A 57,671-nucleotide genomic window follows, 5' to 3' on the forward strand; every position below is an offset into this window, starting at 1 on the left:
CGATAATTCGCCAACCCCACAAACACCGTCCCACCAACCATCCGATGCTGAAACAACGAAATCCACACCGCATACACCACCGGCACCACAAACACCACCACAAACACCACCGCAAACGGCCCCATAAACAACCAACCACGCCAACGAGAACCCACGTGGCCCCGGGGTGCACTGCTCGACCGGGTAGCATCGCCGCTAGCAACAGCAGCCATATCTGACCTTCTCCCTCGAAGCTCTACAACGACACAAACAATCAAGCTCCGACCATATCGAACTGCAATGGACGTTCACCGGATGTTTTCGTTATCATCATAGCACGTACCTGCGAATCAAATATTCTCTAAATCTCTGATATAATGGTGTTTATAAAAATGGTGTCGCAAACATATTGTCTGCCACCAAGGAGCAACCGACGCTAAGGACGGCAAGCTCCCATGAGCTGGATCAGGTAGGCATGGGACGGAAGAAACAGGTATCGATACAGGACGTTGCACAGTTTGCCGAGGTATCGCCGCAAACTGTGTCGCGAGTCGTCAATGACAGCACGGCTGTGCGCCCGAACACCAGACAAAAAGTACTGAACGCCATGGAAGCCTTGGGCTACCGACCGAATTATGCCGCCAGGGCACTGAAGCACGGCCGGTTCAACAATATTGGCATCGTCCTGTTCAACATCACCACATTTGGCAATGCACGCATCCTGGACGGCGCTGTGGAAGCCGCATCAGAATTCGGATATGCAGCGACCGTCCACGTCGTCAACCACTCATCGGAAATTACCTTAGCGGACATCCTAGAGCAGATGAAGCAGTTGCCTGTGGACGGCGTCATCGTGGTGCTTGAACAAAGAGTCGGCGATTTTGATCGTTTCAGACCCAGCAAGGAGCTTCCCGTCGTGCTCATCACCGAGAAGCCTTCCCCTCATTGCCCCACTATCGATGCCGACCAATACGGATGCTCGACTTCGGCTGTCGAATATCTGCTCAAAAAAGGCCACCGCACTGTTTACCACATCTCAGGCCCCTCGACTTCACGAGCTGCGGAAAGCCGGGCCAAGGGATGGAGAGACGTTCTTCAGGCTCACGGCATCCCAGTGCCGCCGACTTATATAGGTGATTGGGAAGCAGACAGCGGGTATGAGGCAGGACGAGCCTTGGCGCATGAAGCTGATTGCACAGCCATCTATGCAGCCAACGACCAGATGGCTTACGGAGCCATTGAGGGCCTCAAAGACTCCGGCAAAAGAGTACCTGAAGATGTCAGCGTGATCGGTGTCGACGATTCTCTGATCGGAACGGTCCCAAGATTGAGTCTGACTACCATGCGCATGGATTTTGAAACCATCGGGCGTGAGGCCTTTGCCAAAGTCAAGCTCCAGTGTGAGGGAGAATACGTTCCTACAAACACCAAGACGCTTATTCCGGCAAAGTTGATCCAGCGCGGCTCGGTCATCGACATCAGCCAGCGTCATGAATAATCGCGGTTAGGCCCCCCCCCCTGAACCATCTGACTCGGCTTCATTGCCTTGGCCTAAGTACCAAGTAGGTATCAGATCACAGGTGCCTTGCTCTTTGCTGCAATGATGCAGCGGACTTCTGCAATGCCCTCAGAAGGGCCCAAAGACCTTATCGCCACCTTCAACAAGCCGACATGCACGCTTGTCTATACCCGAGAGATTATTCATTAGGTAGCTAACAATCTATCTAAGGAGAGTTTTTGAGCGAAGACTATGGCAAGCAGATCAAACGGGCAGCCAACCTCATGTCACGATCCATGGATGCCTACGCGGGCCAGTACGGACTGACCGGCACCCAGATGTCCATCATCGACTTCCTAGGCGAAGCCCAGAACCACACCCAGCGAGACATCGAGATGGAATTCGACATCCGTCCGTCCACAACGACAAAAATCCTGCAGCGTATGGAGGCCAGCGGACTGGTTGCCATCAAACGGGATCCCAGGGACGGCCGTCAACGCATCATTGCTCTCACCGCCAAGGCCCGGGGCCTGCAGACAGCAGTGCGGGCCTATATCAATGACCAGCAAACAGCCATGGAACGCCGGTTCGACCAACGCGATCTGGCTGCCTTCGATCGTGTGCTGGCCTATTTCATCACCCTGAATTCCGATGAATCCTCCCAAGCCGGAAAGGAGTCTCGCTCATGAGCGCAACCCAAGCAACCCAGGCACAAAGCACAGCAATCCCTCGCAGGGTAATCGGCGCGGTGGTAGCCACTGGAATCATGTCCTTCTGTGGCGTGATCGTGGAAACGGCCATGAACATCACCTTTCCTGCCCTCATGAGCCATTTCGGCATCGGAACCTCCAGCGTGCAATGGATGACCACCCTCTACCTGCTGGTCGTCGCCTCCATCACCCCGCTCTCGGCGGCTCTCAAGCGCCGCTTCCGCAGCCGAACCCTCTTTCTGTGCGCCAACCTGCTCTTCCTGACCGGACTGGTCATCGACGCGCTGGCTCCTGTCTTCCCGCTCCTGCTGCTGGGCAGGGCCATACAAGGGTTGGGTACCAGCATCGCCCTGCCACTGATGTTCAACATCATCCTCCAAGAGGTTCCGACAAAGCGCATCGGCACCATGATGGGCGTAGGCACCCTAATTACAGCCATCGGACCGGCTGTCGGCCCCACCTTCGGCGGTCTGGTTGCAACCACCATCGGATGGCGTTTCGTCTTCATCATCCTGATCCCCGTACTGGTCATATCGCTGGTGACCGGCCTGGCCTGTATACCCTCGGTTCCGGTGGTGGCAGATGGCGACCAGGCCGGACTGGGTCCGATTGACGTGTTCCTGATGGTTCTGGGCTTTGCAGGTCTGATCTTCGGCATCAGCAACGCCTCGGCAGGATGGCTCTCGTGGAGATTCGGCGGAGCGCTGGCCCTGGGCCTTATCGCCTTGGCAGCGTTCACCATCCGCGCCCGGCATCAGGCTCAACCGATCATCGACGTGCGTCTGTTCACCGACAGCCGCTTCTCCCTGCACGTCGGTGCCTACATCCTCTTCGAGATCAGCGCCCTGGCCCTCTCATTCATCCTGCCCAACCACCTGCAACTGGTCGATGGCTGCACCTCCCTGCAGGCCGGTCTGGTTGTGCTGCCGGGCGCGGCGATTGGAGCCGTCCTGGCACCGCTCTCCGGCAGGCTCTACGATCAGCTGGGCCCGCGCATTCCCATCATCAGCGGCAGCTGTGTCGCCCTGATCGGCCTCCTGAGATTTGCCCTGACGGCACGTCGGCTGACAGCAGTGGCCATCCTGATACTCTATATTTTCTTCATGCTGGGCATCGGGCTGAGCTTCGGCAACATCATGACCAACGGCCTGCACCGGCTGAATCAGGAGCAGCAGGCCGACGGCAACGCCATCTTCAACACCGTCCAGCAATTCGCCGCAGCCATCGGCAGCAGCTTGGCCGCCACCATCGTCGCGGCAGGCCAGGCCGCAGTCGCAGATCGACGGCTGGGCACCATCAACGGCTCCCAGCATGCTCTGATTCTGCTACTGGTCATCGGCACCCTGGAGGTCCTGCTGATCCTGGCCGCCCTGCGTCGCTCTCGGCAACCACAACTCGATTGAGGGACGGTGACCTTCAGTCCACGTCCTGAACAATGCTCATAGATTGTTCGGCAGTCGGAACAAACAAAATAGGGAATCAGGAGTGGCTGTGGTTAGTAGGCGCATGCCCGCATTGCTATTGCCCATCTGTTGATCACCTATAGTCAGTTGCACCTATATCTGTCCAATATGAAAATCGACAAACTGTTGTATTGCGCACAGATTGAGGGCCTTCTGACACACGGTCATAAGCTATTCGACGAACCCATACAAGCATGAGAATGCGGCCCCCGTGCAACCGAACGTTTATGCTGCATGCAAACAGTATGGCCTAAATCGAATAGCTGTCCGGCTGCAACCGAGAATCCCGATCAAATCGTTTCTTCAACCAGCCACCTTATACGGATCATGTACGACCTCTGAACATGCAGATTATTCACATCGCGACGGCTCAGCCTGGAAAACGGTATATGAACTCGGCGAAAATAACAAATCACTGAAAAGAGCCATGCTGTGTTCTCATGTCGGAATTGATCATCCTGATCTGCTGAGAACACTGGTTGGAGGAGGTGCTTCTGCGGTCGATGAGCGATTCGCAAACGCCTTGAAACTACCAGAGGACTCAGAAGAACAAGCCCTTTGATTGGACAGACAAGAGTTGAATATTGATAATTCAGATGTATCTAAGCGCAATAGCTTGTATCGCTGGATGCAAGAAATGATCAGAGGGCAGAAAACATTGAGTGAGTCGACCAAGCAACTTCAAGATGCAGCCAGCCTCAGAAAATTCCCTAACAACTGTTCCCGGCTTGGTGGATGACCGGTAAAACATAGCGACAAGGGTTCGTTTTTTAACTTTTCCAAAAGCGGATCGCCACCCCTGTTGTGATCTCAAGTCTTAAGACGGCGTGAACCGCACACGTGATGCTAACGATTGGCAGGCAGAGCGACGACTAATCGGGTACATATAGCCAGCATTTGACCTCTGACGTTGCCAATCTGTAAATATTTGTATAGTTTAAATAAAGAGCTAAGCTTACTAGCTAATAACTGCTTTCTGGCTTGTGAAACACAAATCTCACTAACAACGTCGTGGACCCTTCTCACCTCCCTAAGGAGAACTAATGAAGAAGACAAAGGCTTTTGGACATACGGACTTTGATCCGGCAGAGGCATCTCAGGGGGATTCCCATGGACGCATGGGACAGTTGGCGACATTGCCAGCCCGATTCCATAGCAAAGCAAGGACGGCTGCTGCTATCTGGAAAAAACAAATAATTGCTCTGATAGCAGTATTGATGAGTGTGGCCCTATTCTCGGGCTGCCAAGGATCGAATCAGTCAGAGCCGTCAGTGAAACAGGCCTCCGAATATTTGTCATCTTTGACAAAGTACGACATTCCTGTTGTCGGCAGTACCGAAACCATCTCTGCAAACAAATCAGGAACCCTGTATGTACTTGCACGGCGGGCCGACCTTAAGCAGGCAAAACCCGCGCAATGCAAGGTAAATGGGCAATCCATGCAGCGATCTTCTTCAAACTTGAATTATCCTGCAGGCAACGGGCAGAATTTCTTCCCATTTGCACAAATCGACATTAAAAAGGGCAACTCGCACAAGCTCTCATGCAACCAGCCGGATGGTGTCGAAATGATTGCATTGCTCGATCCTCATGTTCGAAGCCTTCCAAAGCAAGCCGCATAATTCCGGTTATTGCCTTTCCGCGCTGTTACGACACGTCGATTCCGGCTTTAATCGTTGGACTCCTAACTCCTATTACTAAGTGCCTCCATAAGCAACGAATCGTCTTGTCGCTCGGTCTTTTCCGATTCATAGGCTGATCAGTTTACTTCGACTAGGCCTTCCTGGATCACAGCTTGAGGTGAAAAAACGAGATAGGATCTGAAGAACCGGTCAAGCGCAAATAATCCACACTTTGCACATTCACACCTGAACCGAACCACATTGCATTCTCCGGCCAATACAGCAAAGAATGCTTGAACTCCTACCGCGAAAACCAGACTGGCAGCTCGGCACCTGCGTAGCCCCGGCGATGGCCACAGCCACTACCCTGCCAGCCTATCCGGATCCCAGGTGCAGAAGCCGACCGGCCCGCTGACAAATTCTTTTACTTATTCAATCATTCAGCCGATACCACAAGAGCCATCTGGATTGCAGCCATGATTCCCAATCGGCTTTTGACTCTGCAGTCGCTTCTTCCAATCAACACCACCGCCGGGGTTGCCGCCTTGCGGGGTTACAGGAGCGGGCGCTGGTGCATATCCGCCTCCACCGCCGCCTCTGTTGGTAGACGGCCTGTAGGTGGGCGCACGGCCGCTTTGGCCGCTGTTATTGGAGGATGCCGCCTGCTGGGCGGCCAGCTGGTCTACCTGGCTCTTGGCCTGCATCGAGGCGTTTACCTGGTCAATAGCCGACTGCAAGGCGTTCACCGCATCCCGGTAGGCTTTCGCCGTATCCGCTTTTATCTGGCCAACCTGGTCAATAACCTTCTGCAGGCTGTCACGGACGGCAGAATCGGCCACCTTCCCGTCGGAATCGCCCAACAGCTTCGACGCTTCGTCCCTCTTCGCATTCAGGGCCGCCTTCGCATCCTCCAAGGTCTTTGCATCCCGGGACGCTATTACTGCCTTAGCCGACTTGGATACGGCCGCGTATTCACTGTCAAGGTTCTTGGCCTTGCTGGCTTGAGCGTTCAGATCATCAGCGGACATGGAAGTCTTGCATTGGAAGGATGGCGGCTCGAGGCCGCCAGCGGCCTTCACGCTGCGGCTCATGTTCGCCACGGTCTTCGCATCCTTGACTTGGTCCACCTTCACGCGGGATGCCTCACGGTAGCTGGCCATCATGGCCGAGCCGGTCTTCTTCTGCAGGGTCTTCGCCGACTGGTTGCAGGAGTCGAGCGCCGCATCATGCCGACGGCTCTCAACCACTCGCCAGCCTAAAAGACCTGCAACAACTACCATCACTGCAACTACTGCGACAATCACCGGAACCAGCCACTTCGGATGTCGCTTGCCTGAAGCGGCATCCCCATCCCCCGGCACGACGGCCTGTTCAAGCCCGGCCTCTTTGCCTGCTTCATCGACTTCTGACTGCTGGTCCTTATTGTTCATAGCCCTTTCTCCGATTTTCTTCGCCGAGTATCACACGCAATGTACCAGGCTGAAAGATAACTATTGATTCATTATCACTCGCGCAATATCAAAAGAGACCTCGAGCTACCACTAATAAAGCTATGTATGCACTAAAACGAGCCTGCCCGTTTACAAGATCCGCCGCTATTACCCGCACTACGGATCCGAGTGATCGTTGATGTCACACCTCTCATAACTACAGCGGTAAGCAATTGTCTAATTTTGCAAAATTAATGGTCGGATCCATCTGCAGTTCGTACCGAGGCGTGCAAATCGCTGTACTGCGAGATGCCATAGCCGACAATCGACCTTTCTTTTCCTATGTGGACAAGAAAGCGTTGACCGACAAGCTGCTACAAACCTCAATGGGCTACGATTCCCTCACTTTGCTAGTCGAGCTAAGCCATACTTACAGAGACAGAAAGTCTGAACAACAAGACACTAATTGTATTAGAAAGGTTGATTCTTATCCTTTTCAGCATTTTCCCTTTCCAAAAGCTCTTTCTGATGCAGAAGCCGTGAATGTGGGTATGATCTGCTTTTAGCACATTCATACGCTTTCTGGTAGTAATTTTCATACTCATTTAATCATCGACCTATCGAATTACATCAAATGTTGTATCGTAAGAGGATTCACAATCGGTCTGCTGATACAGTATTGAATGTCAGCGCATCGATGAGTTACTGCACAGTGACAAGGGAAAGTTTTTTGCTGTTTCGACGGGACCACAATAGCGAGGAACGTGCAGCAAGGGCAAGCTCTGAAGGGTGACACGTCGCATTGCCACAAGTATGAGAGACGGCAATGCGCGCCTGCCCAGTTGACCATCGATCCTAAGACAAGACAGAGGTTGAGGGAAAAAAGGAGTGCTTCATGGCAAATCAGGGAGACGAGGAGGCCGAGGGCCTGGAGAACATGTCCGACCCGGTTGAAAGCGAGACTGCGTCACCGCCGTCGATCATGCCGGATAACGGGGATGCTCCCTCAGGCAGGCGGCGTCCGAAGTGGCTGGTTCCGGTGATCGTCGCCGTGGCAGCGGTGGTGCTTATTGTGGCCGGCCTCGTGGGTTGGCGCGTGGTGGAATCCCGCCGGCATGATGCGGCGCTCGGCTCCTGCAGCCGGGCGGTGAAGACCCTGCAGGAGAAGACCGGCTCGGCCAGGATGGCGAGCTACCGTGAAGCCGCCGGCGTGAACGCGGGCCAGGTCAAGGACGCGAGCACCGTGCTGGCCATGGCGCGCAGCGTAAAGAATACTGAAGGACTCAGGCAGCCCACGATCCAGTGCAAGGCCTCCATGTCCACCGGCGATCTGAATACCGAGGCCGGCAAAGCCAAGAAGCTTGACAGCAAATATGAGGCTGTGGCCAAGGCGGCTAAGGCTGTGTTGGCCTCCCGGGACACGAAGGCCCTTGAGGATGCGAAGGCGGCCCTAGACGGAAAGAAGGATGAAGCATCGAAGCTGCTTGGCGACTCCGACGGGAGGGTGGCCGACAATGCGACCCGCGACAGCCTTAAGCAGGCCATCGACAAGGCCGGCCAGATTAAGGATGGCAAGGCCAAAGCCTATCAGGATGCGGCGAGCGCCTTGCAGGCGGCCATTGACCAGGTGAACGCCTCCATGCAGGCCAAAAGCCAGGTTGACCAGCAGGCCGCAGCCCAAGCGGCTCAACAGCAGGACACCACTCAACGTCAGCCTTCCTACCGCCCGTCCGGCAACCGTGGCAGGTATCAGCCTGCGCAAGCTCCGGCTCCGTCGTCGCCACATCAGGGAGGAAGCCTCAACATTCAGGACTATCCCAACCTGTGGGAGCAGCTGCAAAAGGGGGACGGCGGGCCGGCCATCGACAACCAGGGCAACTGCATCGCCAACTGTTATGGATGGACAGGCTCTAATTGAGCTTTTTCGGAGTCGTGGAGCTTCGTCAGCATAGCTAATATGCTAAAGCCCCTCCGCCCGGTCTGCACTGCAAGACCATCCCATCCATCTGCTGGTGCTCTACCTCGCTGATACCCAAGGCCAGCCTCGCCTTTTTGCTGCACGCGGCCAAATGTCAATGACCACGTGCGTCAACCATGGAAATAGAAAGTGAAGGAGCCGCCGTGTTCAGTGCCATCCCGCTGTCCCTTGCTTGTTTTCTGACATCTTACCGCAGACCGGTAGGCTTGAGAAGAACTATCGCCGTTGAAGTCTGGTCTCAAGGAGATCTCAGTGCAGTCCGTCTAAACGTATCAAAAGAACACAAATCCAAAGTCTGTTCTTGGCGCCTCGCGCCCAAGTCAAGACTCTGGTTTTTCAGGTCTTTCGAGCCCTCTGGTCAATCTCGGCCCTGCGCAGACGCATCTCGTCGAACTCCTTTTAGAGCTCTTCAAAGAACTCCTCCTCGTCCCCTGACGGTTAGGATCCATATGTCGCTCTGAGCCCGGGACGACAGACAGGGGCTCCCCCGCTCGACTTTCGCCGCCACTTCCTGCATCTGCTGAAGTTCCGCCTTGCTGATATCCAATGCCATCCCGGCCTTCCTATTCCTATACTTACATCTCGTTGTGCAGCTCGATAAAATACCATCAATATAGTCGACAGTATGCGGTGGCCTTGTTCTAGAAGGCAATGTAACCCGATGCTCAGCCATCTTAACCACGACCTGGATATAGTTCTAAAGCCTGCTTTGTCAAACCCGGGTATAACAAAGACCATAGCTTCACCGAGCCCTCTCCCCCCGGATCTGCACAATTGGAGATATTAACTACAGCGTATCTAATTTCATTAGGGCGTAGTGCATGAGTGCTTGCCATGTTAGATAATACCAATCACAAAACAGTAATATTAAAATACTTATAATTATCTTGTATCTTCTTAAATCAAACGTGCGACGCGAATATTGAGTGCGTCACGCGTGCAATTCGCGGTACAAGGTCAAAATTTGATGCATAAGCATCCCGAGAGTGAATCTCCAGCATTTAGTGTCGATAATATCTAGTTGTCATCTCTGTAAGCCGTACCTGCGTCAGAACTTATATAGGACAGCATTCAATTAATTTACTATTGGCCTCTGTCATCGTACATCACGATATCAAATCTTTTTCATATGGTTGTCCAATGTAAGAGAAAACACAGCTCTGCAACGTGTCATAATGCAAATTCGAAAAGAGGAACACTTCCTGTGCAACAAAATTATCCGCCGGTATTGTCCTGTAGACATCAGTGAATGGAAACGGACATGCCGGATCAGCAGTACGCCGGAAAGCCGGATGACAGGACTTCCAACAGCAGGAGAAATCGACTATAGGTGCGGATGGATGTTGAAACAGCTAGTAAATATAAAATTCAGACTGCTGTCGAACAGGTGAAGCAAGAGAACGAACTTTTCAGCGATCAATTCAACAAACTTGGAAAACCGGGCGACTGATTACTGGGCTTCAACGCCCTGTTCTGTTTCTTGCCTCTGATGTCTCAGTAGGCCTGACAGAATCTCACACCAAAAAAGCGACTGGCTTATGTAGTCGCCGTTTTTTGGTACTCCTTGTTGTTGTACTCGTTATCACTTACATTCTTATAAATCTAGTGCTTATGAAAAGCACATTTACTTTTTCACTGCATCTTTTGATAACCGAGACGGGACAGTTCACCAGCGAAATTCTGAATAGTTTGGCTAAGAAACACAGCAGCAATCTTAGAAGACTGAAGAACATATATATTAGAGGAGCCGCCGCTGTCGGAATTGAATGTCTCACATACGCCTTGGCCCTAATGTAACACCTTTGCTTCTTATGCCCAGGACTCTGAACTTTTAGCCTTAGCGATATAATTTTCCTATGGACGACAATAAGCAAAAGAAAATAGATCAAATCGCAGATGATTTCAAGGACCAGCTGACAAATCATATTGATTACGGCGATCATGACGATAAATTGCTTCTTTCAGCGTACAAGAATGATCGAGGTTACTCTGATTCGTTGGCTTCGTTCCTGTCCGCTGCTCAAATTCGATTGGCGTCAAGAGTCGATAAATTTAATAATTTTATTGAGTATCATGAGAAAATGAAACCGGGCACGCAACAAAGTATTCTGGATGGGTTGGAAAAGGTGCTAAAAACTCTACAAGATTTCTGCCAATCCATAGATGCCGAGACTGGTTATAAGCTACAACCCGATAGGTATTTTCAGGAGGAGCAGATTAAAAGTGCCTTGAATGTTCTGCGGAATTCTACTTCGTCCAAGATTCCTTCGGATATGAATCAATTCAACGTATACAATTTCAAATCCCATCCCATGTTTGCAGTGGAGCCCGATGTAAAGACGAAAGAAAGAAACGAGCACAAACTCTACACGGTATTCGTCAGCTCGACTTACAAGGACATGAAGGACATTCGCAGAGCTGTGCTTACAAAGTTGAATTCCTCCAGGAACTACATACCGATCGGCATGGAAGACTTCACGGCCTCCGACAGCGACCAACTCAACTACATCAGCGACCGACTCAAAGACACCGACATCTACGTGCTAATCCTGGGCGGTAAGTACGGCACCCTCACCCCCGAGGATCACATGAGTTACACGCAGAAGGAGTACGAGATGGCCGTGCAAGATCCCAATATCATGGTGCTGTCCTTCGTATGTAAGAACCCCGAAGACCTACCTGCTAAGAGACGCTGGCAAAACGATGAGGAACACAAACACCTTGAAGAGTTTCGCCAAAAGGTATTGAACTCCGGCAAATTGGTCAAACTCTGGGAAGCAAACGACGATGATTGTGCGGAGCATATAGCCTTCGAGATCTACCGGTCTCTGATACTCGGAAACAAAGACAATCTACGCGGCTGGATCAGGGGAGTGTCAGCACACTCTTGCTAATTAAGGCTGTTCGAGTCCGGCAAAGATTTACAGCATCATACATCCAAAACAAGAGTCGTCCGATACTGCCCAGCAACTTTAACCTGAGTGCCACAAACCTATCCGCAATGAGGTCGTCTCATACTGAGGGGATTGTACCCTGCTTGTGGCTGATCTGAAAGATGGCAATATCCGATAGCCTATTCGCAATTCCTAGAGAGGGGGATCGCAATTAGTGTGTCGGCATTCGCAAACAACAGCCACACCATCAACGCCCGAATCGCCACTAGCTTCATCATCTCGCCAAGCCACATCCTCCCCACTAGCCACCTCTTCCCCCCCTCTGCATTCCACATCAGAGGAAACCGACACCGAAGACAGAGCTGCCTATAACCTTCTACAAACGTGTTCAAATACCAATACACCGTCACTTGCGCTTATGCTAATGTGTCATTAGTGGCCAAAGTTGTCTTCGGCGCTTGACTCGTCGAATGTTGGGGATAATCGACAATGCGGCTGCGATTCCTGGGGAAGGGGATCATACTAATGCCTCGTCAGCACTCGAACATAGCGACTCGACCGGCCTTGCTGGTCAGCCTGATGCTGGCTATTATCCTACCCGCAAGCCTCCTGGTCTGCACTTATGCCACGGCAGACAACGCTGCAACCGAGTCCAGCGTGGCCGATGCAGTTGCGCCGACCACACAAGGAAATAGCGGGGGGGGGGGGGGGTCGTCAGACCCCTCATGTAGCTAAGCAACAGTCCAGCAATTCTCCTGACATCACCACCCAGCCAACAGGAACTGCAAACACTCCTACAGCAACAATTCCTACTTCGCCATCTCCCCTGGCTACATCTTCCCCTCTGAATCCCGCACAGCCGGCCCCCTCCGTCTCTCCCACGCCGGACAAGACCAGCACCCCAGACGACAAAGTCAACGCCGGGCTGCAGGCGCGCGCCTCCACACCGCACACTGTCACCTTCAGCAATCCCCAAGGCACCGACACGACACAAACAGTAAATGATGGCGAGCGTGTAAAACGTCCAGCAGATCCGACTCGAAACGGCTACCTATTCGACGGGTGGTTCATTGGTGATACACCAGTAGCCTACGATTTCAGCAAACCAATCATCAACGATCTGAAGCTCACCGCCCATTGGAGCAAGGATTGGAGCATGAGCCCCGTGCAGGGACCGGCTTCTGGTGGCACGAAAGTCACACTGACCCCTCCTGGGCCGCGTGGAATTCGCTTCAGCCAGGTCAGCGCAGGAAGAGGACACACCCTTGCAGTCGCCTCGGACGGCAACCTTTACTCTTGGGGAAGCAATGATTATGGCCAGCTCGGCGACGGGACAACAACTGAACGTCATGAACCGGTCCAGGTAAAGAAGCCCCAAGGCGTATCCCAGAATTTCACCTGGGTCCAAGCTTCAGCCGGATACATGTTCTCTTTTGGCCTAGGGTCAGACGGCAAGCTCTACAGCTGGGGCAACAATCTACACGGATACCTGGGAGACGGCACAACTAACGATCGCCACACTCCAGGCCCAGTAGCTCTACCACCGAATGTGCCGACAGGATTCACATGGAATCTGGTCGCAGCAGGCAGCCTGCATGCTCTCGGTTTAGGATCCAACGGCAAGCTCTACAGCTGGGGCAACAACCTATACGGATACCTGGGAGACGGCACTACTAACGATCGTTACACTCCCGTCCCTGTAATCCCGCCACCAAATGTGTCTGCCGGTTTTACTTGGAAGCAAATAAGCTGCTGGGGTTGGCATTCCCTGGCATTGGGATCGGATAACTGGCTCTACTCCTGGGGCTATAATGGAACTAATGAGCTGGGTATTGGAGGACCAACAGGATATCAACCCACACCCGTACGCGTAGCTGCACCGCAAAAAGCAGGTTCCGGATTCATTTGGGTAGAATCCAAAATGGGTGATTATTACTCTCTCGCCATCGGATCTGATGGCAACATATATGGTTGGGGATACGGAGCAAGCGGCAATATAGGCAATGGTGCTGTTGATAATGAGCCCAGTCCGACACAAGCTTTTAAACCCAGTGGAGCGCTCCCAGGATTCGTCTGGAAGCAGATCAGCAGTCTATCTTTTGCATCCCTGGCTATAGGTTCTGACGGGAATCTCTATTCCTGGGGAGGCAACGCAAACGGCCAGCTGGGTGACAACACCACTACTCAACGAAACACCCCTGTCAAAGTTGCAGCGCCGCCAAATACACCTTCTGGACTGACCTGGCTACAGGTAAGCGCCGGTTGGGACAACACATCCTTCGGTCTGGCTTCGGATGGCAACCTCTACTCCTGGGGCAACAACATAAACGGCCAGCTGGGCGACAACACCACCAGCGAACGACACGTCCCCGGCCGAGTGAACCTGCCCGGGACCATCACAGTCACCACCGTCAGCTTCGGCGGATCGGCAGGTACGAACATAACCAAGAACGCGGATGGCACATGGAGCGTCACCACGCCCGCGCATGCGCGAGGAAAAGTGGACACGACCGTCTCATGGACGTTGAACGGCCAACAGCCGGACGCCCACCTGGCCTACAGATACCTAGACTCCTACACAGTCACATTTACTAGTGCGGACACCTCCTGCCCTGCACCCTCCGGGATGCCCCCAAACCAGACCGTCACCGAAAGCAAACAGGCCAAACGCCCCTCCCCCGATCCGAAGGCAAACGGCTGCCTATTCGACGGATGGTTCATCAAAGACGCTGGCAACGACTCCAAGATCGCCTACGACTTCAGTCAGCCCGTCACCGGCAACATCACCCTGGCCGCCCACTGGACCAAGATGGACAACCACTGGGCCCTGAACCCCGAAAAAGGCAACGTGCTCGGCGGCCAGCACGTGACCATCACCCCGCCTACAATCAACCGAGGCATCCGCTTCAACCAAGTCAGCGCCGGAGGCTACCAGACCGCGAGCGCCAACAGTTTCTCCATAGGAATCTCCAGCGACGGCAACGCCTATGCATGGGGAAGCAACAAGTACGGGCAGCTGGCTCAGAAACCGGCCGATGCCAGCATGCAGAAGGCCCCTGTCAGAGTTCCCCTGCCCGACGGCGTGGATTCCAGCTTTACCTACACGCAGGTTGCAGCCGGCGACTCGCACGTTCTGGCCATCGGATCCAATGGCATCCTCTACAGCTGGGGACGCAACGATCACGGGCAACTGGGTGACGGCACCACCACGGATCGGTACCAGCCTCAGCCCGTCAAGGACACCAGCGGCCAGCCATTCAAAGCCGTACAGGTCAGCGCCGGCTTCGCCGACTCGGCCGCCATCGACTCTGAAAGCCGCGTCTACACCTGGGGCAGCGAAAGCACAGGCAAGGGGCAGGCACCTATATACAGCACAACCAGGAAGAACCCGGCACCAGCCGCCGACCCGGACAATCCGGGACAGAGCTTGCGTGCGGTCCAGGTCAGCCTCAACTGGAGCTTCGTCATGGCCCTGGATGCCGACGGCAACGTGTACACATGGGGGTACAACACTAATGGCCAGCTCGGCAACAACACCAGTAACAGCACCAATTACGCATCCAATCCGGCCCGGCTGCCCAACCAGTCCTTCCAGGCTACCCAGATCAGCGCAGGAAGCTGGAACGCCTTGGCCATCGACACGGAGGGGAACACCTGGACCTGGGGATACAACGGATACGGCCAGCTGGGCGACGGCAGTACCAGCGACAAATATCAGCCTCAAACTGTGCAAAACCCCACTAATACCAGCCAAAGTCTTAAAGCCACTCAGATCAGCGCGGGTGTGAATCATTCCCTTGCGGTCGGCCAGGACGGCAATCTCTGGGCATGGGGATTAAACAGCAACGGACAGCTGGGCATCGGCAGCACCGTCAATCAGACAAAGCCCACGCTTATCAAGGACCCCGCCAACAAGGCCCAAGCATTCAAGGCCGTTCGAAGCAGCGCGGGGCAACTCCATTCACTGGCCATCAGGCAGGATGGTAACCTCTGGGCCTGGGGCGGCAACCAGTACGGACAGCTGGGCAACAATCAAACGGCAACCAAAAGCACGACACCCTTGGCGGTTGCTTTCGATCCGACGCCTCTGGTTCTCACTGGCGTCAAGTTCGGCGGCATCCCCGGGACCAGCCTGTACCGGAACGACGACGGCACCTGGAGCATCACCAACCCACCCCATGACGCAGGACACGTCGATGTGGCCGTCGACTGGACCATCGACCAAGTCGCGCAGACGACCGCACACCTGGGCTACACCTACGAGGGCATCCTGCCCATGGCCGGCAGCACCGGCCTCCTTGTCCTACTCGCCACAGGACTGCTGGCCGCTGCAGGCGCCACAGCAGCAGCCTCACACCAGCGGGAAACCAGCAGCCGCCGCCACTAAGCTCTTTGCCCGAGTAAGCGGGGTGGCCCCGCAAACCCCCAAGATTGCGGAGCCACCCTATTTCTTCAATCTCCTTCAATCTCCTCCTTTGTTCCCCGACTGGAGCTTCCTCTTAAGCAGGGCCAACAGTCTTCTGTCATAGGCCAGCTACTGTATACACCAGCTATTGCCACGCCCACCGGGACCCTGAAGGCTTGCGCCTGCGGAATCACTAAGCCAAGGCTACGGCCAACCAAGGCATAGCGGCATAGACAGCATCCTGTCCCGCTCGCACTTAAACAACCCCCCCGGGTCTTCTTCGTTGAAGAGTAATTATCGGATTCCCAACACTGCTGAGGTAAGCATAATACTTCCAAGACGATGCGAGGCGTATATCCCCACCACGCCACGTCAGAATATCCGAGAGCTGGCACAGTCCACAAGAATCATGGTGAGACTGAGTAGTTAACAATGTTATTATAGTTTACATTGTTAACTACCAACAATCATCAGGAGGTGTATCTTGCAACCCGCAAAAAACGATTCGGGGGAATATGCCCTGTCTTGTCGCCAGGTGCGCAAATCATTCGGAAGCAGGCAGGTGCTCAAGGGTGTGGATCTTGAAGTCAGGCGCGGCAGCATCCTGGGCCTGCTGGGCAGGAACGGGGCAGGCAAGTCAACCCTGATCTCGGCCTTGACAGGGCTGGGTGCGCCAGACTCAGGCCACATCTCAGTAGAGGGGCACAACCCCTATCGGACCCCCTCGCGCATCTTCGGCCGGGTCATCGGACTCGCACCCCAAGACCTGGGCATCTATCCCCACCTCAGCGTCCGAGACAACCTGCGTGGCATGGCCGGCCTGCAAGGGCTGAATACCAAGCAGGGCAGCAGAAGGGCCGACGAACTGATAGAGCTCATGGGATTGGGGTCCCAGTCAGGAACATCAGCCGAAAATCTCTCAGGAGGGCAGAAACGACGCCTTCACACTGCTATGGCCATGGTCCACAATCCCCCGGTGCTCTTCCTGGACGAGCCGACAGTCGGAGCGGACGTGGAGGCGCGCGCCAGAATACTGGACATGGTCAAGGCCATGAGCCGGCAGGGCACCACCATCATCTACACCACCCACTACCTGAAGGAGCTGGAAGCAATGGGCGCGGACCTGGCCTTTCTGATCGACGGGCGGATCCAGGTCCATGGTTCTCTGCAGGAGGTGCTCCACAAATATGCCCGGGCATCCCTGCGTATCTCCTTCGTCGGTCAGACCCCAGGCCAGATCCCCGGATGGCAGATGATCGAGGGGTTCCTGGAGCCCGACCACCCAGTGTCCAGTCCGGAGCAGGAGCTGGCCCGCCTTTTGCAGGAGCCGGTCATGAAAAAGGCCCGTCTGTCGTCGATTACCATCGTCCAGCCGGACATCGAATCGGCCTACATGACCGTCATGGGCACATCCTCAAGCGATCCTGCCGGGTCACGAGCATGGGAAGACAGGTGAGCGCCATGCGGTTTAACGGTTACCTGGCAGCATTCCGCCTCAATTTCAAAATCGAGCTGCGAAGCATCTGGCTGCAGGCGGTCATCGTGGCCATTCCCCTGATCATCATTCCCTTCATGCTGCCCTCCTACCGGGACTCCCTGCGGGCCCAGGGGCATCTGGGCGCCAATGGATCCGAGCAGGCGCTTCCGGGGTTCGCCATCCTTTTCGCCATGTTCTCCCTGCAGCTGGTCCTCCAACTGTTCTTCCAGGAGCACGAATGGCACACCTGGGACAGGATGCGGGTGTCAGCGGTCTCCCTCCTCGACCTGGTCATGGCCAAGCTGAGCGTGTCTTCCATGGTGCAGGTGGTCCAGGTCGCTCTGGTCATGCTGATCGGGACGGCGCTCTACCACTATCGGCCCAATGGATCAGTCCTGGCCCTGGCCGCGGTCTGCCTGCTCATTTCGATTGTACTGACCCTCTTCGGCCTGTTGCTCTACATCTTCTCGTCCTCCCAGAACATGGCCATGTCCTTCAACAATATCCTCGGCATGCTCCTGGCTGGCATGGGCGGAGCCCTCAGCCCTGTCTCCGGATTCCCGGACTGGGCACAGAAGCTGGCCAAGGGCAGTCCCGTCTACTGGGCCATGGATGCCGTAGGAAAAATCAATTTCGACCATGCCGGAATGGCGGATGTATGGCCTGATCTGCGTATCCTGCTGGCCTTCCTGCTCGCCCTGGCTCTCCTGGCAACGGTACTATTCAAGAGAGGAGTACAGCGGAAGGAGTGAGAAAGCATGGCTGACCCACCCAAGGCACCCGTCAAGACGACGCTGAACCGAGACTACGTTCTGCGTTCCGCCCTCTATTTCGTCGATAAGCACGGACTGGAGGCCCTGAACATCCGCGCCTTGGGCAAGCAGATGGGGGTGTCAGGACCAGCCATCTACCGTCATGTACCCAGCAAGGCCGCCCTGCTTGATGGGATCGTCGAGCTTATCTGGCAGTCAGCCACCGACCTGGACTCCATACCACAGGGCATGGGATGGCGGCAAGCGCTTGAAGATGTCATGCTCCAGGTTCACCGGACGCTGCTTTCGCATCCCCGGGCGCTCCCGCTCATGGCCACGCATCCCATCAACACCGACCAGTCCTTCCACATGGTCAGCACCTGGTTGAACCAGCTGACCGCCCATGGGCTCAAGGTCGATTCCGACACCATCCACCTGCTCAACAGCCTTGCCGGACTGACCCTGGGCAGTGCCATCGCCCAGGCCTCTCCCCCGGTCGGCGGTGCGGGTGGCCAGACCAATACTGATCTGGCCAAAAGACTGGCTGAAGACACCCAAGGATTCGATGACCTGAAGATGCTCGTTGCTTCTACGGACGACGGCATTAGTGCCCTTATGGAGACCAGCTACCGCAAGGGCCTGCACGCCCTGATCGCCGGTTGGCCTGCCTGACCCGGGACTGCCGACCAGTTCAGCAAGACCACCGCACCATTAATCCTGCCTAGGAGTGCTTCCCCGACATTCCACCTGAGAGAACCTTATCAGCAGGTAGTATAGTTGAAAGACGCAAGGCTTCCTACTCGCACCCTCGCACAGAGGGATGGGGATATGCGCTATGTCAGGAAGCATCCAAGGGTATCTCTACCGGTAGGGGCCGGTGAGTCAGTCTTTGGGGAAGGGGATTTTGCTTTATCATGCGTCAGCATACGAACATGCCAAGCCGTCCAATAAGGGCTGTCAGCCTACTGTTGGCCGTTATCCTGCCAGCCAGCCTGGCTATCTGTGGATTCGCCGCAGCAGACACGGCCACCAACGGGTCTAGTGTCGCCGACGCCAGCGCGCCGGCGACACTAGAAGGCACCGGGGGGGGGGGGTCGTCAGACCCCTCGCGTAGCTAAGCAAAATTCCGGCACTTTCCCCAGTAGCGCGACTCCAACATCAGCGCCCAGTACACCGCAATCCCCCTTATCCACACCATCTTCCCTAAACCCCACGCCGACAGAATCCACGAAAACCGATCAGACACTGGACTCGCAGTACACCGTTACCTTCAACGACCCCGACCAGCACACCAGCATGAGGCAAAACGTCAAAGCTGGTGAACTGGCGGAGCGACCCGCTGATCCGACCAGGAACGGCTACGTTTTCGAAGGCTGGTTCAAAGACGGCGCACACCTTGCCTACGATTTCAACCAGCCAGTCACCAGCAGCATCATCCTTAATGCGCATTGGACCAAGCAGCTTTCCCAATGGACCAGAGGATCAAGCACATGGTCCATTAACCCTGATAATGGGCCAACAGCCGGAAGCACCAAAATCACCATCACCCCGCCGGCAGCAAACAGCATCCACTTCACTCAAATCAGTGCAGGAGGGGCTCATTCCCTCGCCCTTGCATCAGACGGCAACCTCTACAGCTGGGGAAGCAGCAGCGGCGGGCAGCTAGGGCGCGCTGTTACCAATGAAACACCAAGCGGCAAGCCAAATCTGGTCACAAGGCCCAAGGGAGCATCCTCCGGCTTTACCTGGGTTCAAGCGGTGGCTGGAGGAGGTTATTCCTTGGCCATTGGCACCGACGGCAACCTCTACAGCTGGGGAAGCAACGGATACGGCCAGCTAGGGCGCATAACAGACAAGGATGATTCCAACACCATGAAGAGTGACCCTACTCCCAAACCAGTCGACAAACCGACAAAGGCTGATTCAAGTTTCACTTGGACCAAGGTCATTGCTGGAGCTGACTTTGCTCTGGCCTTCGGCTCTGATGGCAAGCTATACAGTTGGGGCGACGCCTACAACGGCGAACTGGGACGCCCTTCCGGCAATAAACCCGGCAGTGAACCGTCCAGCAAACCCAGCCCGGTCACTATGCCTTCAGGAGTTCACTTCACCCAAGTAAGCGCAGGCTTCCAACACGTTTTAGCCATTGACACGAGCGGAAAACTGTACGGCTGGGGGTGGAATGGATTGGACTTGCCCGGATGGAGTCAACAACAAACAATGCCCGGCCTCGGTACCGGAGCCAGTACACCGACCCAAATAACAAAATTCGGTCCTTCTGGAAATACTTGGAAGCAGGTTTCGGCAGGATACATGCATTCACTGGGCCTTGTCGCAAATGGCCAGCTATACAGCTCGGTAGGTTGCAATGCCCACGACTACTGTAATATTGCTCATCCATCTGGCACGGCAAAAGACTTCGCTTGGAAACAGATCAGTGCAGGATCGGAATACTCACTCGCGATCGGATCTGATGGCAAGTTGTATGGCTGGGGAGACAACAGCAAGGGCCAGCTGGCAAAAGACCCAAATGACTATAGCACTATTGCTGACCCTACCAAAGTATCCACACCCTCTGGAGTCACCTATACCCAGGTCAGAACGGGAAACCAACACGTACTGGCCCTGGACTCGGACGGCAACCTGTACAGCTGGGGAGATAACAGCAGCGGCCAGCTGGGACGCGACACTGGATCAGCCAAAAACAGCATATGGGCCAGCAAGATTCCTTTCCCTGAACAGCCAGAAATCTCCGATATTAAGTTTGATGGGATATCCGGTACCAACCGGTCCAGAAATTCAGACGGTACATGGAGCGTCTCTACTCCGTCACATCGCAAAGGCCAAGTAGATGTTACCATCTCCTGGAGTATGAACGGCCAGCAGCCTGACGCACACCTGCTCTACACGTATATCGGCCCCAAATACAGCGTCGGGTTCACTTCCAAGAACGGCTCCTGCCCGGCACCCTCAGGCATGCCCGGAAACCAATCGGTCGTTGAAGGCGAACAAGCTAAGCGCCCCTATCCCGATCCAAAATCAGACGGCTGCATGTTCGACGGCTGGTTCATCAAAGACACCAAAGGCGATTCCAATGTGGCTTATGACTTCAGCCAGCCCGTCACCGGCGGCATCAGTCTGGTCGCGCACTGGTCTCCAGTTGACACGCACTGGTCGATCAACCCTAGCCAAGGCAACGTGCTTGGCGGCCAGCAGACGACGATAACCCCTCCTGATCACAGCCGTGGCATCCGCTTCAATCAGCTCAGCGCCGGTGGCGAGCAGGCCAATATCCTCGGCTTCTCCGAGGGTGTGGCCAGCGACGGGAACGCCTACGCTTGGGGCAGCAACCAGTATGGACAACTGGGTCAAGACCCAGCCAAGACGACTGTGCAGAACACCCCTACTAAGGTTCCTTTGCCCGATGGCGTGGGTTCCGACTTCACCTACATGAAGATCGCAGCAGGCGGCGCCCACACTCTGGCCATAGGCTCCAACGGAATCCTCTACAGCTGGGGCCGTAACGATCACGGGCAGCTAGGCGACGACAGCACCACAGACCGATACAAGCCACAGCCCGTCAACAACCCCTATACAGACAAGTCCTTCAAAGCCGTGCAAATTAGCGCCGGTGCCTACGATTCAGCCGCCATCGACGACCAGGGCCGCGTCTACACCTGGGGATGCGAGCACACCAGCTACTCCGACTATGGCACAGTCAGATCAACACCGACCCTGGCCAAAGATCCCAACGGCTCCAGCCAAGGGTTACATGCAGTTCAGGTCAGCGTCAAATGGAGCTTCATCCTGGCCCTGGACGAGGACGGCAACGTATACGCCTGGGGATACAACACCAACGGCCAGCTCGGCAACGGAACAGCCGCAGGGGAGCACAACAAGGATTATGCCAACGACCCGAAGCCGGTCCAGGACCCCAAGGATGCCGGCAAGACCTTCAAAGCCACCCAGATCAGCGTAGGCACCAGGCACGCCCTCGCCATCGGAAAAGAGGACGGCAGCCTTTACACCTGGGGCAGGATCAACGACACCAACTACACAAGGCCCACGAACGACCCCGCCAACACCGGCAAGACCATCAAAGCCACCCAGATCAGCGCCGGCACATGGCATTCCCTGGCCATCGACCAGGACGGCAACGCCTGGGGATGGGGCTGGAACTACTATGGGCAGACCGGAAGTGGCAGCACCAGCGACCAACAGGCAACCCCGATAAAAGTTACCGGTCCGAACAAGGCAGGCCAGGGATTCAAGGCCGTCTGCATCAGCGCATCTCACAACCACTCCCTGGCTATCGGCCAGGACGGCAACGCCTACGCCTGGGGCAAGAACGACTACAACCAGCTCGGCAACACCAGCATCCCCACAACAGGCAACAGCCCCAAACCCATACAGACCATGTTCGACCCCACCCCCCTGAACATCACCGGGATCAGGTTCGACCAGACAGTGATCGGCACCCTGCGGCAGAACGCCGACGACTCCGTCACCCTGGCCACTCCTGCCCACAATCCGGGACGGGCCGATGTGATCGTGGATTGGACCTTGGGCGGGATAGTCCAGACCAAAGCGCACTTGGCCTACACCTACGAAGGCATGCTGCCCCATGCCGGCAGCAGCGGGGCCATAATCCTGCTGGCCGCAGGACTGCTCGCCGCCGCCGGCGCCGCAGCCGCCGGACGCCATCGGCGGGAGGCCCGCAGTCTGTAAGCCTGAAGACTTCGCACGAGTAAGCAGCCAGGCCGCATCCCAAGACAGCCCGGCTAAACAGGGTGGCCCCGCACTCCCCCAATACAGCGGAGCCACCCATTCTCTCTTGCAACGGCTCTCCCAGGAGGATCGATAAGTCGAACAGAATAAACATTCCTTAGACAAAGCAGGATCGATTTCCTGGCACACATCACTGACCTTGGCGAAGAGTGGATAGTCATGTCCACCAGGGTGATAAAATTATTGCAGATGAGGCCGGGATTGTGCCCGGCGCGCGGCGGGGGATCCGGACTGGGGAGTTCCGGGCATGTAGCCGCAGGTCCTGGGGAAGGGGATCATGTTTACCATGCGTCAGCATACGAACACGCACAGTCGTCCGGTCATGGCCGTCAGCCTTCTGCTCGCCGTCATCCTGCCGGCAAGTCTGATCGTTGGTGGCCTCGCTGCGGCCGACACGACCGCCAGCGAGCCTGTTGTGGCCGGCGCAAGCGCGCCTGCCACAACAGGAGGCACCGGGGGGGGGGGGTCGTCAGACCCCTCGCGTAGCTAAGCAAAATTCCGGTATTTCCTCCAGCAAGGCAACATCGCTGGCAACACCAGCATCTCCCTTATCCACACCCTCTCCCCTGAACCCCACGCACGTCGAACCCGACGGAACCGAAAAGCATAAAAGTCCTGACAGCCAGAAGCTGGCTCGCTCATCCACCCAATACACCGTCACCTTCACAAACCTGCAGGGCGCTGATATACAGCAAAGCGTCACAGATGGGAAACAGGCAAAACGGCCCGACGATCCCACCAAGAACGGCTACCTTTTTGACGGCTGGTTCAATGGCGATACGCCCATCGCCTACGACTTCAGCCAGCCCGTCACCAACAATCTGACTCTCAAAGCTCACTGGACAAAGGGATCAGGCGACTGGAGCATTAACCCGAATAGTGGCCCCACCTCCGGCAACACCAATGTGACGCTTGCGCCACCTGCCACAAGAGGCATACGATTCAGCCAAGTCAGTGCAGGAAAGAACCACTCTCTGGCCCTTGGCTCCGACGGCAACCTGTACACATGGGGTTACAACAGAAATGGACAGCTGGGTCGAAAACTCGCCATACTGGCCGATAACCGGCCAGGGATAGTGACTATACCTGGCAACGCTCATCATACTTTTGTTTCAGTCAGTGCGGCGGGCGCCTACTGCTTGGCCATTGATAAAGACGGCAACCTCTACAGCTGGGGAGACAATCAGGATGGCCAGCTGGGACGCGACACCGGAGGGGCCTCAACCGATCAGCCAGGCCAGGTGAAAGCGCCGGCAGGAGTCAAATTTACCCAGGCTATCGCAGGAAACGGATTCTCCATGGCTTTCGGCTCAGACGGCAACCTGTACAGCTGGGGGGACAACGAATATGGCGAACTAGGACGTCCAACCGATGCCGACAACAATGTTCCCGTGGGAGTGGCCGGAAAACCTTTAGATGCCAAGCCTGGCTTCACCTGGACACAAGCCAGCGCAGGAATGAACCATACTCTGGCCATGGGCTCGGACGGCAAGCTGTACAGCTGGGGAAGCAACGACTACGACCAGCTGGGACGAGACATCGGGAGTTCTTCAACCAGCCAGCCAGATCAAGTGGAAACGCCTGCAGGCGTCACTTTCACTCAAGCCGTTGCAGGCATGTTCCACTCCATGGCCATTGACCAGAAAGGCGAGATGTACAGCTGGGGAAACAACGACTGCAAGCAGCTGGGACGGGACACCGACAGCATACCTAGAAGCAAGCCAGGCCTTGTGGGTATACCTGAAGGCACACAAATCGTCAAAGCCTATGGCGGATACTGGTTCAGCATGGCCATGGACGCGGACGGCAACCTCTACACCTGGGGATTCAACGATGCCGGCGAACTGGGACGTACCGCTTCCGGCTCAGTCATGCAACCCGGCAAAGTCGCTATGCCAACGAACATCACCGCCTCTCAGGCCGTTGTGGGAAACTTCCATTGTCTGGCCATCGGATCGGACGGCAACCTCTACACCTGGGGACTCAACAATGGCGGCCAAATCGGCAGGGGGACAATCGGCAACGATGCCTATTCACCTGGTCAATTGACATTCCCCGCATCGCCTATACTTACCAGCGTCACCTTCGATGAAACAGCCATTACGGAAGCGACATTCAATATCGACGGCACTTGGACCTTCGCTACGCCGCAGCATGCGGAAGGCTGGGTTCCCATCACCGTGACATGGAGGCTGAGTGCCCCGCAGCCAGACCAGACAGTATATTTGGGTTACACCTACATAGGAACACCGCGCACCGTAACCTTCGACCCAGCCAATGGCAGTGCGGCAAATAGCGAAACCGTCAACGACGGCTACCGGGTTAAACGACCAGCCGATCCGATCTGGAATGACCATCGCTTTGATGGCTGGTTCCTCAAGGATGCCAAAGGCGGTTCCAATGTGGCTTATGATTTCAGCCAGCCGGTCACCGCAGACATCACGCTGGTCGCCCACTGGAGCCCTGCCAACACCGGCGGTTGGTCGATCAACCCGATCAAGGGCAGCTCGATGGGCGGACAGCAGGTGACCATTACGCCGCCCAAGATAAGCCGAGGCATCCGCTTCAACCAGGTCAGCGCCGGCGGCTACCATGCGGGGGACTTCCGCGGCTTCTCTCTGGGCGTGGCCAGCGACGGGAACGCCTACGCCTGGGGCAGCAACCAGCACGGCCAGCTTGGCCAAGGCACCGCCAACAACACCACGCAGAAAACGCCGGTCAAGGTTCCCCTGCCCGACGGCGTGGCCGCCGGCTTTACCTACACGCAGGTTGCAGCTGGCGGCTACCACGTGCTGGCTGTTGGCAGCGACGGCATCGTCTACAGCTGGGGGGCCAACGACCACGGGCAGCTGGGCGACGGCACCACCAGCGACCATTCCAAGCCGCAGCCCGTCAAAGGCCCGGACGGTCAGCCCTTCAAAGCCGTCCAGGTGAGCGCCGGTGCCTACGACTCGGCCGCCATCGACCCGCAGGGGCGCGTCTACACTTGGGGCAGCGAAAACAACAATTACACCGCATACAGCACGTCCAAACTGGCGCCAGCCCTAGCCAAGGATCCCAAGGGCTCCGGCCTGGGACTGCACGCGGCCCAGGTCAGCCTCGGCTGGAGCTTCATCATGGCCAAGGACACGGACGGCAGCCTCTACACCTGGGGATACGACAACTACGGGCAACTCGGCAACGGAGCGGCCACAGGAGAATACAGCACCACATACGCCGCCGACCCGGCACCCGTACCCGACCCCGGAGACACCAGCAAGGCCTTCAAAGCCGCGCAGATCAGCGCAGGCGCCAACCACGCCCTGGCCATCAGCCAGGACGGCACAGCCTGGGCATGGGGATACAACGACCACGGGCAGCTAGGCGACGGTACGACAACCAGCCAGCCCTCCCCCAAGCAGATCCGGGATCCTACGAACTCCAGCCAAGCATTCCAGGCCGCATGGATCAGCGCCGGCGTGCACCACTCCCTGGCCGTCAACCAGAACGACGCAGCCTGGGCCTGGGGATGGAACACCGACGGCCAACTCGGCAACGGCACCACCAGCGACCAGCCCACGCCCACGCGCGTATCGTCGCCCGCGGGCCAAGGCAAGGCCGACGGCGGGCTCACAGCCGCACGTGCCAATGCAGGACGAAACCACTCCCTGGCCATCGGTCAGGATGGCAACGCCTACGCCTGGGGTGACAACCAGTACAACCAGCTTGGCGTCGAGCAAAGCCTGACGCAGAGCAGTACTCCGGCTCTGGTGTCCTTCAACCCGGTCCTGCTGATCACCGGTGTCAGCTTCGACCAGACAGCAGTTGGTACTCTGCAACAGAACTCTGACGGCTCTGTTTCCCTGGTCACGCCCGCCCATAACCCGGGACAGGCTGATGTCATCGTGGATTGGACCCTGGGCGGGATCGCCCAGACTCAAACACACCTGACCTACACCTACGAAGGCATCCTGCCCCACGCCGGCAGCAGCGGGATCATGATCCTGCTGGCCGTCGGAATGCTGGCAGCAGCTGGTGCCGCAGCCGCCGGACGCCATCGGCGGGAGGCACGCAGCCTGCAAGCCTGAAGACTTCACACGAGTAAGCAACCGGACCATACCCCAAGATGGCCAGGTTAAACAGGGTGGCCCCGCAGTCCCCAACACAGCGGAGCCACCCATTCTCTTTAGCACCCGTCCGCCCAGAAGAATCGATAAGCCAGTTAGAACAAACAGTTCTCAGGCGCCTGCGCCTAGGCATGTCCACCAGGGTGATAAAGTTGTTGCAGATGAGGCCGGGAATGTGCCCGGCATGCGGCGGGGGATCCGGACTGGGGAGTTCCGGGCATGTAGCCGCAGTTCCTGGGGAAGGGGATCATGCTTATCATGCGTCAGCATCAGCACACGTCTATCGGACCGGCTATGGCCATCAGCACACTGCTGGCCGTCATCCTGCCTCTAGGCCTGCTTGCCGGCACCAGCGCCGATGCCAGCACTGAGGCCAGCGAGCCTGTTGCGTCCGGCGCGAGCGCGCCTGCCACAACAGGAGGCACCGGGGGGGGGGGGTCGTCAGACCCCTCGCGTAGCTAAGCAAAATTCCGGCATTTCCTCCAGCAAGGCAACGCTTCCAACTCCAACCACACCCCTATCTACACCATCACCCCTAGCTACATCCTCCCCGCTCAACACAACGCGGCTGCCGTCACCCACCATCCCAGAGCCTAATAAAAGAATCGCTGCCGATGAACATGTAAACGGCCGATCACAACCACGCTCATCCGCTCAACATACCGTCACCTTCAACGACCCTGAACAGCAAACCAGCACAGAACAAAAAATCACGGATGGAAACCGTGTAAGCCGACCTGCCAATCCCTCAAGAATCGGCTATATATTCGTCGGATGGCTCATAGGTGATACGCCCGTGGCCTACGATTTCAGTCAGCCGGTCACCAGCGACATCACCCTGACAGCTCACTGGACAAAAGGCTCCAGTACCTGGAGCATTGATCCCGCCCATGGACCAGCGAGCGGCAACACCAAGGTCACTCTTACCCCACCCGTCATACCTAATATTCGGTTCAGTCAATTCAGCGCCGGAGATAATTTTGCCGTGGCCTTGGGATCAGACGGCAACCTGTACAGCTGGGGATTCAACCAGGAAGGCCAGCTGGGACGTATAGCCAGCAGTAGCCTATACGATCCAAATCCCACACCAGGTAAAGTTGACAAACCCGCAAACGTATCATCGGACTTCACCTGGGTTCAGGTCAGCGCAGGAGACACTTTTGCCCTGGCTCTCGGTTCGGATGGCATTCTCTATAGTTGGGGTTCCAACGAATTCCGTCAGCTTGGGCGGGACGGGGTTTTCAATATCTTCGGCGGTGATCGGACGCCGAGGCCTGTAGACAAGCAGGAAACCATCAAATTCACCCGCATCAAGGCAGCAGCAAACCACGCTATGGCATTTGATTCCCTTGGAAATCTCTACAGCTGGGGATGGAACGAGTATGGGCAACTGGGTCATGATGGGGGAACTCAGGAAGTCAAAGAACCAACCAAAGTCGACAAACCTGCAAACGCTTCATCCAATTTCACTTGGATTGAGGCAAGCGGAGGGTTCTACGATACAGTGGCAATCGGTTCAGACGGCAACCTCTACAGCTGGGGAAACAACGACTTTGATCAACTGGGCCGCGACACCACCGATGCGACGAACAATCCTACTCCCGGCAAAATCGACAAACCTGCAGGTGTTCCCAGCGACTTCACGTGGCTCCAGACAGGATCAGCCCATTACAATTCCATGGCCCTTGGCTCAGATGGGAACATTTACACCTGGGGATCGGATGAGCAAGAAATTATGCTGGGACGCGATCTGAGCCTCAAAGTCGCCAACCGTCCAGCAGCTGTCTATAAACCCGCAAACGTCAATTACATTGACTGCATGACGACTGACTACCACTCCATAGGGGTCGGCTCAGACGGCAACCTCTACAGCTGGGGAACCGACGGTGACGGCGAGCTTGGGCAAGCTACACCAGTAAACGGCCCGGGAATTGTGTCCAAGCCTGACAGCAATCAGGATGACTTCACCTGGAAGCAGGCCAGCATAAACAATGGCTACACCATGGGGCTCGGCTCAGACGGCAACCTGTATACCTGGGGCTTCAACTATTACGGTGAACTAGGACACGGGGCCGTCAACGACGAAGAGCGCGGAGTGGTGTCGGCACTCGGCACACCCAACCTCACTGGCATGAAGTTCGACGAAACAACCATTACAGATCTGTCGAAGAACACGAATGAGGACACCTGGAGCGCCACTGCCCCGCCACATGCAAAGGGGAAGGCGGACGTGACTGTTCAATGGACCATAAATGGGGCGTCACAGCCGGATGTGCATTTGACCTATCGGTACGACGGACCAAAATACACCGTCTCCTTCAGCAACGAAGACAACTCCTGCCCGGCATCTTCCGACATGCCCCAAAACCAGTCCGTCACTGAGGGAGAGCAGACCATGCGCCCGTACCCCGATCCGAAGGCGGACAGCTGCCTGTTTGATGGTTGGTTCATCAAGGATGCCGATGGCGATTCCAAGGTCGCCTATGACTTCAGCCAGCCGGTCACCGCGGACATCACGCTGGTCGCCCACTGGAGCCCCACCGACAACGGCAAATGGTCGATCAACCCGATCAAGGGCAGCTTGATGGGCGGCCAGCAGGTAACCATCACGCCACCCAAGACCAGCCGGGGCATCCGCTTCAACCAGATCAGCGCCGGCGGCTCCCAAAACAGGGAGATGCGCGGCTTCTCAGTAGGCGTGGCCAGCGACGGTAACGCCTACGCTTGGGGCAACAACAGGTACGGACAACTAGGCACCGGCGACAATAAACAGCAGGACAAACCAATCGAGATTTTCAAGCCGGAGGGCGTGAAGAAAGACTTCACCTACACGCAGATTTCGGCAGGGGGCGCGCACACCCTAGCCATCGGCTCCGACGGCATCCTCTACAGCTGGGGGCATAACGATTTCGGCCAGCTAGGCAACGGCAGCACGGACACAAACATCCACGCCAAGCCGGTAGCCGTCATCAATCCCAGCACGGGCCAGCCATTCCAGGCCACCCAGGTCAGCGCCGGAGCCTGCGACTCGGTCGCCATCGATACTGCGGGCAAGGTCTACAGCTGGGGAAGCGAAACTACGACCCTGGGCGACAATGTCAACACCGTAAACTCCGATGCCAAACCGAAGCCCACTGTGGTCGCCGACCCGAGTAGCAACGACCAGGTTTTGCATGCAGTCCAAGTCAGCGCCAACTGGAGCTTCATCATGGCCTTGAACGCGGATGGCGACATATACGCATGGGGATACAACAACTGGGGGCAGTTCGGCAACGGGTCATCAACCCACAGCACTTGGACCGCTTACTCCTCCATCCCCACGCTGGTGCTCGATCCCACGGACACCAGCAAAGGACTGCACGCCACCAGGATCAGCGCAGGCGCGTGGCACGCCTTGGCCATAGGCCAGGACGGCACGGTCTGGTCATGGGGAATGGACAACAACGGCCAGCTCGGCTTCAGTACCGACTATCAGTCGTTGCCCAAGCAGGTGCCCAATGTCAAAGCCCAGCAGGTCAGCGCAAGCACATGGAATTCCTTGGCCATTAGCCAGGATGGCACAGCCTGGGGATGGGGCAACAATGCCAACGGCCAGCTGGGCGACGGCACCACCAGCAAACGGACCACACCTCGGCCCGTCTCACCTCCGAAAGGTCAGAGCAGCGCCGACACCGGATTCGCGTCCGTGCGGATCAGCGCGGGATGGAGCCATTCCGTAGCGATCGGCCAGGACGGCAAGGCCTACGCCTGGGGCGACAACCGCTACAGCCAGCTTGGATCCGAGCAAAGCATGACGCAGAGCCGCACGCCGACTCTGGTGGCATTCAACCCGGTGCTGATGATCACCGGTGTCAGATTTGACCAGACGGCCGTAGACACCCTGCAACAGAACTCTGACGGCTCTGTTTCCCTGGCCACGCCCGCCCACAATCCAGGGCAGGCTGATGTAATCGTGGATTGGACCCTGGGCGGAACCAGCCAGCCCCAGACACATCTGACCTACACCTACGAAGGCATGCTGCCCAACGCCGGCAGCGCCGGGACCATAATCCTGCTGGCCGCAGGACTGCTCGCCGCAGCTGGTGCCGCAGCCGCCGGACGCCACCGGCGGGAGACCCGCAGACTGCAAGCCTGAAGACTTCACACGAGTAAGCAGCCAGGCTGTACCCCAAGACAGTCCGGCCAAACAGGGTGGCCCCGCAGTCCCCAACACAGCGGAGCCACCCTTCTTATTCGCCCTGGTGTTGCTCCCACTCTTGCCCGTCCGCGCGTGATAGACTGCAATACAGCTGTCGGGATGGTCCCCGGCACACGTCTCGTGAAGCGACTTGGGGATTTTCATCATCGAGCCACCTGTTTGGGGAAAGGGGTTCGCAGCCATCATGCACCATAGGGATGCTTCTACCCAGCCATGCATTGCCGTGAGCCTTCTGCTTGCCATCATCCTGATCGCAAGTCTGATCATGGGCAGCCTCGCCACAGCCGACACTGACACCAACACCAACACCGACACAAGCCAGCCAACGCTGCAGGCCACGCCGACGACACCCCAGTCCCCATTGACACCAACACCCTCGCCACTGAACACCATACCCGAACACGATCAAACACCTGACAGCCGCCCCCAGGCACGCTCAACAAGGCACACCGTCACCTTCGACAGCGCCGACGGCAGCAGCATCGACCCTCAAAACGTCGATGACGGCGCACTGGCCAGCCGGCCCGCCAAGGACCCGACCCGGGACGGCTACCTGTTCGACGGCTGGTTCACCGGCAATCTTGCCTACGACTTCACCCAACCCGTCACTGCAGACCTCGCCCTGACCGCCCACTGGACCAAGGGAACCAGTGCCTGGAGCCTCTCCCCCACCTCCGGGTCAGCCGCCGGAGGCGACAAAATCACCTTGGTCCCACCCGCCAAACCCGGCGTACGATTCAGCCACATCAGCTCGGGTCTATGGCATACCTTGGCGATAGGCTCGGACGGCAACCTCTACAGCTGGGGACAAAACAAAGCAAGTCTGGGACGCGACACCAATAAGATACCAGCCACCGCACCGAGCAAGGCGCCAGAAGGCACCCCAGGCCTGGTCACCCCGCCGACCGGCGTCCACTTCACCCAGACCAGCGCAGGAATGAGCCTTTCCCTGGCCATGGGCTCGGACGGCAACCTCTACAGCTGGGGACTAAACGACAACGGGCAGCTGGGACGCAGCACCACCATCACGCCAGCTGACAGACCGGGCCTGGTCACCCCGCCGACCGGCGTCCACTTCACCCAGTTCACCGCCGGATACTCGCAATCCCTGGCCATCGGCTCGGACGGCAACCTCTACAGCTGGGGAGACAACAGCCGAGGCCAGTTGGGACGCGACACGGGATCATCGACCTACGACGCCACGCCAGGCAGAGTGTCAATGCCGACAGGCATCACCTGCACCCAGATCAGCGGGGGAACCTTCTATTCCCTGGCTCTGGGCTCGGACGGCAACATTTACAGCTGGGGAGACAACACTCAGGGCGAACTCGGACGCAACACCAACAGCGAACAGCCAGGAACCCTGCCGAACAAAGTGATCCTGCCGAAAGGCGTTACGAAATACACCGCGATTGCCGCACAGGGATGGTGTTCTCTGGCCATGGGCTCAGACGGCAACCTCTACAGCTGGGGTTACAACAGCTACGGCCAGATGGGACGAGATACCGACACGCCAACACAAAACATCGATCCAGGCAAAGTGACACTGCCCACAGGCGTCACGAGATTCACCCAGTTCGGCGCAGGAAACCAACACACCCTGGCCGTAGGCTCGGACGGCAACCTCTACAGCTGGGGAAGCAACAAATTCGGCCAGCTGGGACGCGACGCCAACAGCTTGAGAAATGCCACACCGGGCAAAGTATCCCTGCCGGCAGGCATCAGCTGCATCCAGATCAACGCAGAAAATACCTCCTCCCTGATCCTAGGCTCGGACGGCAACCTCTACAGCTGGGGAGACAACAGCCGAAGCCAGTTGGGACGCACGACCACTGGTCATTCTGACGCCGACCCCGGCACAGTCACATTCCCCGAGGATCCCAGACCCGTCAGCGTCAGCTTCGGCGGGACGCCCGGCACCAACCTCATCGCCGAGTCAAACGGCACCTGGAGCGTCACCACGCCCCAGCATGCAGCAGGCAAGACCGATGTCACCATCATCTGGGGCATGAACGGCCAGCAGCCCGACACCCACCTGACCTACCGATACATGAACGCCTACCATGTCACTTTCTCTTCCGACAGTGACTCCCCTACAGCACCCTCGGGCATGCCCGGACCCCAGTCCGTCACCGAAGGCAGGCAGGCCACACGCCCGATCGCAGACCCAACCAAAGACGGCTTCCTGTTCGACGGCTGGTTCCTCAAGGACTCAAAAGGCGAATCCAAGGTGGCTTATGACTTCAGCCAGCCCGTCACCAGCAGCATCACCCTGGTCGCCCATTGGAGCCCTGTAGACATCGGCAGCTGGGCAATCAGCCCGAATAATGGCGATGCCCAAGGCGGCCAGCAGGTGACCATCACCCCGCCCAAAACCAGCCGGGGCATCCGCTTCAACCAGATAAGCGCCAGCGATAATTTTGCCGGTTTTTCTATAGGGGTGACCAGCGATGGGAATGCCTACGCCTGGGGCGGCAACGACTACGGGCAGCTGGGCCAGGATCCGAGTACGACGGCCACACAGTACGCGCCGACCAAGGTCCCCCTGCCTGACGGCGCAGCTACCGGGTTCACCTACACGCAGGTCGCCGCAGGCGGAACCCACGTGCTGGCCATCGGCTCCGACCAGACCGTCTACAGCTGGGGACAAAATCAATATGGCCAGCTTGGCGACGGCAGCACGCAAGACCACTCCAAGCCACAGCCCGTCAAGGGCCCAGACGGACAACCCTTCAAGGCCACCCAGGTGACCGCCGGATTCACCGACTCGGCAGCAATCGACCTGAATGGGCGCGTCTACGTCTGGGGCAGCGAAACCAAGGACCAGGACACCTATAGCGCGCCCAAACTGACGCCGGCCCTGGCCAAGGATCCCAGCGGCTCCGACAAGGGGCTGAAGGCGGTCCAGGTAAGCGCAAGATACAGCTTCCTCATGGCCTTGGACGCCGACGGCAACGTATACACCTGGGGATACAACAACCACGGACAGCTCGGCAACGGCCAAAGCACAGGAAAATACAGCACCGCATATGCTGCCGACCCGGCCCCCGTGCCCGATCCCAAGAACGCCAGCAAGACCTTTAAGGCCAGGATGATCAGCAGCGGTGAAGTCCACGCACTGGCCATCGGTCAGGACGGCACAGCCTGGGCATGGGGAATGAACGCGGATGGCCAGATCGGCGATGGCACGCTGACCGACCGGTCCACACCCACGCAGGTAAAAAACCCTGCCGATGCCAGCCAGGGATTTCAGGCCGCCCAAATCATCGCCGGAGCCACATATTCGCTGGCTATCGACCAGAGCGGCACAGCCTGGGGATGGGGAGAAAACACCTTTGATCAGCTGGGCAGCAACCAGGGCACCTCCGAGCTGCTCGTCCCCTCACAAGTGTCACCCCCCGCAGGCCAGGGCAACGCAGGCAAGGGGTTCACGGTCGCGCGGATCAGCGCAGGATCGGCTTGTTCCATGGCCATCGGTCAGGACGGCAAGAGCTACAGCTGGGGATACAACTACCGTGGGCAACTCGGCACCGGCAGCAACAGCGATACGAAGATCATTACGCCGACGCTGGTGGCGCTATATCCGCCGCCGCTGATTACCGGCGTCAGGTTCGACCAGACACCCGCCAACAGCCTGCAGCAGAACGCGGACGGGTCGGTCACCCTGACCACGCCAGCCCACAATCCGGGACTGTCTGACGTGATCGTGGACTGGTCCCTGGGCAGCGCCAACCAGACCCCGACCCACCTCAGCTACACCTTTAAAGGCATCCTCCCCCTCACAGGCAACACGGGGGCACTCCTTCTGCTCGCCTCAGGCCTGCTTGCCGCCGCCGGCGCCCTGGCAGCCGGACGCCACAGGCATGAATTCACTTCGCTCGAGTAAACGGCTTGGCCGCATCCCAAGAACGGCCCAGCCATAATGGGTGGCTCCGCACCCCCCAACATCAGGGAGCCACCCATTTTCATTTTTACCTCTGCGCCTAGAGGAAAATATCTGCTTCCCAACTTGACATAATATTTTTTACTCGTTTTATCCGAGTGTTGCTCCCCTTCAGACCCGAACCTGCATGCTAGCGTTCTTTCTAGCAACCGGGAACGTGCCCGGCATGCAGCCGATGAAAAAACTTGGGGTTTTCATCATCGGACCACCTTACCTTGGGAAAGGGGTTTGTAGCGATCATGTGCCATCCGGACGCGTCTTCCCGGTCAGCCATTGTTGTAGACCTTTTGAAGGTTATCATCATTCTTCCAGCCAGCATGATCATCGGCGGCCTCACTGCAGCCGACGCCATAGCGAAACCTATCAGCCCGGCCCAGCAAACAGACGCATCCGTCAGCACAACCACCGTCCGAGCACAGCCAGGTTCAACTTCATACCAGGTCGTCTTCGACAGCGACAACGGCAGCAGTGTCGACTCACAAACCATTGCCGAAGGCACCCAGGCCAATCGACCCGCGCAAGACCCGACCAAGGACGGCTACCTGTTCGACGGCTGGTTCACCAAAGACGCCAAGGGCGACTCCAAGGTCGCCTACGACTTCACCCAGCCCGTCACCACAGACCTCACCCTGACCGCCCACTGGACCAAGGGCACCAGCGCCTGGAGCCTCTCCCCCACCTCAGGGAAAGCCACAGAATACACCAGGATCACCCTGACCCCGCCCACCACACCAGACATACGCTTCAGCCACATCGTCCCAGCAAAAGAAGAAGGCTCCCAGGCCATAGCCTCGGACGGCAACCTCTACAGGTGGGGAGACAACAACTACAAATTGGGGACTCCTGAAGACGAAAAGCGCACGCCAAGCCTGGTCAACCCGCCGACCGGCGTCCACTTCACCCAGGTCAGCACAGGCTACACCCATTTCCTGGCCATCGGTTCAGACGGCAATCTCTACAGCTGGGGGAACAATGCCGACGGAGAACTGGGACGCGAAACTGTCAGCACAACACCAAAAGACAACCCCCAGATAGACAATCAGCCGAAGCTGGTCACTCCACCGGCCGGCGTCCACTTCACCCAAGCATGTGCAGGAAAATGGCATTCCCTTGCACTGGGATCGGACGGCAACCTCTACAGCTGGGGAGAAAACAAGTACGGCGAACTTGGACGTGACACGGGTTCTGCCATATACGACGTCAAGCCAGGCAAGGTGAACTTGCCGAAAGGCATCACAAAAATCACTCAAATCAGCGCAGGAACCTTCTACTCCATGGCTCTGGACTCGGACGGTGACCTTTACAGCTGGGGCGACAACACTTATGACGAGCTGGGACGCTACGCCGGCGGATATCCCTTCCGTGACCGTTCACCGCGCAAGATGACCATGCCGGCAGGCGTCAAAAAATTCACTTGGATCAAGGCTGGAGAGTGGACATCCCTGGCCACCAGCTCAGACGGCAGTCTCTACAGCTGGGGATGGAACGAATATGGCCAGCTAGGACGCAACACCGCCCCGGCGAGACAAGACCGCACACCGCGCAAGGTGACCATGCCGGCAGGCGTCACGAAGTTCACCAAGGTCAGCGCAGAACACAGGCATTCCCTGGCTTTGGGTTCGGATGGCAACCTCTACAGCTGGGGACTAAACGATTGCAAACAGCTGGGCCGCGACACCGGGTCAGCCAAATACGACGTCAAGCCGGGCAAAGTGCCTACACCAGCAGGTGTCGCACAATTCACCGAGGTCAGCGCCGGCTATTCCCACTCCCTGGCCATCGGCTCCGACGGTAACCTGTACAGCTGGGGACAAAACAAGTATGGCGAACTGGGACGCCCCACCAGCGGCAAGTACGACAGCAGCCCCGGCATGGTCGCATTCCCCGAGGATCCCAAGCCCGTTGACGTGAGTTTCAGCGGTACACCCGGAACCAACCTCGACCCCAACTCGGACGGCACCTGGAGCGTCACCACGCCCCCACATGACCATGGCAGAGTAGATACAGTCATCACCTGGAGGATGAACGGCGAGCGTCCAGACGCACACTTGTCCTACAGGTACCTAGGCAATTATCTCATCGTTTTCGACCCCGACGGTGGCACTGGGTTCGGTTTCCAAATCGTCACTGAGGGAAACCGAGTGAAACGCCCCGCCAAGGATCCTACCTGGGATAAACACCTGTTCGACGGCTGGTTCATCGGCGACACAGCCTATGACTTCAGCAGGCCGGTCACCGACAAGGTGACTCTGACCGCCCACTGGAGCAGTGCTGAAAGCAACAGGTGGAAGCTCGACAAGGACAACGGGCCCGAGTCAGGCGGCCAGACCGTCACGCTGACTCCACCGCCAGCACGCGGCATCCGCATCAGCCAGGCTGACGGAGGAGATCTCCATTCCGCAGCCGTAGGTTCCGATGGAAGCCTCTACACCTGGGGAGACAACGCCCACGGTCAGCTGGGCCGTGACACCACCGAAAAGCAGGACAGTCATCCAAGCAAGGCGGAGGCTCCTGCAGGCGTCAACTTCGTCCATGTCAGCGCAGGCTACGGATTTTCCGTGGCCCTGGCCTCGGATGGCAGCCTCTACAGCTGGGGCGACAACAGCCGAGGCCAGCTGGGCCGTACCGTCACCAGCAACAACCCAGCCAACAGGCCCCACAAGGTTGAGGCCCCGGCAGGCATCACCTTCGTCCAGGCAAGCGCAGGCGGATCTCATGTCGTAGCCCTAAGCTCGGATGGCAACATCTACACTTGGGGAGACAACGGCGCTGGCCGGCTGGGCCGTGTCGTCACCAGCAGCACCCCCGCAGACAAACCCGGCAAAGCCGACACCCCAGCAGATGTCACCTTCACCAGTATCAGTGCAGGCCAGGGCCACACGGTAGCCGTGGACACGCACGGCGACGTCTACACCTGGGGCGACAACACCCACGGCGAACTCGGTCGCAGCACCACCAGCACCCCCGCAGACAAGCCCGGCAAAGCCGACACCCCAGCAGGCATCACCTTCACCCAAGCCAGCGCAGGCGAAAGCTACTCCTTGGCCGTAAGCGACGACGGCAGCATCTACACCTGGGGCAACACCGCCAATGGACAACTCGGCCGCGACACCAGCAACACCCCCGCAGACAAGCCCGGCAAGGTTGAAACCCCGGCTGGCATCACCTTCACCCAAGCCAGCGCCGGAGGTGCGCATTCCATTGCCTTGGGTTCCGACGGTAGTCTCTACACCTGGGGCGGCAGCGCCAAAACCTCGTCAGACAGGCCCAAGAAGGTGGATACGCCGGCAGGGATCACCTTCACCCAGGCCAGCGCAGGAGCATCGTACTGCCTGGCCCTGGGATCCGACGGCAACCTTTACAGCTGGGGAGACAACGCCAAGGGCCAGCTCGGCCGCGACACCACCGATACCCAGGCCGCCAGCCCGGCCAAGGACACCTTCCCCAGGCCTGGCATCCCCACGCATGTCCAATTCGACGACGTGGAAGCCTCCGACCTGACCAGGAACTCCGACGGCACCTGGACGGTGACCACGCCGGCACACATGCCCGGCACGTCAACCGTCACCATCGAATGGAGACTGAACGGAGCAGCCCAGACCCCAGACACCAGCAACACGTATCGGTACAACTCCATCAGCGTACTGCCCAGGGCCGGCGGAGGCGGCCTGCTTCCCCTGCTCATCGCAGGACTGATCGCCTTCGCATGCGCCGCAGCAGCCAGACACCACAGGCTGGAAACCCACAGCCGACAACAATAAAGACTTCCCTCGTGTAAGCAGGTCCGGGTTATCACTATCCCCAACACACTCCCGGACCACAAGGGTGGCCCCAACTCCCCCAACACAAAGGGGCCACCCATATACTTCCGCCAGAACGGCATCGGCCTTATCTGACTAGCGGCTTGTCCCTTCCAATCCTCGTAAAACAGGGGATAAGCCGCCGAGAAGGGCGGCCAGATCAGATTGGTGCCCTCAGTCATGCCTCGCTTTCCTTCGTCTGATCAGTCAGCCCGATTTGCTTCCAGACAGATAGGAGCATGGAAGTTGAAGCACTGGTTAGCGAAGCGACGCTTAACAGAAGGCGGGGTCTCCTTGCATTCGTGCGTCTAGCTTCGGCACATGTGTGTTGTCCGCTGACCGGGTGGTAGGGTGAAAAGCGGGGGATGTCGAGAAGACGACTGGCTTACGCCACGGTTCCTGCAATCTCGTGCAGGGTTGGCGGTGGCAAGCAGCATGACTTTCCGGCAGGAAGAACTTACGTAGGCAGGCGGTGTTGATACCGCTTGGTGTTTGGTGAAGGGGTTTTGGTTTCATGCATCTGGTTTCCCGTCTGCGTCGCATCACGGTGATGATGACCATCCTGCTGGGCCTGCTGGCAGGCCTGGGCGTCGCATCCGCCCAGGCGGACGCTCCCATACTCACCGGGGGGGGGGGGTCGTCAGACCCCTCGCGTAGCTGAGCAAACCCCCGGCATTTCCTCCAGCAACGCAATCAGCACACCACTTCCCACACCATCACCTATAGAAGCCACCACACCATTAAGCTCAGCAACACCTAGTCCAGGCACTCCGTCATCGACGACGAAAACAACCGGCAGCGCAGACTCCGCTCCGGTTAAATCAGCTGAAAAGACGGATGATCAACCTTCACATATAGTGCGCTTCGACCCTGTTGACGGCAGCACACCCGCTCAGTCAACCGTGAAAACCGGTACTCTCTCCACTCCCCCGCGACAGAACCCTGAGCGTGATGGCTTCCGGTTCGACGGGTGGACACTCGACAACCAGCCTTTCGACTTCCAGACCCCAATCCTCCAGGACACGACCCTGAAAGCCCAGTGGACCAAGGTCACGGACTGGACGCTGAGCCCGGACCACGGGCCCGCCTCCGGCGCACGGCTGACCATCAGCCCACCCAGTCGACAGGAACCCTGCTACATCGGCATCCAAGCCGCAGGAAACCAGGTTATGGGCCTGACAGGCGACGGGCGCATCTACACATGGACGCAGGACGGCGCATCTAAACAGGTGCCCTTCTCCGCCCAGGCTCCCGACGGGTTCCACTACCTGCAGGTTGCAGCCGGCAGCCTATGGCAGGCCGCGCTTGGATCCGACCAGCAGATCTACACCTGGGCCAGCGGGCAAGCGACGCCCACCATCCTCGACACCGGCTGGAACACCGAGTTCACCAGTATCAGCATGAACGATGATCGGCTCCTGGCTGTGGACCGGCAGGGCCAGGTCCACGCCTTCCAAAACAGCCAGAGAGACAGCCATGACACGAAGCCCGACGAACAGGAAACAACCAGCCTGCCCGGAAAGGCGCAGGCCGTCACTGTCGCTTCCGGCAGCCGGATCCTCATCGTGGACGCAAACGGGCGGGCATGGACCTGGGATACGAGCAACACCGGCAAAGCCAAGCCCGTGCGCGTCAAGCAGGACCCGGGCATGCGCATCATCCAAGCCCAAGCCCTCAACCATGGGATCCTGCTCCTGGACGCGGACGGGCAGGCCAATTACCTGGCCGACAGCACCAACAGTCTCACAGCCGTCAACCTGCCGGACAGCACGCAGACCAGCAGAATCACCGCCAACAAGGACCAGGCCATCATCACCGGCAAGGACGGCCGCCTCTGGGCGTGGAAGCCCGGAGATGCACCCAAGCGCGCGGACAAGGAGGAACAGGCATACGCGCAAGCCGCAAGCACTGGCAGCAGGGTCACTGCCATCAGCAGGCAGGGCAACCTATACAGGTGGTTCTTGGACGGGCAGGGCCAGCCCGGCAGGCCAGCCAGACTCGACACCTTCGCCGCGCCCATCCTGGAATCAGCCAGCATGGACAGCCAAGCATTGACGCTCAGCAGGAACAACGGCTCATGGCAGACGGACATACCCGCCCACAAGCCGGGAGAAGCCGCCATCCTCATCACCGGAAGGCAGGACGGCCAGCCCTTCACCAGGAGCCTGAAGTACACGGTCAACCAGACACTGACCAGAGATACCGAAGCAAAAGCCGGCTACACGGTCCACTTCAACACAGACGGTGGAAGCCCCGAACCCGAAGACCAGTCTGTCTCCTATCCATACGACAGGGTGAAGCGGCCCTCTCCCGACCCAACGCGTAAAGGCTTCCTGTTCGACGGATGGTTCATCGGCGAAGTCGCCTACGACTTCAGCAAGCCCATCACTAGGAACCTCACCCTCACCGCCAAATGGACATCTGAAGACCCGGACAACACGTGGAAGATCAACCCTAGTATGGGCAGCCAATTGGGCGGACAGCAGACTACCATCACCCCACCAGCCAACCGCAGCGGAATCAAATTCAGCCAGGTTAGCGGATCGGAAAACGGCAGTTTTTCCTTAGCTGTGGGCAGCGACGGGAACGCCTACGCCTGGGGAGACAACAGATACGGCCAGCTCGGCAACGGGACGTTCGCTACCCGAACTACGCTCGTCATGGTGCAGAAGCCTGATCGCAAGACGTATCCGGACGTGCCGGCGAATTTCACCTACGTGCAGGTCAGCGCCGGAGGCGAGCATTCGCTGGCCCTGGGCAGCGACGGATACGTATACGCGTGGGGAGACAACAGCTACGGCCAGCTCGGCAACAACAAGGGCGGCTACAATATGCGCTCGAATGTTCCTGTGCGCGTGCACGACCCCAACAGCCCCTCCGATCCGAGCAAAGGGCTGAAAGCCGTACTGTTAAGCGCTGGATGGGAACATTCGCTGGCCATCGACACGAAAGGGGACACCTGGGCATGGGGATACAATTGGAGTGGTCAGCTCGCCAACACTACCCACAATCGCACTTACAAAGCGAATCCTGTCCCTAAACAAGTGTTGCTTAATCCCAAAGACGCAAGTACAAAGCTGAAAGCTACGCAAGTAAGCGCCGGATATTTGCATTCGCTGGCAATTGACGAGGAAGGGAACATCTGGGCATGGGGAGACAATTGGAAAGGCCAGCTCGGCAACGGCACTATCAGCGACCAAAACGCCCCGAATCCTGTTCCCAAACAAGTGTTGCTTAATCCTAATGATGCAAGCACAGGGCTAAAAGCCGTACAGGTGAGCGCTGGATATCAGCATTCTTTGGCAATTGATGAGGCGGGGAACACCTGGGCATGGGGATCCAATGAAAGTGGCCAGCTCGGCAACAACACTACAAGCAATCAGTATTCCCCCAAGAGGGTGCTTGCTTCCGCGCAATCCACAGCTTTGGTAGGCCCGTGGCTGAATGCAGTACAAATCAGTGCCAATCGGGATCATTCTTTGGCAATTGATGAGGCGGGGAACACCTGGGTATGGGGATCCAATGCGTATGGTCTACTTGGCAACAACACCACAAGCAATCAGTGTACCCCTGTGAAGGTGCTCGCCTCCGCGCAATCCACGAGCACGGTCGGACCCTGGCTGAAATCTATACAAATCAGCACCGGTCCGTATCATTCGCTGGCGATTGACACGGACGGAAACGCCTACGCCTGGGGATGGAACGGCTCTGGTCAGCTCGGCAACGACAGCATCCCCACAGGGCAATATAACAGTAAAGCTCAGAGTAGTGTTCCTGTGCCGGTGATGCTCAACCTGCAGCCAGTGATCACCGGCGTCAGATTCGACCAGACCCCCGTATCAAGCCTGACGCGCGGCGAGGGCGGCAGCGTGACCGTGCTCACGCCCGCGCACCAGCCGGGCACGGTCACCGTCAGCGTGGACTACACGCTGGGCGGCGCACCCCAAACGCCGGACACCTCCCTCCGATACACGTACCTGCCTGCAGGTGTGCTCCCAAGGGCCGGAGGGGAAGGCATCCTGCTCGCCCTGGCCACCGGCATGACCGGCATGGGCGGAGTCCTGGCATCCCGCCGCCACAGGAGAGAACAACACAGGCTGTCACACGCTTCACTCGAGTAAGAGCGGCCGGGCGGCGTATCAATCCCCCCGCCCCCGGCGCATACAGGGGGAGCAGGGAGGAAACGTGTCAATCAAGGCTCAAACCCCAAGAGAGCCGACACTTCCCTCCCGCGCCCCCACCACACTTATTTAACCGCCAATGACCATGACGCCGGCCAAGCCGGTTCATTCTCATGGTCCGATCATTCATACCCATAACACGGTCCGGCTGCATTTGAGGCAGCGCGACAAGCACAGCCGAAAGAATAGACGAGCGCATGAAGCCTTCTCAGGCATAGCTGACCTAAGCAATCAGCATCAAGACCAACAGACCTGGCAGAGGACGATGCGGCCTCACGCCCCGCCAGCGCAATCGAACCACACATATACGCGCTTCCGCCGGACCGGCATTGGCGCCATCCATGAAGCCACAAGGCAGGACAGCCCCGCCTGCCAGATCAGCCTGATCCCGGCAAGCTCCCAGACCCCTGCCAGTGCGATGCGGTGGCGGCGGCCAGCTGACAGACCCCGCAGACTGCCGGTCAAATTGACCCACGTCCACCCACAGGACAGCTACGACCCTAGGCTGACCGGTCTTTTGAAAGCGACGGAAAACCGCAAATTCCGGATCCTTCACCCGCACTATCCTTTGCCGTCGGAGAATGATGACTACCGGGTCGCATCATGTTAGGTTCGGCCGAAACGTTCGCCCGCACAGGGCAGTGGATGCCGCCATCCGTAGCATCCAGACCTGATTGACACTGCCGCTTCCCTCACCTCTAATTTGCCAGCCCGTTCCGTCACTGAGCAGATGCTGAACATGGGGGTCGATATAAGAGTCGACACAGTGATGCAATTAATCGGACAATACGACTCTGACACAACAGTTAATGGTGGCTCGCCGTACCGTGCGGATCGGCTATCACGGATTGCTTCGTGTGTTGTTTTTTCGGCCCGGTGGTATGGTGTGAAAACAGGGGCATCAGAAATGTGTCCGTCTTCCGCAGTGGTTCGTGCAATTGGATGCAAGGGCTGGCGTTGAAAGGCTGAACGGTTTTCCGATGGACAAGACGTTACAAGGCAAAGCGGCACCGTTTCGCTGGTTCGACCGTCACGAACCAACAGACAATGCCCAGTGATGGTAAGGGGTTTACGAGTCATGCATGTGGTTTCCCAACTGCGTCGCACGTTGGCGATGATGGTCATCCTGCTGGGCCTGCTGGCAGGCTTGGGCGTCGCGTCCGCAAACGCGGCGGACGCTCCTATTCTCACCGGGGGGGGGGGGTCGTCAGACCCCTCGCGTAGCTAAGCAAACCCCCGCCACTCTCCCCAGCAACGCAACCAACACACCACTGCCCACACCATCACCAATACAAGCCACCGCACCATTAAACCCAACAGCAAATCCAAACACCTCGTCAACGCCGACAGGCACGCAGGACAACACAGGCTCACCTTCGACCAAGCCATTCAATAACAATGAGACAAATAGCCAGGCCACGCACAGAGTGCGCTTCGACCCTGCCGACGGGAGCAAGCCAACACAGTCAGCCGTAAAAACCGGCACTCTCGTTGTACCTCCGGAACACAACCCTGCACGTGAGGGCTTCCGGTTCGACGGGTGGACACTCGACAACCAGCCTTTCGACTTCCAGACCCCCATCCTCCAAGACACCACCCTGAAAGCACAATGGACCGAGGTCACGGACTGGACGCTGAGCCCGGACCACGGGCCCGCCTCCGGCGCGCGGCTGACCATCAGCCCACCCAACCGGCAGGAACCCTACTACAACAGCATCCAAGCCGCCGGAGAGCAGATGGTCGGTTTGACCGGCGACGGCCGCATCTACACATGGACGCAAGACAACACACCTATGCAGGTGCCCGCCCCTGTTCAGGCTGCCGATGGGTTTCATTACCTGCAGGCCGCAGCCGGCAGCCGATGGCAAGCCGCATTGGGATCCGACCAGCACATCTATACCTGGGACAGCCGACAGGCCGTGCCTACTATCCTCGACACCGACCGGAACACCAGGTTCACCAGCATCAGCATGAACGATGACCTGCTGCTGGCCATTGATCTGCAAGGACAGGTCCACACCTTCCAAACCAGCCAGCCCGGCAACCAGAACCCGACTGCAAAGCCCGGAGAACAAGCTGCAGCAAGCCTGCCCGGACAGGCGCAGGCCGTCACCGCCGTCTCCTCCGGCGGCCGGATCCTCGTCTTGGACGCGGACGGACAAGCCTGGAGATGGGATACGAACAAGATTGGCAACATCAAATTTGCACGCATCAAGCAAGACCAAGGGATCCGCATCATCCAAGCCCAAGCCCTCAACCAGGGATTCCTCCTCCTGGACGCGAACGGGCAGGCCTATCAACTGACCGACAGCGCCACCGATCCCATAGCTCTCAGCCTGCCGGACGGCGCCAAGGCCAGCCGGATCACCGCCAACAAGGACCAGGCCATGATCACCGGCAAGGACGGCCACGCCTGGGCCTGGCAGTCCGGCAAGACGCCCATCTGCGCAGACAACAGGAGACAGGTTTACGCGCAGGCCACAGCCGTGGGCAGCAGGATCACCGCCATCGGCAGGCAGGGCGACATGCTCGCGTGGAGCCTGGACGCTCAAGGCAAACCCGGCAAGCCAGCAAGACTCAACACCAACACCGCGCCCACCCTGGAATCAGCCAGCCTGGACAGCCAGCCGCTCAAACTCACCAAGACCGGCGACGTATGGCAGACGCAGATCCCCGCCAGCAAGCCCGGGCCAGCCGCCATCCTCATCACCGGCAGGCAGGACGGCCAGCCTTTCACCAGAAGCCTCAACTACACGGTCGACCAACAGCTGGCCAGAGACACGGAACCAAACACCACCCACACGGTCACCTTCAACACAGACAGCGGAACCCCCACACCAGCAGACCAGCAGGTCTCCTACCCATACGGCCGGGTCCAGAGGCCCTCCCCCGACCCAACACGCGACGGCTACCAGTTCGACGGATGGTTCACCGGCAGCATCGCCTACGACTTCAGCAAACCCGTCACCACAGACCTCACCCTCACCGCCCACTGGACCTTCAAAGACCCCAACAACACCTGGAGCATCAGCCCCGCCAAGGGCAGCCAGCTCGGCAACGAAACCACCACCATCACCCCGCCAGCAGCAACCAGCGGCAGTAAATTCAACCAAACCAGCACCGGTGGGTACGATCCCAATGTCCAAACAGGATACTCGTTGGCGGTAGGCAGTGACGGGAACGCCTACGCCTGGGGAGACAACACTTATGGCCAGCTCGGCGACGGGACGACCAACTCCCGGAGTACTCCGGTCTTGGTGCAGAAGCCTGATACTAAGACGTATCCGGACCGGCCTGCGGATTTCACCTACGTGCAGGTCGCTGCAGGAGGCCAACATTCGCTGGCCATCGGTAGCGACGGATACGTGTACGCCTGGGGATGGAACTACTGCGGTCAACTCGGCAACAACACCAAGTCCAGTTCGTCAAAACCAGTGCGCGTGCACGGCCCCGGCAACACCGGCGAAGGCCTGAAAGCGATCCAGGTTTCCGCCGGAACATTCAACTCCATGGCGCTGGGCACCGACGGGACCGTGTACACCTGGGGAAGCATCTCCAGGGGATACCACACCTATGACAGGTCAAGTCCGCAGACTGTACCAACCGTAGTCAAAGACCCCTCTGATGCGAGTGCATCTTTCAACGCTGTGCAGATAAGCACCAACTGGACCATCGACCTGGCCGTCAACCAAGATGGATACGTATACGTCTGGGGCTATAACACCAACGGCCAGCTCGGCAACAACACATCCGACAGCACTTTCCACGACACGCCTAGCCGCGTGTTCGCCACTAGCAAGTCCACAGCTACAGCAGGTCCATGGCTGAAAGCCGTACACGCAAGCGCTGGAGCTTTCCATGTGCTGGCAATAGACCAAGAAGGGAAAACCTGGTCATGGGGAGGCAACGAATTCGGGCAGCTCGGCAACGGCACTAGCAGCTCACAAGGCGCATCACATCCTATTCCTCTTCTAGTAAAGTATCCCAAGAGTGCCGGCACAGTCAGCGCTGCTCAGGTGATCTCCGGCAGCTATCATTCTTTTGCAATTGAGGAGAACGGAAAGGTATGGGCATGGGGACGGGGAACTCAAAACCAGAACGGCAGCAGCAACACAAGCTATTTACCCATTTCCGTTCATGACCCGAACTACCCTTCGGATACAAGCAAGAAACTCAGCGCGGTGCAAATGAGCGGTGGATACTACCATTCGCTAGTCATCGACACAAACGGAAAGACCTGGGCTTGGGGAAGGAACAGCGAAGGTCAGCTCGGCAATCCTTACACGGTACCTAATGATTCGGCTACCGCACCAGTGGCCTTCAACCTTTCTCCTCAAATTGCTAAAGTCAAGTTCGATAAATCGCTTGCATTGAGTTTGACGCAGGACAAGGTCGGCAACAGTGTCACGGTGACTACGCCCGCGCACGAGCCGGGTCCGGTCACGGTCAGCGTCGACTACACGATGGGCGGCGCAGGAAGGACTTTGACCGACAAATCCCTGACCTATACCTACAAGCCTCTGGGGGTGCTCCCCCAGGCAGGCGGGGAAGGCATCCTGCTGGCCCTGGCCACCGGCGTTACCGGCATGGGCGGCGTCATGGCCTCTCGCCGTCACCGGAGGGAACAACACCAACTGTCACACACTTCGCACGAGTAAGAAAGGCCGGAGCGGATCAATCCCCCCGCCCCGGCTTACAGGGGGCGCACAGAGGAATGTCATACAAGGCTCATCCCCAAGGGAGCCGACACTCCTCCCGCGCCCCCACCATCCATATACTTACTTCTCCAGGACCGGCATCGGCATCATGCAATCGGGTAACAAAGCGATACCTACCTGCTGTTTCTTTTGCCAGTGAGGCGATTAACCAGCAATACGGTTAGGCATAGGGATCAAACAAGTCTTGGACTACATTTCGAAGCACTTATTGTGAGTTACACCATGTGTGGTGCTTTTTCGGCTAGCATGATGAGTGCAATGCGGTTGGGTCATTGGTTGGGTTTCGATGTGGCTCGAGGGGTCACTTTCTGACGGGTAGGACGTTGTAAGCAGTGGTCATCGGCACACTCTCGGGGACGCTAAAGGTAGATGTGTCCGATGTGGGCGAAAGGTGTTCGACTTATGCATCTGGGTACCCATCTACGTCGTATCTCGGCGATGATGATCGTCCTGCTTAGCTTGCATGCGGGTCCTGCTGCGGCATCCACCAACGCGGACAGTGACGCACTCCCCGCTCTCTCCGGCAGCGCCGCCAGCACTCAACTTTCCTCGCCATCGTCCCTGAAAACCGCATCACTGCTAAAACCTGCAACAACTTCAGATGCCCCTTCAACGTCGACGGGCATTCCGGACAGCACAGAATCGGCTTCTTCGACCAAGCCATCCGATAAGACGGACGACGAAGCCACGCACGTGGTGCGCTTCGATCCTACCGATGGAGGCACGCCTGGACAGGCAAGTGTGAAAACCGGAACCCTCGCCGCACCCCCGAAACAGAATCCCCGGCGTGATGGATTCAGATTCGAAGGATGGACACTTGACGGCCAGCCCTTCGACTTTCAAACGCCCATCCTCCAAGACACGACACTGACTGCGAAATGGAGCAAATCTGCAGACTGGAGGCTGAGCCCGGACCACGGGCCCGCCACCGGCTCCCGCTTGACCATCAGCCCGCCCAGTCGGCAAGAGCCCTATTACATCGCCATCCACACAGCAGGCAACCAGACAGTCGGCCTGACCGGCGACGGCCGCATCTACGCCTGGACGCAGGACAGCACACCCGTGCAGGTTCCCTTCCCCGCCCAGGCTCCCGACGGGTTCCACTACCTGCAGGCCACGGCAGGCGACCAATGGCAGGCAGCATTAGGATCCGACCAGCACATCTACACCTGGACCAGCGAGCAAGCGACGCCCATGATTCTTGACACCAGCCAGAACTCCAAGTTCACCAGCATCAGCATGAACGGAAACCTGCTGCTGACCATCGACCTGCAGGGACAGGTCCACACCATCCAAAACAGCCAGAACGACAGCCGGGATCCGACCAGGCTGCCCGGTCAAGCGCAGGCCGTCACCGCCGTCTCCTCAGCCAGCCGTATCCTCGCCTTAGATGCAGACGGGCAAGCCTGGGCTTGGGACACAACCAACACTGGAAGCGCCAAGCCAGAACGCATCAGGCAAGACTCGGTCATGCGCACCGTCCAAGCCCTCGATGAAGGAGTCCTCCTATTGGACGCAGGCGGGCAGACCCGATACTTGGCCGACAGCACAAGCAGCACTACAGTTATCAACCTGGCGGACGGCGTGCAGGCCAGCAGAATCACCGCCAACAACAGCCAGGCCATAATCACCGACAAGAACGGCCACATCTGGACCTGGAAGCCCGGCAAGACGCCCATCCACGCGGACAACAGGGGACAGGTTTACGTGCAGGCCACGGCTGCCGGCAGCGGGATCACCGCTATTGACAGGCAGGGCAGCATATTCAGATGGAACCTGGATGCCCAGGGCAAGCCCGGAAAACCAGCCCAGCCCAACACCATCCAAGCGCCCATCCTGGAAACAGCCAGCCTGGACGGCCAGCCACTCAAACTCACCAGAGATAAGGATTCCTGGCAGACGGACGTGCCCGCCCACACTCCCGAGTCAACCATCATCACTATCACCGGAGAACAAGGCAATCAGCCTTTCACCAGAAGCCTCGGCTACACGGTCGACCAGACCCTGACCAGAGAGGTCCAACAGGGCTCCGCCTATACGGTCCGTTTCAACACGGGCGGAGGAGGCCCGACCCCCAGGACCAGAGCATCCAGCCAGTCTACGGCAGGGTCCAGCGCCCCTCCCCCGACCCGACGCGCAGCGGCTACCAGTTCGACGGATGGTTCACCGGCAACATCGCCTACGACTTCAGCAAGCCCGTCACCCAGAATCTCACCCTCACCGCCAAATGGACCAGCAAAAACCCCAACACCTCCTGGAGCATCAACCCCGACAAGGGCAGCCAGCTCGGTAAGGAAACCACCACCATCACCCCACCAGCAACCAGAAGCGGCATCAGGTTCAGCCAGGTCAGTGGCGGAGGATACGTATATGGTGATCTGACGGGGTATTCGCTTGCTGTGGGCAGTGACGGGAACGCCTACGCCTGGGGACAGAACTGGTATGGCCAGCTCGGCACCGGCACGACCACCCAGCGGAACACGCCCGTCCCGGTGCCAAAGCCCGCAGGCGCGCCCGCGGATTTCACCTACGTGCAGGCCTATGCCGGCGGCTATCATTCGCTGGCCATCGGCAGCGACGGGTACGTGTACGCCTGGGGGAATAACGACCACGGGCAGCTCGGCAACAACACCAAGTCCAATTCATCGACCCCCGTGCGCGTGCACGGGCCCAACAACACCGGCGAAGGGCTGAAAGCCATCCAGGTCGCCGCAGGAGCCTGGAACTCCATGGCATTGGCCGCCGACGGCACCGTATACACCTGGGGCGGCATATCCAAAGGAGGCGGTGATGACTGCTTCAGCCCGCAGAACGTGCCCATGGCGGTTAAGAACCCCTCGGATGCGAGCGGCGTCCTCCACGCCGTGCAGATCAGCACCCGATGGTCCTTCGACATGGCCATCGGCCAGGACGGGTACGTGTACACCTGGGGCTACAACACCCATGGCCAGATCGGCAAGAACACCAACGACAATAGTTTCCACCTCACGCCCAGCCGCGTGTTCGCCTCAAACAAATCCACGGCTGCTGCGGGCCCCTGGCTGAAAGCCGTCCAGGTGAGCGCCGGCGGATGGTTCGCATTAGCTATCAGCGAGGATGGCAACACATGGGCATGGGGCTACAATCAGTACGGTTCGCTCGGCAACGGCTACAGCAGCACAAATACAGACACGAATTATGTCCCCCAAAAGGTGCGATACCCCGCGAATGCGGGCGCAGTGACAGCCGTGCAGGTGAGCGCAGGAGTTTACCATTCATTGGCCGTCGACACGGACGGGAACACCTGGGCATGGGGCTACAACGACTATGGTCAGCTCGGTGACAACACCACCAGTGACCGGAATTCCCCGGTGAAGGTGTTTGCCTCCGCGCAGTCCACGAGCTCGGCCGAACCCTGGCTGAATGCCCTGCAAGTCAGCACAGGATGGCGGCATTCACTGGCGATTGGCACGGACGGAGTCGCCTACGCCTGGGGACAGAACTGGTATGGCCAGCTCGGCAATCTCAATTCAGGAAGGCAGAGTCCTGTTCCTTCACCGGTGTCGTTCAACCTACAGCCGGTGATCACCGGCGTCACCTTCGACACCAGCCCCGGCACGAACCTGATCCGCGGCGATGGCGGCAGCGTCAGCGTGACCACGCCCGCACACCTGCCGGGCACAGTCACAGTCAGCGTTAAATACACAACGGGCGGCGCGGGAAATACCCTGACCGACACTTCCCTCAGATACACGTACATGCCTGCAGCACCTGTAGGCGTGCTCCCCCAGGCCGGCGGGGCAGGCATCCTACTCACCCTGGTCACAGGAGTTGTGAGCATGGGCAGCGCGCTGGCCTCCCGCCACCACAGGAGGAAACAACATCAGCTGTCGCAGACTTAGCACAAGTAAGACCAGCCAGGGGCGGGTCAATCTCTCGGCCCTGGCTTATCGGGGGTGCACGGAGGCATTCGTCATATAAAGCTCAATCCCAAGTGAGCTGACACGCCTCTTGCGCCCCTCCCACCACGCTTCTGCCGATAACAGTCAGCGGGATCTGCGAGCAGTCATATACACAACGCTCCTATCGAGGAGAGAAAGGAATATTGCAGGCTTGCCAAAGGGCACACGGTCCCGATTCAGCCCGGCCTCCGTCTATGTTCCCCGACCCGGCATGAGTACTGTAAACAACCATCCTCCCCTAGCCAGAGAGATCTTTGCCGCCGGGCAATTGAAGCTCGCTCGGGTGTTGTCTGTGGGCTGGGTGGTAGGGTGAAGAGCGGGGGATGTGGAAAAGACGGCTGGCTTACGCCACGGTTCCTGCAATCCGATGCAGGATTGGCGTTGACAGACAGCACGGCTTTCCGACAGGTAGAACTTACGTAGGCAGGCGGTATTTGCTCCGCTTGGTGTTTGGTGAAGGGGTTTTGGTTTCATGCATCTGGTTTCCCGTCTGCGTCGCATCATGGCGATGATGACCGTCCTGATCAGCCTGCTGGCAGGCTTGGGCGTCGCATCCGCCAACGCGGCGGACGCTCCTATCCTCACCGGGGGGGGGGGGTCGTCAGACCCCTCGCGTAGCTAAGCAAACCCCAGGAACTCTACCCAGCAACGCAACCAGCACACCACTACCATCACCCTCACCAATACAAACCACCACACCATTAAATTCCGCAACGCCAAACCCAGGCACCCCGTCATTGACGACGGGAACACCTGACGGCGCAGACTTCACGTCAATTAAGCCATCCGATACCAGTGATCAGGCCGTGCAAACAGTGCGCTTCGATCCTGCCGACGGCAGCAAACCCACCGAAGCGACTGTGAAGACCGGCACCCTTGCCGCTCCCCCGCAACACAATCCTGTGCGTGATGGCTTCCGGTTCAACGGGTGGACATACAACGGCCAGCCTTTTGACTTCCAGACCCCCATCCTCCAGGACATCACCCTGAAAGCCCTGTGGACCAAGACCACGGACTGGACGCTGAGCCCGGACCATGGGCCCGCGTCCGGAGCCCGGCTGACCATCAGCCCGCCCAACAGGCAGGAACCTCAGTTCGCCAGCATCCAAGCCGCAGGCAGCCAGATCCTCGGCCTGACAGGCGACGGCCGCATCTACACCTGGACGCAGGACAGCACACCAGAACAGGTCCCCTCACCCGCCCAGGCTTCTGACGGGTTCCACTACCTGCAGGTTGCAGCCGGCAGCCAATGGCAAGCCGCACTCGGATCCGACCAGCACATCTACACCTGGAACAGCCAAGAGGACACACCCTCGATCATCGACACCGGCCAGGATGCCGGATTCAGCAGCATCAGCCTGAACGATGACCTGCTCTTGGCAGTGGATCGACAAGGTCGGGTCCACGCCTTCCAAGACAGCCAGGAAGACACTCAGAACACGAACACGAAGCCAGAAGAGCAGGAAACGATCAGCCTGCCCGGAAAGACGCAGGCCGTCCTCGCCGTCGCCTCCGACAGCCGGATCCTCATCGTGGACCCGGAAGGGCAAGCCTGGACCTGGGATGCGAGCAGCACCGGCAAAGCCAAGCCTGTACGCATCAAACAAGACACCGAAATGCGCATCATTCAAGCCCAGGCCCTCAACCAGGGGGTCCTCCTCCTGGACGCGGACGAACAGGCCTGGTACCTGGCCTACAGCACCAACAGTCTCACAGCCGTCAGCCTGCCGGACGGCGTGCAGACCAGCAGAATCACCGCCAACAAGGACCAGGCCATCATCACCAGCATGGACGGCCATGTCTGGGCTTGGAAGCCTGGCGAAGCACCCAAGCGCACAGACAACGGGAACCAGCAGTACATGCAGGCCGTCGAATCTAGCAGCATGATCATCGCCATCAGCAGGCAGGGCGACCTATACAAGTGGATCCTGGACGGGCAGGGCCGGCCCGGCAAGCCAGCCGGACTCGACATCACAGCCGCGCCCATCCTGGAATCAGCCAGTCTGGACGGCCAGTCGCTCAAACTCAGCAGGAACAACGGCTCATGGCAGGCGGACATGCCCGCCCGCAAGCCGGGGCCAGCCGCCATCCTCATCGCCGGCAGGCAGGACGGCCAGCCCTTCACCAGGATCCTTAGCTACACGGTCGACCAGCCGCTGACACGAGACGCCGCACCACGATCCATATTTACTGTCCATTTCGACACGGGCGGGGGGAAACCCGAACCAGCAGACCAGAGTTTCACCACCCCGAACAGCAGGGTGAAACGCCCCTCCCCCGACCCGACGCGTGAAGGATACCAGTTCGACGGATGGTTCACCGGCAACATCGCCTACGATTTCAGCAAGCCCGTCACCAAGAACCTCACCCTGACCGCCCACTGGTCGCCCGAAAGCCGGAACACCAAGTGGAGCATCAGCCCTGATAAGGGCAGCCAGCTGGGCAGGGAATCCACCACCATCACCCCGCCAGACAGCGCCAGCCGGGGCATCAGGTTCAACCAGATCAGCGCATCAACATACGACGGTGGCATCAGTTCCGATGGTTTTTCCTTGGCTGTGGGCAGCGACGGGAACGCCTACGCCTGGGGATACAACAACTGGGGCCAGCTCGGCAACGGAACAACTAGCTACAACGCCCAGACTACGCCGGTCATGGTGAGGATGCCTGACCGCAAGACCTATCCGGACCTGCCCAAGGATTTCACCTACGTGCAGGTCAGCGCCGGATCCTGGCATTCGCTGGCCCTGGGCAGCGACGGGAACGCCTACGCCTGGGGATACAACAACTATGGCCAGCTCGGCGACGGGACAACCACCACACGGTATACGCCGGTCAGGGTGAAGCAGCCTGAAGGCGCGCCCGTGGATTTCACTTACGTGCAGATCAGCGCCGGCGGCCTGCATTCGCTGGCCCTAGGCAGCGACGGAAACGTGTACACCTGGGGATCGAACGACTATTGCGAGGTCAGCGCCGGGACGCAAGCCATGTGGACTACGCCGGTCATGGTGAGGATGCCTGACCGCAAGACCTATCCGGACCTGCCCAAGGATTTCACCTACGTGCAGGTCAGCGCCGGCGGATTTCATTATTCGCTGGCCCTGGGCAGCGACGGATACGTGTACGCCTGGGGATACAACGAAGGTGGCACGCTCGGCAACAACACCAGAACCAAATATTCGTCTGTTCCTGTGCGCGTGTGCGACCCCGCCAACCCCACAGACACGAACAAAGGACTGAAAGCCACACAGGTCAGCGCCGGATATGATCACTCGCTGGCCGTGGGCAGCGACGGATACACCTGGGCCTGGGGATGCAACCTCCAAGGCCAGCTCGGCAACTCCGTCAACGGCTCCAGTACGAATCCTGTCCCTGTGCGCGTGCGCGACCCCGCCAGCCCCACCGACACGAACAAAGGACTGAAAGCCACACAGGTCAGCGGCGGATACCATTATTCGCTGGCCGTGGGCAGCGACGGAAACACGTACGCCTGGGGAAACAACAACTATGGCCAGCTCGGTAACAACACCACCAGCAACTCGACTGTTCCTGTGCATGTATGTGGCCCCGCCAACCCCACGGACACGAACAAAGGACTGAAAGCCACGCAAGTCAGCGCCGGATACTATAGCTCGCTGGCTGTGGGCAGCGACGGGAACGCCTACGCCTGGGGATACAACAACTACGGCCAGCTCGGCAACAACAGTATATCCACAGAGAGTTACGCTAAGAGTCTTGTTCCTGTGCCGGTGTCGTTCAATTTGACACCGGTGATCACCGGCGTCAGGTTCGACCAGACCGCTGTATCAGGCCTGACGCGCGGCGACGGCAACAGCATCAGCGTGCTCACGCCCGCACATTTGCCGGGCACGGTCACGGTCAGCGTGGACTACACGCTGGGCGGCGCACCCCAAACGCCCGACACTTCTCTCCGATACACGTACCTGCCCGCAGGAGTGCTCCCAAGAGCAGGCGGGGAAGGCATCCTACTGGTCCTGGCCACCGGCATGACCGGCATGGGCGGGGTCCTGGCCTCCCACCGCCACCGGAGAGAACAACACCAGCTGTCACATGCTTCACACGAGTAAGAGCGGCCGGGCGGCGTATCAATCCCCCCGCCCCCGGCCTTACATAGGGGGAGCAGGGAGGAAAAGTGTCACGTAAGGCTCAAACCCCAAGAGAGCAGACACTTCCCTCCCGCGCCCCCACCACACTTCTGCAGACGGGAAGCCGAGGGCAGGCATGCACGCCCCCGTCCCCGCCTGGGAGAGGAGGAAACACGGCCAGACCGGCCACGGGCACACAACCCCAGTCAGCCTGGCCGCTGTTCATTTCTCTTCCCCCTCCCTTCTCATGATTTGGCGAGCAGCCGCCCTTGCCCAACCATCGAAGTCATCACCATCCAGGGCTCGGACCTGGCTTGTGTGTGTTGCTTGTTAATCCGGTGGTATGGTGAAAAACGTGGGGGCGTCGAGAACACAACTGGCTTCCGCCATTGGCTCATGCAATCCGATGCAGGGCTGGCGTTGAAGGACAGAAGGGCTTTCCGACGGACAGAACTTTAAACAAACAAGCGACATTTAGATCCGTTTGGTGTTGGTAAGGGGTTTTGGTTTCATGCATGTGGTTTCTCCTCTGCGTCGCGCGCTGGCGATGATGATCGTCCTGCTGGGCCTGCTGGCTGGCTTGGGCGTCGCGTCCGCAAACGCGGCGGACGCTCCTGTACTCACCGGGGGGGGGGGGTCGTCAGACCCCTCGCGTAGCTAACGAAACCTCCGGCACTCTCCCCAGCAACGCAACACACACTCCACTTCCGACCCCATCACCACTGACAACCGCATCACCATTAAATCCCGAAACAACAGATCCGTCTGCTCCGTCATCGCCGACGGCTACTACCGGCAGTACGAATCCTGCTTCAACCAAGCCATCCGACAAGACGGATGATCAAGCCACACACACAGTGCGCTTCGACCCGAATAGCGGAAACAAGCCAACACAATCAACCGTGAAAACCGGCACTCTCGTCATCCCTCCAGAACACAACCCTGTACGTGAAAGCTTCCAGTTCGAAGGATGGACGCTTGACGGCCAGCCCTATGACTTCCAGACGCCTATCCTGCAAGGCATAACCCTGACTGCAAAATGGGCCAAAACCACGGACTGGACCCTAAGCCCGAACCATGGACCCGCCGCCGGCACCCAGCTGACCATTAGCCCGCCCGACAAGCAGGAACCCTACTTCACCAGCATCCAAGCCGCAGGAGACCAAATTGTGGGCCTGACCGGAGACGGCCGCATCTACACCCGGACGCAAGACAGCACAACCATGCAGGTCCCCTCCCCAGCCCAGGCTCCCGACGGGTTCCACTACCTGCAGGCCGCAGCCGGCAGCCAATCGCAGGTCGCATTAGGATCCGACCAGCACATCTACACATGGACCAACCAACAGGCCACGCCCACCATCCTCGACACCAGCCGGAACACCAGGTTCACCAGCATCAGCCTGAACGATGACCGACTGCTAGCCGTGGACCAGCAAGGGCAGGTCCACACCTTCCAAGCCAGCCAGCCCGGCACCCAGGACCCGGATCCAAAGGCCAGAGGACAAGCTGCAGCAAGCCTGCCCGGACAGGCGCGTGCCGTTCTCGCCGTCTCCTCCAGCAGCCGGATCCTCGCCCTAGACACGGACGGATACGCCTGGACATGGAAAGCGGCCTCGGGAAGTGCCAAGCCTGTACGCATCGAACAGGAACCGGGCATACGCATCACACAAGCCCAAGCCCTC

General features: G+C 58.4%; 16 protein-coding genes and 8 pseudogenes (1 of these 24 running past the window's edge). 22 read left to right on the forward strand and 2 right to left on the reverse strand.

All coding sequences use genetic code 11. From position 1 onward, the window contains the following. Nucleotides 1–212: pseudogene (locus tag LPC22_RS03675) on the reverse strand (carbohydrate ABC transporter permease); the annotation flags it as partial. 242 nt (nucleotides 213–454) lie between these two features. On the opposite strand from LPC22_RS03675, the gene LPC22_RS03680 reads away from it, so the two are divergent. The 4 genes from LPC22_RS03680 (at nucleotide 455) to LPC22_RS03695 (ending at nucleotide 5,272) form a co-directional block, all read left to right on the forward strand. Continuing rightward, nucleotides 455–1,477 (forward strand): LacI family DNA-binding transcriptional regulator, encoded by a 1,023-nt coding sequence (locus LPC22_RS03680; RefSeq protein WP_229132348.1) that lies wholly within the window; start codon nucleotides 455–457, stop codon nucleotides 1,475–1,477. 239 nt (nucleotides 1,478–1,716) lie between these two features. Beyond that, a complete protein-coding gene (locus LPC22_RS03685; protein ID WP_229132350.1) occupies nucleotides 1,717–2,166 on the forward strand; it encodes a MarR family winged helix-turn-helix transcriptional regulator in 450 nt (149 codons plus the stop codon). Next, nucleotides 2,163–3,590, forward strand: a complete 1,428-nt coding sequence (locus LPC22_RS03690) for an MFS transporter (protein WP_229132352.1) — start codon at nucleotides 2,163–2,165, stop codon at nucleotides 3,588–3,590. The genes LPC22_RS03685 and LPC22_RS03690 overlap by 4 nt, the downstream gene beginning before the upstream one ends. A 1,103-nt stretch (nucleotides 3,591–4,693) precedes the next feature. Then, complete coding sequence (locus LPC22_RS03695; RefSeq protein ID WP_229132355.1) at nucleotides 4,694–5,272, forward strand: hypothetical protein; 579 nt, start codon at nucleotides 4,694–4,696, stop codon at nucleotides 5,270–5,272. Nucleotides 5,273–5,712: 440 nt separating this feature from the next. On the opposite strand, the gene LPC22_RS03700 is transcribed toward LPC22_RS03695, so the two are convergent. Continuing rightward, complete coding sequence (locus LPC22_RS03700) at nucleotides 5,713–6,702, reverse strand: hypothetical protein (RefSeq protein ID WP_229132357.1); 990 nt, start codon at nucleotides 6,700–6,702, stop codon at nucleotides 5,713–5,715. A gap of 895 nt (nucleotides 6,703–7,597) precedes the next feature. Here LPC22_RS03700 and LPC22_RS03705 point away from each other — a divergent pair. The 18 genes and pseudogenes from LPC22_RS03705 to LPC22_RS03810 form a co-directional block, all read left to right on the forward strand. After that, on the forward strand, nucleotides 7,598–8,620 hold the full coding sequence (locus LPC22_RS03705) for a hypothetical protein (protein ID WP_229132360.1): 1,023 nt from the start codon (nucleotides 7,598–7,600) through the stop codon (nucleotides 8,618–8,620). 1,916 nt (nucleotides 8,621–10,536) lie between these two features. Then, on the forward strand, nucleotides 10,537–11,574 hold the full coding sequence (locus tag LPC22_RS03710; RefSeq protein ID WP_229132362.1) for a DUF4062 domain-containing protein: 1,038 nt from the start codon (nucleotides 10,537–10,539) through the stop codon (nucleotides 11,572–11,574). Between the two features lie 525 nt (nucleotides 11,575–12,099). Continuing rightward, nucleotides 12,100–15,961, forward strand: a pseudogene (locus tag LPC22_RS03715) (RCC1 domain-containing protein). 502 nt (nucleotides 15,962–16,463) lie between these two features. Then, nucleotides 16,464–17,435, forward strand: coding sequence for an ABC transporter ATP-binding protein (locus LPC22_RS03720; RefSeq protein ID WP_229132366.1), 972 nt, complete (start codon nucleotides 16,464–16,466; stop codon nucleotides 17,433–17,435). Between the two features lie 5 nt (nucleotides 17,436–17,440). Next, entirely contained in the window at nucleotides 17,441–18,208 is a 768-nt protein-coding gene (locus tag LPC22_RS03725; protein ID WP_229132370.1) for an ABC transporter permease, read from the forward strand. A gap of 6 nt (nucleotides 18,209–18,214) precedes the next feature. After that, complete coding sequence (locus LPC22_RS03730; RefSeq protein ID WP_229132372.1) at nucleotides 18,215–18,880, forward strand: TetR/AcrR family transcriptional regulator; 666 nt, start codon at nucleotides 18,215–18,217, stop codon at nucleotides 18,878–18,880. A gap of 242 nt (nucleotides 18,881–19,122) precedes the next feature. Next, on the forward strand, nucleotides 19,123–19,326 hold the full coding sequence (locus LPC22_RS03735; RefSeq protein ID WP_229132373.1) for a hypothetical protein: 204 nt from the start codon (nucleotides 19,123–19,125) through the stop codon (nucleotides 19,324–19,326). Between the two features lie 178 nt (nucleotides 19,327–19,504). Further along, nucleotides 19,505–22,936, forward strand: coding sequence for an RCC1 domain-containing protein (locus LPC22_RS03740; RefSeq protein ID WP_229132376.1), 3,432 nt, complete (start codon nucleotides 19,505–19,507; stop codon nucleotides 22,934–22,936). 346 nt (nucleotides 22,937–23,282) lie between these two features. Beyond that, nucleotides 23,283–27,063, forward strand: a pseudogene (locus LPC22_RS03750) (RCC1 domain-containing protein). A 297-nt stretch (nucleotides 27,064–27,360) separates the two neighbouring features. Further along, nucleotides 27,361–27,564 carry a hypothetical protein gene (locus LPC22_RS03755; RefSeq protein WP_229132389.1) on the forward strand — a complete coding sequence of 68 codons (204 nt, stop codon included), beginning with the start codon at nucleotides 27,361–27,363 and terminating at the stop codon, nucleotides 27,562–27,564. Then, the gene (locus tag LPC22_RS03760; protein WP_284143461.1) at nucleotides 27,488–31,237 is read left to right on the forward strand and encodes an RCC1 domain-containing protein; all 3,750 of its coding nucleotides are present in this window, start codon (nucleotides 27,488–27,490) and stop codon (nucleotides 31,235–31,237) included. The genes LPC22_RS03755 and LPC22_RS03760 overlap by 77 nt, the downstream gene beginning before the upstream one ends. A gap of 247 nt (nucleotides 31,238–31,484) precedes the next feature. Beyond that, entirely contained in the window at nucleotides 31,485–35,186 is a 3,702-nt protein-coding gene (locus tag LPC22_RS03765) for an RCC1 domain-containing protein (protein WP_505661125.1), read from the forward strand. A gap of 374 nt (nucleotides 35,187–35,560) precedes the next feature. Continuing rightward, entirely contained in the window at nucleotides 35,561–39,004 is a 3,444-nt protein-coding gene (locus LPC22_RS03770) for an RCC1 domain-containing protein (protein ID WP_229132396.1), read from the forward strand. Between the two features lie 553 nt (nucleotides 39,005–39,557). Then, nucleotides 39,558–43,164: pseudogene (locus LPC22_RS03780) on the forward strand (RCC1 domain-containing protein). Between the two features lie 1,138 nt (nucleotides 43,165–44,302). Further along, a pseudogene (locus LPC22_RS03785) lies at nucleotides 44,303–47,882 on the forward strand (RCC1 domain-containing protein). A 462-nt stretch (nucleotides 47,883–48,344) separates the two neighbouring features. Then, a pseudogene (locus LPC22_RS08525) lies at nucleotides 48,345–51,823 on the forward strand (RCC1 domain-containing protein). A gap of 532 nt (nucleotides 51,824–52,355) precedes the next feature. Beyond that, nucleotides 52,356–55,971, forward strand: a pseudogene (locus LPC22_RS03800) (RCC1 domain-containing protein). A 529-nt stretch (nucleotides 55,972–56,500) separates the two neighbouring features. Beyond that, nucleotides 56,501–57,671 (forward strand): annotated as a pseudogene (locus LPC22_RS03810) (RCC1 domain-containing protein) (it continues 2,418 nt past the right edge of the window).

It is taken from the genome of Bifidobacterium mizhiense (genome assembly GCF_020884755.1).
GTDB lineage: Bacteria > Actinomycetota > Actinomycetes > Actinomycetales > Bifidobacteriaceae > Bombiscardovia > Bombiscardovia mizhiensis.

Bases quoted from the DNA above. Each gene is read 5' to 3' on its own strand.
- LPC22_RS03680 (WP_229132348.1), top strand. From the start codon at position 455: ATGGGACGGAAGAAACAGGTATCGATACAGGACGTTGCACAGTTTGCC.
- LPC22_RS03690 (WP_229132352.1), top strand. From the start codon at position 2,163: ATGAGCGCAACCCAAGCAACCCAGGCACAAAGCACAGCAATCCCTCGC.
- LPC22_RS03695 (WP_229132355.1), top strand. From the start codon at position 4,694: ATGAAGAAGACAAAGGCTTTTGGACATACGGACTTTGATCCGGCAGAG.
- LPC22_RS03700 (WP_229132357.1), bottom strand. From the start codon at position 6,702: ATGAACAATAAGGACCAGCAGTCAGAAGTCGATGAAGCAGGCAAAGAG.
- LPC22_RS03705 (WP_229132360.1), top strand. From the start codon at position 7,598: ATGGCAAATCAGGGAGACGAGGAGGCCGAGGGCCTGGAGAACATGTCC.
- LPC22_RS03710 (WP_229132362.1), top strand. From the start codon at position 10,537: ATGGACGACAATAAGCAAAAGAAAATAGATCAAATCGCAGATGATTTC.
- LPC22_RS03725 (WP_229132370.1), top strand. From the start codon at position 17,441: ATGCGGTTTAACGGTTACCTGGCAGCATTCCGCCTCAATTTCAAAATC.
- LPC22_RS03730 (WP_229132372.1), top strand. From the start codon at position 18,215: ATGGCTGACCCACCCAAGGCACCCGTCAAGACGACGCTGAACCGAGAC.
- LPC22_RS03735 (WP_229132373.1), top strand. From the start codon at position 19,123: ATGCGTCAGCATACGAACATGCCAAGCCGTCCAATAAGGGCTGTCAGC.
- LPC22_RS03740 (WP_229132376.1), top strand. From the start codon at position 19,505: ATGAGGCAAAACGTCAAAGCTGGTGAACTGGCGGAGCGACCCGCTGAT.
- LPC22_RS03755 (WP_229132389.1), top strand. From the start codon at position 27,361: ATGCGTCAGCATCAGCACACGTCTATCGGACCGGCTATGGCCATCAGC.
- LPC22_RS03765 (WP_505661125.1), top strand. From the start codon at position 31,485: ATGCACCATAGGGATGCTTCTACCCAGCCATGCATTGCCGTGAGCCTT.
- LPC22_RS03770 (WP_229132396.1), top strand. From the start codon at position 35,561: ATGATCATCGGCGGCCTCACTGCAGCCGACGCCATAGCGAAACCTATC.